This window comes from Mesorhizobium sp. M1423, from assembly GCF_040317575.1.
Taxonomy (GTDB): domain Bacteria; phylum Pseudomonadota; class Alphaproteobacteria; order Rhizobiales; family Rhizobiaceae; genus Mesorhizobium.
Map to the genome: position 1 here is coordinate 113,480 of NZ_JAMYKU010000002.1, position 53,842 is coordinate 167,321.

A 53,842-nucleotide genomic window follows, 5' to 3' on the forward strand; every position below is an offset into this window, starting at 1 on the left:
CTGGCGGTTACACCGCCTTGCCCACGCGCTTTCCTACGAGAATGAGTGCCGTTTTCATGGTCGCGGACAATAGAATTGGTTTGATGGTGCTGTCAACGGCGAATGTGCGCGGGCCGGGACTGTACCAATGCGCTTCCAGTAGATGAGGGTGCCTGTCAGCCCGCCATGCGGCTTCAGCGCATAATCCGGTATTTCGCCGCCCAGCGTGAAGCCGAGCTTTTCATAGAGGCCGGAAGCCCCCTCCTCTTTTGCCGTGTCCAGCACCAACAGCGTGCGGCCTTTCTCCATGGCAACGGCTTCCGCCGCCTCCATCAGGCGGGTTGCGACGCCCTTGCCGCGATAATTGAGGCGGGTCATCAGCTTGGCGATCTCGGCCCGGTGCGGCTGGTTGGGAGGGCAGTCGAGCAGCACGGTGACGGTGCCGATCAGAGCCTCGCCGTTCCAGGCCCCGAGCACCGCCCTTTCGCCTCTGGCGACCGCCTGAAGCGACTTGTTCCAGAAGGCTGCAGCCATCTCCGGCGCCAAGGGATGCATGAAGCTGACCGAGCCGCCGGCGGCAACCGTGCCGATCAGCAAATCGACCAGCATTTTTTTCGTTCCGGCAGTATTGCTGAGCAGGTTGATTTCTATTGAATCCATGTGGTCTCCTCTGTGTGCAACGGGAACGGCAGTGCATCGAGCGGCAGCATGGCCTGCACCGTCAGCCGAAATGACTGGTCCGCTTCCGCTTCCTGGCTCGGCGGATTTCTCCGATGCGCTCGGCGTCTTCCTCTTGCAGATGTCGCCCGCGTTCCAGCAGTTCGAGCGTGTATTCCTCATAGGTCAGGCCTAGCCGCTCGGCCTTGTCCAGCCGCATCAGCATGATCTCGCGGCTCGGCACTTTCCATGCCTGGGCATGGGCGGTCCGCCAGGCAAGAAAGATATAGGGGTCTCCCTTGCCCCAAGGCGGACCCTCGTGGTCGTCGAGCGGCGGACCGCCATTGTCGGAACGTTTCGGACGGCGCGCCATCGTCTCAGCTCCTGGCCAACGCAACCAGATAGTCGGCGGCGTCCGGCCCCGGAGCGTGGAAGACGCAATCGGATGGCGCGCCGAGCGCCAGGCAGTCGCCGGGCTCGAGCCTGTGAACGATGTCGCCCTCGACGAATTCCAGCTGCCCGGAGATCAGCCAGATCTGTTGTCTGATGAAGGCATAGGAGGCCGCCGGGAAGCTCACCTTGGCGCCCGCCGGCAGTTTGACCCGGATCAGTTCGAGCGGCATGTCCGAAACCGGCGAAAGGTGCCGCCGCACATAACCCGTAGCCGGATCGCGCCAGACCGGCTGGTCACGTTCGCGAAGCAGGCCACCGCCTTGCAACTCCGCCCTTGCGATCAAAGTGGAAAGCGTCATGCCGAACGCGGCCGCAATGCGCACGAGGAGTGCCGCCGTCGGGCTCGTCATGCCGCGCTCGATCGTGCTCAGCATGGCTTTCGAGACATCGGACTGCTCCGCCAAATCCGCCAGGGACCAGCTGCGAGCCACCCTTTCGGCGTGTATCCTTCTGCCGATAGTCGATGAGATATCGTTCGCTATATTATCCATTCATCCACTATAGCGAAATCCCGCGCTCGGGCAACGGCCGTTTCGTCCAGTTTTCGCAAACCCCTTAACGTCCGCTAAACCATCCGGCCTCACCCCACCTTAACCCCGTCCGCCTAGGCTCATTGTTTGGGAAAAGGGGATCGGCCTGTCCATGCTCGTCGAACGCGAAACCTCCATTGGAGAACCGACTTTGCTAGAGCGCCGCAGGGCGGAGCAGAACGACAAGCGGATTCTGGGCAATGTCGTGCAATGCGATGGCGCGCGCGCCACCATCAGCGCCTATGCCGACGATATCGAAGGCACGGTCACCGGCCTATGGAGCGTCGGCAAGATGATCTCGATCAATCTCGGTACATCACGAACCGTCGGACTGGTCTACGAAATCGGCAAGTCGGATCGTGCCTGGAGCAGCGAGGGCCAGAATCCGATCGAGGTCAGCATCGAATTGATTGGCGAGGTGCGCGACGGCGCCGAACCCGGCGCCAAGCCGGTATTCGACCGCGGCATCACGACCTATCCGCATATCGGCGCCATTGCCCATCGTATCCGCAGCCGCGACCTACAGGCCGTCTACGATCTCGCCGGGCGTCATTCGATTACCATCGGCACGCTGTCGCAGGACGAGGCCATCGACGCCAATATTGCCATCGACGATACGCTGGCGCGCCATTTCGCCATTGTCGGCACGACCGGGGTCGGCAAATCGACCGCCGTCTCGCTGCTCTTGCGCAAGTCGATCGCCGCCCGGCCCGACCTGCGCGTGCTCATCCTGGATCCACACAACGAGTTCGCCGCGTCCTTGCCCGAATATTGCTTTAGGGTCGATTCGACGACGCTCGACCTGCCTTTCTGGATGTTCAAACTCGAGGAATTCGCCGAGGTGCTGTTTCGCGGCCGCGAGACGGTGCCGGAAGAGGTCGACGCCTTGCGCGATCTCATTCCCGCGGCCAAGAACCTCTATCGCAATCCGAACACCGGCAACTACCTGCGGCGCAGCACCGACGCGCTGACCGCCGACGCGCCGGTACCCTATCGCATTGCCGACCTCATCAAACTGGTCGACGAACGCATGGGATTGCTGGAAAGCAAGAACGATCGTCCAACCCTCAGGTCACTGAAGACACGTATCGAATCGGCGGCATCCGATCCGCGCTACCGTTTCATGTTCAACTCGCGCCTGATCGAGGACACCATTCACGAGACGATCGGCAACATTTTCCGCGTGCCGCATCACGGCCGCCCGGTGACCTGCTTCGAAATGGCCGGTATGCCGTCCGAGGTGGTCAATTCCGTATGCTCGGTGCTGGCGCGGCTGGCGTTCGACCTGGCGTTGTGGAGCGAAGGCCGCTTGCGGCTGCTCTTCCTGTGCGAGGAAGCGCATCGCTATATGCCGGCCGATCCGCGCCTCGGTTTCGCGCCGACCCGGCACGCGCTGTCGCGCATCGCCAAGGAAGGCCGCAAATATGGCTGTTATCTCGGCGTCGTCACCCAGCGCCCGGGCGAGCTTGATCCGACCATCCTGTCGCAGTGCTCGACGTTCTTCGCCATGCGGCTCGCCAATGAGCAGGACCAGGCGATCATCCGCTCGGCGATCGCCGATTCCTCGGCTTCGACGCTGGCGTTCCTGTCTTCCATGGGGCAGCGCGAGGCCATTGCCTTCGGAGAAGGCGTGGCGACGACGATGCGGATGAAATTCGAAAAACTCTCCGAGGATTTGATCCCCGGCACGGCCAAGCGCGAGGACGCCTTGCCCTCCGAAACCGGCAACGATGTCGACCTCGTTGCGATCGTCGAACGGCTGCGCAACGTGCCTAGACCACAACAGGCAATGGCGTTCGCGGAAGTCATTGATCCGGGCCGGCAGGCCGGCGATTCCGACTATCGCAAACCGCCGGCCGTACGTACCCAGCGGGACGAGGATTTCGACTTGCGCTACGGCCTCAAGCCGGCGACCTTCGGCCTGCGTCCCCAGAACGATTGAGCCGAGCGACGTTTAGGCAGACCTCATCGGTGCGTCGGCAACCATCAAAGCTGAACTTCGATGGCTGCCTTGTCTATAACGGACCACACCTGGCGAATTTTCCCTCTCTGAAACTCATAGAATACGTTCTCGGTAAACCAAATTCTCTTCCCGCTTACATCGAGCCCAAGGAACGTTCCCCTTGGGGTGCAGTTGAAGCTTAGCCGGCTCGCTATATAAGGCGGATCGGCAACCAATAGCCGAATGTCGAAGTAAAGGTCCGGAATTTCATCGAAGTCTCTCTCCAACATTTCGAGGTACCCGGATAATCCGAGCGGCCGACCGTTGTGGATCGCTTCATCATGAACAAACTGCCCCAGATTTGGCCAATCCTGCTTGTTCAGACATGCAATATAGCCTCGGTAAAGATCGGAGAGGTCGGATTTGATCACGGCAACACCTCTATCTCCCACAAGCCTTGCAAGGCGCCGTCTCAGCCTACTTGGCGACGTCGGTCTGCGAGCGCCGGAAGCGCAGAAAACGGCACCAGACGGCCAGCATCCCGAATTTCCAGCATCACGAATTTAATGACGGGATTCAGGCGCAGACGCGGTTGCGGCCTTGCCTCTTTGCCTCATAGAGCTGGCGGTCGGCGCGGCGATAGAACTCCTCGGCGGTTTCCTTGCGGTCCCAGACGGCAAGCCCGACGCTGGTGGTGATTTTCAGTCGGACATTGCCTGTCAGCACCGACATGCTGGCGATCGCCTTGCGGATGCGCTCGGCGAATTTGGATAGCAGCTCGGCGTCCATATTGGGCGTGACCACCGCGAACTCCTCGCCGCCCAGGCGCGCCACCACGTCGTGATAGCGTGTCATGTCCTTGAGACAGTTGGCGACGGCCCGCAACACCTCGTCGCCGACATCGTGGCCGTGGCTGTCGTTGACCTGCTTGAAGTGGTCGAGATCGAGGATCATCAGCCCGACTGGTTTTTCGATGCGGCGAAACTCCTCGAGATATTCTTTCAGCGCATCGTCGAAATAGCGCCGATTCTGCATGCCGGTGAGGCTGTCGGTCAGCGCCGCATGCTCCAGCGTCTCCGAGCGCGCACTGAGTGAAACTGTCATCGCGCGCAGCTTGCCTTCTTCCGTCGCCTGCTTTCGGATCAGCGGATAGATGAAGAAAATGCCGAAGAACAGCGCAGTCGCCAGCAGCACGCCGATCGCAAACAGCAGCTTGTTGAGATAGACGATTTCATCGAGTTCCGAAGGCGTATTGCTAATGTCGGCCGCCAGGGTTTGCAGGAGTCCATAGGCGTAAAGCGTCACCAGGCCGGCGGCCAGGATCACAAAAATAAAGACGAAAAACGCTGATTCCGCCTTGTGGAAATGCATCTGCTCCCCGTTGAAAAGTTCCTATCGATCTTATGGCATGCGGGAGCTTACGGACAGTTAACCTGGACAACTTCAACGCGAAATGTCCCTTCGATGTCGACTTTTCAGGTTGCGCTCGAAGGAGGGGGTGAGATCACCCAGTTGATCCCCTCACCGGGACGCAACCTGTGCCATTCCGGACCCAATTGGTGCCTGAACCAGGTCGCCTGCCGCTTTGCATATTGCCGCGTCGCGATCTTCGCACGCTCGATAGCCTCGGGAAAACTGATGGCGCCGGCCAGCGCGGCCTGAAGCTCGCGAACACCGATCGCCTTCATCGCCGGCAGGTCGGGATCGAGGCCGAGCGCCGAAAGCTGCTTCACCTCGTCCAATGCCCCTTTGTCCAGCATGCGGTCGAAGCGGGCATCGATCCGCTCCACCAGCGCCGCCCGCTCCGGCTCGATGACGAAAAAGCGCGCGCTGCTCCTGTCGATCAACGGCTGGCCACGCGCGGCCTGCCAGTCCAGGATGGAGCGGCCCGACGCGTCGAGCACCTCCAGCGCCCGCACGATGCGCTGGCCATCCGTCGGCCTCAGCATCATGCCGGCCGCAGAATCCTCGCGCAACAGGATGCGGTGCAATCTCACAGCGCCCTGTTCTTGCAGCTCGTAGCGCCAGCGCTCGCGGATCGACTGCGGAATGTCGGGCATCTCCGAAATACCTTCCGTGAGCGCCCGGAAATAAAGCCCGGTACCGCCGACGAAAATCACTTGCCGCGCCGAAAGCGTGCCGTCGTCGATCAGCTTCATGACATCACGCAGCCAGGCGCCGGTGGAATAGGCGGTGGACGGATCGACGTGTCCATAAAGAAAGTGAGGGACGCGGGCGAGTTCGGCAGCACCCGGCCGCGCCGTCAGCACGTCGAGCACCGAATAGCCTTGCATGGAATCGGTGTTGACGATGACACCGCCATTGCGCTCGGCGAGGTCGAGTGCGAGCGCCGACTTGCCGCTGGCGGTCGGCCCGGCTATCAGGATCGCGTTCTTCACGCGGCCTTCGCCCGCCTGTCCGCTGGAATTTTCGATGCTGATCGCCACGCTTCTATCCCATCCCGCCGGCCGCGCATTGACGCCGACGCTAGCGAATATGGCGTCTGGGTCTGTCGGCGCAAGCGCTGTTCGCTGGCTGGCCGAAGGCATCGCCTGCGAGCTCGATTTGCCGGAGACCGCCGAAGCTTCCGAAATAACGGCCCGCCTGCATGCCGCGCTTGCTTCCGAACCCATCGACGTGGCCGTCCAACCGGCTGAGAACAGGCGCAAGAAGGTCCTGATCGCCGACATGGATTCGACGATGATCGAGCAGGAATGCATCGACGAGCTTGCCGACGAGATCGGCGTCAAGGATCGCGTCGCCGCCATCACGGCGCGATCGATGAACGGTGAGATCGCATTCGAGCCGGCCTTGCGCGAGCGCGTGGCGCTGCTTAAGGGTCTCGATGCCGCAATCATCGACCGCATCATCGACAATCGCCTGACGCTTGCCTCCGGCGGTCGCACGCTCGTCCAGACAATGGCGGCCAACGGCGCCTGGACGGCGCTGATTTCCGGTGGTTTCGACATCTTCACCACCCGCATCGCAGCATTGCTCGGTTTTCACGAAAATCGCGCCAATCGGCTGATCGAGCAGGATCGCCGCTTCACCGGCTTGGTCGCCGAGCCGATCCTCGGCCGAGCCGCCAAGGCCGAAGCCCTTATCGAGATTTCCGCCCGCCTCGGCCTGACGCCTGCCGATGCCATTGCCGTGGGTGACGGCGCCAACGATCTCGACATGATCCGTCTTGCCGGCATCGGCGTCGCCTTGCACGCCAAGCCGGCCGTGGCAGCCGAGGCAAAGATCCGCATCGACCACGGCGACCTCACCGCCTTGCTTTATCTGCAGGGTTATCGCCGGGAGGAATTTGTCGAATGACGCCGATCCGCACCGAGCGCCTGATCCTGCGCAACTGGGAAGATCGTGACCGCGAGCTCTTCCATCGCATCAATTCCGACGAGCGCGTCATGGAATTCTTTCCGTTTCGCCGCGACCGCGCCCAGGCTGACGCCAAGATGGAGGAGTTGCGCGCCGCTATCGATCGCAACGGCTTCGGCTTCGCGGCCGCTGAGATCACAGCCACAGGTGAATGCATCGGCTTCGTCGGCATAACCCGAACCGATCATTTGCCCTTCCTGCCGCCCGGCACGATCGAGATCGGCTGGCGGCTGGCACCCGAATTCTGGGGCCGCGGCTATGTCACCGAAGCAGCCGAAGCCTGGCTCACCTATGGCTTTGAAAGACTTGGCCTCCACGAAATCGTGTCCTTCGCCGTCAAGGATAACAGCCGGTCCACTGCCGTCATGGAGCGCCTGAACATGATCGCCGACCCGGCCTCCGACTTCGACCATCCCGGTGTTCCGGACAGCCACACCGCACTCAGGCGACATGTCTTCTACAGGCTGTCACGCACAGACTGGCAAGCAAGAAAAAGGGCGGCCCGCTAGCCGCCCTTTTTCTTTTCAAGATCAGAGTGTTGGAGGCTCTTCCGGACTCAATCCATCCGGATTGTCACGAACCTCAGCTCGCCGGTCTTCGACGCCAGCATCAAAAGCGCGTTCTTGCGCCCCTGCTCCTTCAGCGCGCCGATCCGGTCCATGACATCCTTGGGCGTGGCGACCGATTCCTGCGCGATCTCGGTGATCACCTCGCCGGGCTGGATGCCGCGTTCGGCTGCGGCCGAATCCTTGGTGACGTCGGTCACGACGACGCCGGAGACGTCGGTGGCGATGCCGAATTTCGTGCGCGTCTCGTCGTTGAGCTCGCCAATCGTCATGCCGAGTACGGAAGCCGTCGAAACGGCAGGCGCCTTGTCGGCATCGTCCTGATCGGTGTTGCCGTTTTCACCACCGCTGGCAAGCTTCTCGCCATCCTCGAGCCGGCCGAGCGTCACCTTGACGGTCTGCTCGACACCCTTGCGCACGATGATCACGTCGACGGCCTTGCCGACCGGGCTCTCCGCCACGACGCGTGGCAGGTCGCGCATTTCATGGATGTCCTTGCCGTCGAACTTGATGATGACGTCGCCGGCCTGGATGGTGCCGTTGTCGACCGGCCCGCCCTTGATGACGCCGGCAACCAGCGCGCCCTTGGCGGTCGCCATGCCCAAGCTTTCGGCAATGTCGTCGGTCACCGGCTGGATGCGCACGCCGAGCCAGCCGCGCCGCGTCTCGCCGAACTGGCGAAGCTGGTCGACGACGCCCGAGGCGAGCTGTGACGGAATGGAGAAGCCGATGCCAATCGAGCCGCCCGACGGCGAGATGATTGCCGTATTGATGCCGATGACCTCGCCGCTGCTGTTGAACAGCGGTCCGCCGGAATTGCCGCGGTTGATCGCGGCATCGGTCTGGATGAAGTCGTCATACGGGCCGGAATTGATGTCGCGATTGCGCGCCGAGACGATGCCGACCGTCACCGTGCCGCCGAGACCGAACGGATTGCCGATCGCCATCACCCAGTCGCCGACACGCATCGTGTTGGAATCGCCGAACTTCACCGCCGTCAGCTTGTGCCCTTTCGGATCGACCTTCAGCACCGCGACATCGGTCTTGGTGTCGGTGCCGACCAGCGTCGCCTTGAGCGTCACGCCGTCGGAGAAATTCACCTCGATGTCGTCGGCATCGGCGATGACGTGGTTGTTGGTCACCACGATACCCTGCTCGGCGTCGACCACGAAGCCGGAGCCCAGCGACTGCACCTTTTGCGCGCCGCCCTTGTCGCCGCCACGGTTCTTGAAGAAATCGTCGAAGAAGTCCTGGAAGGGCGAGCCTTCCGGAAGCTGCGGCATCGGCACCGCGCCCGGACCTTCCGTGCCCTTCACCGTCTGCGAAGTCGATATGTTAACCACCGCGCCGAGCAGGCCGGCGGCGAGATCGGCAACCGAGGGCGGCCCATCGGCCGCCACCGTCGGCGTCACCAACGACGGAACGGCAACGGCGCCGACCAGAAGCGCTGCGGCCCCGGCGATGAACGTCCGCCTCGCTGCACGCAGAAGGGTGGTGGATGTCATCGAAAGGCCTCCGGGTGTTCTGAAAAAAAGCGCTTCGGCAAAAATGCCGGTTCGCGTCATGTTGGCAAGAAATAAGGCACGTTTGCGGCTATGGCTACCGCCAGAGGATAAATCCTCCGTTACGCCGGCTTCCCCTGCACCGGCCCTACTGGCCGGTGCCTGGCTGTGCCGCTGGCGCGGCGGGAGCGGGCGGCGCTGGCGGTGGTGCCGCCGGTGCCGCGAGCGTTTCCTTGCTGTTCGGGTCGCGGAAAAAGCGGAAGAACTCGGAATTCGGCGACAGCACCATCGTCGTTCCGGTGCTGTTCAGCGCCGTGCCATAGGCATTCATCGATCGATAGAAATCGAAGAAGGCCGGATCGCGCTGATAGGCCCCGGCAAACGTCGCGCTGCGCTGGGCTTCACCTTCACCACGCAGGATTTCAGACTCTTTTTGCGCTTCGGCGACGATTTCCACCACTTCGCGGTCGGCGCGGGCCCTGATCCGCTGCGCTGCCTCATTGCCTCGCGCCCTCAGCCGCTCGGCTTCGGCGAGACGTTCGGCCTTCATGCGGTCGAAGGTCTGCTGCGAGACCTCAGCCGTGAGATCGGTGCGGCGGATGCGGACATCCTCGATCTGCAGGCCAAGCGAGGTGGCGTCGGGCCTCAGTTGATCGCGTACCTCGCGCATCATCACGGCGCGCTCTTCCGAGAGTGCCGCCTCGAAGTCGCGCAGGCCGTAGACGCGGCGCAAGGCGGCGTCGAGACGCGTCCTCAGCCGGGCCTCGGCCAGTTCGATCTGGCCGGAGACCGCGGCGCGAAACACGCGCGGATCCGAGATACGATAGGCGATAAAGGCATCGACCTCATAGAACTTGCCGCCCGAAACCTGGACGCGGATGTTGTCGAGGTCGAAGCGCAGGACCCTGTTTTCGATCAGCTGCACGGTGTCGGCATCGAAGAAGGAGAACGGCGCCTTGAAATAGATGCCTGGCTGGTTCTTGACGTCGACGATTTCGCCGAACCTGAGCACCAGCGCCTGCTGGCGCGCATTGACGACGAAGACAGACGAATAGAGCAGGAACAGGATGACCGCGGCGATGACCGCAATGACGGGAAGACGGTTGGCCATCACTGGTTTCCTCCGGCGGCCGGTGCCGGCGCCTTCTGCTGCAATGCGGGCAGCGGCAGGTAGGGAACGACCCCTTGCCCATTGCCTTGCTCGACGATGACCTTGCTCGAATCCTTCAGCACCCTCTCCATTGTTTCCAGGTAAAGCCGCTTGCGCGTCACCTCCGGCGCCTTTGCATATTCGTCATAGACCGAGATGAAGCGCTGCGCCTCGCCTTCGGCCTCCTGCACGACCCGGTTCTTGTAGGCGGCCGCGTCTTCGCGGATCTGCGCGGCAGCGCCGCGCGCCTGGCCGAGCTTCTGGTTGGAATACTGATTGGCCTGCTCGACGAACTTGTCCTCGTCCTGTTCGGCCCGCTGCACCTCGTCGAACGCGTCCGCCACCTCGCGCGGCGGCGCGGCATCCTCGATCGAAATGGCGTTGACGTTGAGGCCGGCCTTGTAGCCGTCCAGCGTCGTCTGGATGATCTCACGCACCGACGCCGCAATTCCTTGCCGGTCGTCGCGGAAAATGTCCTGCGCCGGGCGCCGGCCGACCGCTTCACGCATCGCGCTTTCGGCGACCTGCTGCAGCATGCCGCCGGGGTCGGACACGTCGAACAGATAGGCCTTCGGGTCGGAAACCTGATAGGCCACAGAGAATTGCACGTTGACGATGTTCTGATCGCCGGAAAGCATCAGACCATTGCCGCTGGTGCTGCCGCCACCGATGCTGACAAGCTGCTCGGCGATGTTGGCGGTCTCGACCGTTTCAATGGGCCACCAATGGAAATGCAGGCCAGGCTGCGAGAGTTCCGCCTTCGGCTTGCCGAACCTGAGCTCCACCGCAACTTCGTCGGGCTGCACGGTGTAGACCGCCTTGAACGCCCACAGCACCACCAGCGCCGCAGCAATCAGCCCGAACACCGCCGGGCTCGCGCCACCGCCGCCCGGCAGTGCGCGCCGCAACCTATCCTGCCCACGCCGGATGATATCCTCGAGATCAGGAGGCGAGCCCTGCGGGCCGCTGGGTCCCTTGGGTCCCTGTCCCCAAGGTCCCTGATTGTTGCCGCCGCCCCACGGGCCGCCGCCGCCGCTCTTGTCGTTCCAGGGCATGAATGTCCTTTCGCTTGGAATTCCCTCAAGCGCCGGCTCACCGGCGCAAAATCCAATATTATTCTTCTATAGGGATGCAACGGCACGCTTTCAACGCGATCGGCTGCCGTCACAGTCCGCCTTTGGGTCCATTTAGACCTGTCGCGACGCTTTGTCGTCTTCAATTCACATCGCGGCGCCGCTCGTAAACCGAATAGCGTGTCGCATGGCTGTCCTTCTCACCGGCCTCAACCTCCTGTGAGTAGACTATCCGCCACAGTGCCGGGTCGATCGGCGGGAAATGAGCGTCGCCGTCGACCGCGGCCAGCACATGGGTGACGTGCAGCCGATCGGCCAGCGGCAGCGCCTGAGCATAGATCTCGCCGCCGCCGATGACGCAGATCTCGTCGGCGCCTGCCATGCAGCGCCCGCGCACCGTCGCCAGCGCGATTGCGTCCTCGATCGAGTGCGCGACTTCTACGCCCTCGGCGCGCCATGCCCTGTCCCGCGTCACCACGATGTTGAGCCTGCCCGGCAACGGCCGGCCGATGCCTTCATAGGTCTTGCGGCCCATGATGATAGGCTTGCCCATCGTATCGGCCTTGAACCGCTTGAGATCGGTGGAAAGCCGCCACGGCAACCCACCCTCGCGCCCAATCACGCCGTTCTCGGCGATGGCGACGTAGATCGCGAGGTCCATCAGCCGCCGTTCCCGCCATCGGATGGCTCCAGCAGCAATATGTCAATGTCGCGCTCGGGGTAGAAGTTCTGCGCCTTCATCTCGAACGTCGTCGGTCCGATCTTCCTGACGTTTTCGCCGCAAAACGAGACCAGGTTCTTCGGATCGCCCTTGTCGACGGTCAGCTTGAACGTGCCGATGTTTCCCGACGCCCAGTTGCCGCCCGTGGTCAGGATATAGGCGATGCGGTTCTCGAAATATTTGGGGTAGCCGTCGGGATCGTCCTTGGCTGCCTTGCGCACGGCGTTCTCGAACGTGTCATCCATGCAGTAGCGGGTCTTGTAGGGGGCATACTGGCCCTGGAACTGGCCGTCATAGAAGAAACTGACCGAGGAGGTGCCGCCGACGCTCGGCTTGTAGCGATGCGAGACATGCACCGCCTTGTTGGCCGGAAAGGTCGAGCGCCACCAATAGGTCGAGCGCAATTGCCAGAACGGCGTATAGACGGTCTTCATGCCCGAACCGTCATCGGCAGTGTCTTCGATGATGATGCCGCGGTTGACCCAGTCGTCGGTGACCGCTTGCGGCAGCTTTGCCAGCGCTGTCTTGGCCGCATCGCCGAATGGATAGAAAGGCACGCCCTGCGCCTCCAGGTCGGCGCCGATGTCGATGGCGAGCGCGAACACCTTCTGCTCGAGCTGCGGCTTTGCCGGCACCCCGTCGATCGTCACTTCGAAGCCGAGGAAATTGTCGCTCTGCGCCTCGGGAATCGCCGGTATTTCTTCGGGGTCGCCTTCGATGTCGGGCATCGGAAAGGCGACGATCGCATCGACATCCTTGTCGGTGTTGTTGCGGAAGACGTAATCGACCGTCACCTTTTCCGGCGAGATGTAGAGATCCTCGCTTTCCATCGCCACCGCATCGCTGCGCGACAGGATCAGCCCACCGGTGCCGAGTTCGGCGACCGAATCATTGGCGAGCGCAGGCGTAGCCGAGAGCGCCAACGCGGTCAGGACGTAACGGAACATGGAAACTCCCCCGGCGAGAATGCCAACATGACTCTAGCCGTTCAATGTGGCGTTTCAAAGCCTTTCGGCAAATGCGCCGGCGCCCTGCCGGCATGTCGTGTCGGTCTAGACACGCCGGTCTCGATCGGGCAGGAGTTCCCTCATGCGCAAGCTTCTTGTCATCGGCATCGGCGCCGGCAATCCGGAGCACATGACGGTCCAGGCCATCAACGGCCTCAATCGGGCCGACGTGCTGTTCATTCCCGACAAGGGCGCCAAGAAGAACGATCTCGCCGAATTGCGCCGCCAGATCTGCGACCGCTTCGTCACCAATCCGAACTCGCGCCGCGTCGAATTCGATGTGCCGGTGCGCGCCGAGCCGGCGCCTTCTTACCGCTCGACCGTCGACGACTGGCACGAGGCGATCGCCGCGATCTATGAAGGCCTGATTCGCGGCGAACTCCCCGAAGATGGCTGCGGCGCCTTCCTGATCTGGGGCGATCCTTCGCTCTATGACAGCGCGCTGCGTATCCTGGAGCGCGTGCGCCTCAGAGGCAATGTCGCGTTCGAACTGGAGGTCATCCCTGGCATCACCGCCATCCAGGCACTCGCAGCCAGTCACAAAATGGCATTGAACCGCATCGGCGACGCCATTTTGATCACCACCGGCCGCCGGCTCGCCGAGGAAGGTCTGCCCGAAAACGCCGGCAGCACCATCGTCATGCTGGACGGCAAATGCGCCTTCAACACGCTGGCCGACAAGGACGTTAGCGTCCACTGGGGCGCCTATCTCGGCACACCCGACGAGATCATCATCTCGGGCCGGATTGGCGACGTCGGCGACGAGATCGTGAGCACTCGTGAGGAGGCCCGCCGGAAAAAGGGCTGGATCATGGACACCTATCTGCTGCGCAAGCCGGGCGAGCCTGAGGAGTGACAGGGATTGAGCGCGGCATGAATTCCGCCGAGTTCACGCAGCATCGATCTCGGCCTGCAGCGCCTCCATATGCGCCGCCGCTGCCGAAGACGCAGCCCGCTCGATGGCGCGGAAGCGGCTGACCACCGCAAGCCCGACCGACGTCAATTGGGCGCCACCGCCTTTCTTGCCGCCCGTCTGTGCCGCAACCAGCGGCTTGCCGAACACGCGGTTCATGTCCTCGACCAGATCCCAAGCGTGCTTGTAGGACATCTCCATGCCGCGCGCCGCGGCCGAAATCGAGCCGAAGGCAGCGATCTGTTCCAGAAGCTCGATCTTGCCCGGCCCGATGCGGCCATCTGGATCGAGATTTATCCGCAAGCTCAGCGACGGCATTTGCTCCTCCGCGGTCACGCCATTCTACAAGTTCTCCAGCGATACCGCTATTCCAAAACGATATAGCGAATCATCGGCCGTTCACCCATCCGCCTCGGCGGGGAGGCCGGCGCCGGTATTTGCCCGGTCGAAGCTCACCGTCTTGACCACCGCGAAGACCTTTCGACCAAGCTGGAGCCCTAGCGTCTGCCGCGACTGTTCAGTGATGCGGGCAAGCACGGTTGCGCCATTGCAGTCGATGCCGATCTCGACCGTAGGCCCTTCGCCCGGCTTTATCGCCATGATCGCGCCCGGGAATATGTTGAGCGCGCTGAGGCCAACCGGCTGCTCGGTGGCGATCATCACGTCGCGGGCGCGGATGCGGACGCGCACCGGCGCACCGACCGGCGTTGCCAGAAGCGGCACACGGATCTCGCCCGCCGCCGAGCCAAGCACGGTCATGCCAAACGCCTCGTCGTGGCGCAGAACCGCGGTATCCAGCACGGCACCGCCCTCGCCGCGCTCTTCGGCCGGCAATAGATCCAGACGCTGCATGATCACTCCGGTTGGACCGGAAGCAGCGACCTTGCCCTGCATCAGTACCACGACGTCGCTCGCCAACCGCGCCACTTCGGCGATCGAGTGGCTGACATAGACGATCGGGATTTTCGTCTCGTCGCGCAGCCGCTCGATATAAGGCAAGATCTCGGCCTTGCGCGCCTCGTCGAGCGACGCCAGCGGCTCGTCCATCAGCAGCAATTTCGGACTGGCAAGCAGCGCCCTGCCGATTGCCACGCGCTGCTTCTCGCCACCGGAGAGTTTTGCCGGCCGCCGGTCGAGCAAATGGCCGATCCCGAGCAGTTCGACCACGCCATTGATATCCGCGTAGCGCTCAGCAGCCGGCGTGAACCAGCGGCCATAGCGCAGATTGCTCGCCACGCTCATATGCGGAAACAGCCGCGCGTCCTGGAACACCATGCCGATCCGCCGCTTGTGCTTCGGCATGAACAAGCCGGCATCGCTATCGACCAGCACACGGCCGTCGGCCGCGATACGGCCTTTGTCGGGGCGGATCAGCCCGGCAATCAGGTTGATCAGCGTCGTCTTTCCGGAGCCGGAAGGCCCGAACAGCGCAGTTAGCCGCCCGGCGCTTTCGAAGCGGGCATTGACGGCGAAATCGCCAAGCCGGTGGCTGATGTCGACCTGAACCGTCATTCGATGTCCATCCGCCGGCCGACGCGTCGCGCCAGCACTTCCGAGGCGACCAGTGCCGCCATCGAGATGACGATCGAGATCAGCGTCAGCCTGAGCGCGCCGGCGTCGCCGCCGGGAACCTGCGTGAAAGTGTAGATCGCCGACGGCAGCGTCTGCGTCTCGTTCGGAATGTTGGAGACGAAGGTGATCGTCGCGCCGAATTCGCCCATCGCCTTGGCGAAGGAGAGGATCGCACCGGCGATCAGGCCGGGCAGGATCAGCGGCAGCGTGATCGTGCCGAACACCCATAATGGATTGGCGCCGAGCGTGCCGGCGGCCGCCTCGATCTTACGGTCGACCGCCTCGATCGACAGCCGGATCGCCCGCACCATCAGCGGAAAACCCATTACGCCGCAGGCGAGCGCGGCGCCGGTCCAGCGGAAGGAAAAAACGATGCCGAAATGCTCGGCCAGGAAAGCGCCGGCCGGACCGCGCTTGCCGAAAGTCAAAAGCAGCAAATAGCCGGTCACCACCGGCGGGAGGATCAGCGGCAGATGCACCAGCCCGTTGAGCAGCGTCTTGCCCCAGAACTGGCCGCGGGCGAGCACAAGAGCGATCGCTACGCCCGGCGGCAGGCTGGCAATCATCGCCACGGTCGCCACCTTGATGGACAGTCGGACCGCATTCCATTCGTCGGGAGCGAGATCCAGCAGCCAGCTCATGCTCAGGGCCGTTCGTCAGTTGCTCGGCGCAAGCACGGTAAAACCTTGCGCCTTGAAGAGTTCGCCAGCCTTGGCGGATTGCAGGCATTTCAGGAATGCCGGGGTATCCTTGCCCTTCGAATCCGCAAGCTGGGCAACCGGATAGATGATCGGCGGATGTGTATTGTCGGGGAAAGTGCCGAGCACCTTCACGCCAGGCTCGGCATGCGCGTCGGTGGCATAGACGATGCCGAGTGCTGCCTCGCCGGTCGACACCAGCTTTAGGGCGGCGCGCACATTCTCGGCCTGCGCCACCTTGCCTTCGACGGAAGACCAGACACCGAGCGATTCGAGCGCCGCCTTGCCGTATTTGCCGGCCGGCACCGCCTTGAAATCGCCCATGGCAAGTTTGCCGTCACCCACGAGCCCGGCAAGATCGAAACCCTTTTCAATCCTGGTTTCAACCTTGGAATCCTGCGGCGCGATCAGCACGATCTGGTTGCCGAGCAATTTCACTTCGGTGTCGGGCTTGGTCAGCTCCTTGTCGGAAAGATATTTCATCCAGTCGAGATCGGCCGAGATGAACACGTCCGCCGGCGCGCCGCTTTCAATCTGCTTGGCCAGCGCCGAGCTCGCCGCGTAGGAAATGGTTGCCGCCTCGCCGACACTGGCCTCGCAGGCCTTGTTGACGGCATCGAGCCCGTCCTTCAGGCTCGCCGCGGCAAACACGACCACCTTGTCATCGGCATCGGCCGCCGGCACCGCGGCCATCAGCATGGCAGCGAGACCCGCGATGGCAATCGTCGTCGAACCTTTGCGCGCCAGCATGAACTCTCCTCGTCTCGGATCGCCCGAAGCCGTCCATCGATATATCCATGTGAACATAACAAGGAAAGGCTCTTTACCAGGCGACGGCATTCTGAGCTGCGGTTTTCTCCGCCTGCGATAACCTCCTTTAGATACAGCGGTATCGAGGTCGAAGAAAATATCGCATGGAATCTGTTGCGCGCACCACAGACGTCGGTCGATCAAGATGGATGCTGACAACGTCCGAAGGCGTAGCCGCAGTAGGCAATTTCGATATGCACAGTCAGGTAGGGTGCTAAACCGCGATCGGCGCCTTGATCGTCGCGTCGGCGAAATAGTTGTCGAGCCGGAAATCCTCGAAGCCGAAGGCAAAGAGATCCTTCACCTCGGGATTGATCCATAGCGTCGGCAACGCCTTGGGCGTACGCCGCAATTGTTCGCGCGCCTGCTCGAAATGGTTCGAGTAAAGATGCGCGTCGCCGAGCGTGTGGATGAAATCGCCGGGTTTCAATCCGGTCACCTGCGCCACCATCAGCGTCAGCAACGCATAGGAAGCGATGTTGAAGGGCACACCGAGAAAGATGTCGGCGGAGCGCTGATAGAGCTGGCAGGAAAGCTTGCCTTCCGAAACATAGAACTGGAACAGGCAGTGGCAGGGCGGCAACGCCATGGCCTCTACCTCGGCAGGGTTCCACGCCGAAACGATCAGCCGCCGCGAGTTAGGATTTTTGCGTATCTCCTTCAGAAGATTCGCAATCTGGTCGATGGCGCCGCCATGGCCGTCCGGCCACGAACGCCATTGCTTGCCATAGACCGGGCCGAGATCGCCATTCTCGTCGGCCCACTCATCCCAGATCGAGACGCCGTGATCGTTGAGATATTTGATGTTGGTGTCGCCGGCCAGGAACCACAAAAGCTCATGGATGATCGACTTGAGGTGCAGCTTCTTGGTGGTGGTGACCGGAAAGCCGCGGGCCAGGTCGAAGCGCATCTGGTAGCCGAATATCGAGCGTGTTCCGGTGCCGGTACGGTCGCCGCGATCTGCGCCGTTTTCCAGCACATGCTTCAGAAGGTCGAGATACTGGCGCATCGGCTCCGGTCCGATTCGGGTTGTCAGCCATCATAGCCGAATGACCGTCGGCCGAACACAGCAAAGCGAGACAATTCCAGCAGAAGCCTCGCCAGCATCAGCGGCGAGTTTGTTCAGAGCGAGCCGAGCATGCCCAGATCCTTGGCGACAAGATAATAGAACGTCACCCGGCTCTTGCTGTTGTCGGCCGCCATCGCCTTGCAGGTCTTTTCGATAGCCGCATCCGCCTTGGCGCCGTCGGTGACACCGAGCTTGCCAGCGACCCAGCTGTTCCTGACGCGCTTCAGTTCCTCCGGGTCGGTGCAGGACACCAGCGAGGAATCGCGGTTCCTGAGCGCGATGCCCAGATGCTTGACGATCTTGGCGACCGCGTCGGCATCCGCCGCCGCATCATATTTTTTTACGTCTGCGAGATAATCGGCCATCGAATTTCCCCTCGTCGGCGCCACGGGATCCGGTCGATGAGGATTGTGGCGCGCTGCCGCAACTGTGCGCTGGGTCTCCTCACCGCCACAAAGCTTCGGTTGAGACCGGCTGCAAGTCAACCCCTTGATGATCCACTTTGACACGGACGAAAGTGGCATTCCGGCCTTTCATTTTCCACCGCCAGTCCCTATATTCGCCTCGTCGGCTCGACCGACTATGGTGATAAACAGGCGATGAAATAAGCCGTTCGGACCCGGGGGCGGTACCCGGCGCCTCCACCAAAAACCGCTGCTCAAGAGCGGCTTTTGCTGGGGGCGAAATAGGATCGACGAAGGTGTAAAGATCGTACTTTTGCCCGGCATTGTACCACCGTTATCGGGCTAAACTTATAGTTGCCAACGACAACTATGCGGAAGCACGTCTCGCCGCGTAAGCGGTGCGATAGCTTCAATTCAAGCCCTAGTGGTTCGCACTTCTAGGCGGGGTTCGGAGGTACCTGGCAACAGAAACCTCCATTTCTTCCTTTTTTGATATGTGCAGCTGCAGGCCTCGCCGGCTGGGCTTTTTATGCGCCCTGATACGCTCAAGACGCCGCGGCGTTTATACCAGCCCCTGGCTGACCGCGTCGATCGCACCGGCGAATGTTTCACCAGTAGCCTCATCGGGCAACAGCATCTCATTGTGCCCTCTGCCCGTCCGGACCATCGGAAAACAATTGGCGAGCTTGGCAACACGACAGTCGAGGAGCACCGGCCGGTCCACGTCGATCATTTCCTGTATCGCATCGTCCAGGTCGGCTGGTTTGTCACAGCGCAGGCCGACCGCTCCGAACGCCTCGGCCAATTTGACAAAATCGGGCAAGGCCTCGGAATAGGAATGCGCGAGGCGGTTGCCATGAAGGATTTGCTGCCACTGGCGAACCATGCCCATATATCCGTTGTTCAGGATGAATATCTTGATCGGCGCGTCGTACTGGACTGCCGTCGACAGCTCTTTCATGGTCATCTGAACCGACGCGTCGCCGGCGATATCGATGACGAGGCTGTCCGGATGAGCGATCTGCACGCCGAGCGCCGCCGGCAGGCCGTAACCCATCGTCCCCAGGCCGCCCGAACCCATCCAGCGGTTCGGCTTTTCGAAGCCGTAGAATTGGGCCGCCCACATCTGATGCTGGCCGACTTCAGTGGTGATGTATGTGTCGCGATCCTTCGTCAGCTCGTAAAGGCGCTGCACCGCATATTGCGGCATGATCACGTCGTTGTTCATCTCATAGGAGAACGAATTGCGTGCGCGCCAGCCGGCGATCTTTCTCCACCAGTCCTGAAGGCGGCTTCCATCCGGTTTCTGAGATAATGCGCGCCATAGACGAACCATGTCACCCAGAACATTGCCGACATCGCCTTGTATGCCGATATCGACGTGGACGTTCTTGTTGATCGAGGACGGATCTATATCGATATGGATCTTCCTGGAGTTGGGCGAAAAAGCATCCACACGCGAGGTCACGCGGTCATCGAAGCGCGCGCCGATACAGATCATGACGTCGCAATCGTGCATCGCCATGTTCGCCTCATAGGAACCATGCAGACCGACCATCTTGGGCCAGTTCTTGCCGGAGGCGGGGTAAGCTCCAAGGCCCATAAGCGTCGAGGTGACCGGAAAGTCGGTCAGTTGAACCAGCTCCCGGAGCAATGTCGATGCTTCCGGGCCGGAATTGACGATGCCGCCGCCGGCATAAATAACGGGACGGCTGGCATTGGCCATCAGCGCTATCGCCTGGCCGATCTTGTTGATGTCGCCCTGCAGCTTCGGTTGATAATTTTTCAGCGCAGCAACGTCCGAAGGCGGCGTGTACATGCCGGACGCAAACAGAACGTCCTTTGGCATGTCGACGAGAACCGGCCCCGGTCGCCCTGACTGGGCGATGTGGAACGCCCTATGGATCGCTGACGCCAGGTCATTGACGTCTTTGACCAAAGAGTTGTGCTTGGTGCAGGATCGCGTGATGCCAATCGTGTCACATTCCTGAAAGGCATCGGAGCCGATCAATGTTGTCGGCACTTGTCCGGACAGACAGACGATCGGCACTGAATCCATCAGTGCGTCCTGCAGGGGCGTCACGGCATTCGTCGTGCCTGGGCCTGACGTGACCAGCATCACGCCGACCTTGCCCGTGGACCGGGCATAACCCTCGGCGGCATGGCCGGCGCCCTGTTCGTGGCGCACAAGGATATGCTTGAGATCGTCCTGCTGGAATATCTCGTCATAGATCGGCAAAATAGCCGCGCCGGGATAGCCGAAAATATGCTCCACACCATTGTCTTTGAGTGCGCGGAGAACGATCTCCGCTCCTGTCATGCGGTTGCTCGTATCCTGAATGGAATTATCGCTTGTCATGGTTCTGTCCCGTAGCGTGATGAGGATGGGTTGACGGGGCATCGCCGAAATCGGGCGTAAGAAGAATTTCGGGCATAAAAAAAGGCCCCGTCAGGAGCCTGTTTGTCGCGCACGGGTGGCTGTCGCCGGACGGTTACACCATCCTGCCCATGCGCTTTCCTACCACTGCAAGAACCATAGCGATCTTCATGATCATCGCTGCTAACACAGAAAATCGCGCATCGTCAACGTCTCAGGCTAAGGCGTCTCAGGCCGAGGCGAAAACCCAAGGGCTTCCCTTCATCGGAATTTCCGATGGCAGCATTCGTATCTTCCCGTTTCCCTTCTCCCCTGCCTTTGTCGAACAAGGCTTCAGTTTCTCGCCGCGTGTCGGTCACGCCCCGCGAGCTACCTGATGGAGAAAAAGATGAACCAGGAAACCACACCAACACCCGAACGCATCCTGATCGTTGGCGGCAGTTCCGGCATGGGGCTGTCGCTTGCCGAACAGCAGCTTGCTGCCGGCGCCGAGGTTACGATCGTCGGCCGCTCCGAGGACCGGTTGTCGGCCGCACGGCAGCACTTGCCTCACCCGGAAAGGCTGAGGACGATCGCAGCCGACGTCACAAGCGAGGACGAGGTCCAGCGCCTGTTCGAGGACGTCGGTACGCTCGACCACATCGTCTCGACCGCCGCAGACATCATCGGCGTCTATGTGTTGCTTCCCGAGATGGACGTCTCGATAGCGCGGAAAGTGATGGATTCCAAAGTCGTCGCGCCGCTTCTTCTCGCCAAACACGGCGCGCCTCGTCTGACGCCCAGGGGGTCGATCACGCTGACCTCGGGCATCGCCGCCTATCGCCCGGCGGCGAAAGGCTCGGTGGTGGCAGCCGTTAATGGGGCCCTTGGCTCACTCGCCTACGCGCTTGCCGTCGAACTGGCGCCGATCCGCGTCAATGTCGTCTCGCCGGGCTGGGTCGACACGCCGATTTGGGATGCCGTCGTCGGCAGCGGAAAGACGGTCGCGCTGGACGCCACGGCAAAGCGTCTGCTCGTCGGCCGGATCGGCCGGGCAGCCGACATCGCTCAAGCCATCACGTCCCTGATGCATAACGGCTTCATCACCGGAACCGTGCTTCATGTCGATGATGGCCAGCGATTGGTCTAGTGATGGCCAGACCTCGCGAACCATTGCGAGGAACAGTCGCAAGACGGGCGCTTGAATGCGCCGGTGGCGCCATACCATGGTGACCGGCGTCACCGGGCTGCTTCCAACCCAAGGCAGCACGACGATATTGGCATCAGCTGCAGAAGCCACGAGACGTGGGACCAGCGCGGATCCAAGACCGGCTGCAACAAGGCTCCGTATCGCGCCCATGCTGGCGAACTCGCCGACTAGTTTTGGACGGTCAGGCAACGTTGCGGCAAACGTTTCGTCGAACATCCGCCTATAGACGCAACCGGGCTGGGTGACGAGGAAGGCCTCGTCAGCCAGATTGTCGGGCGTTATAGCAGAATATCCGGCCAACCGGTGATTTGCCGGCATTATGATGACGAGCTCTTCTTCTGCCACCTGCTCGCTTCGCAGCTCCGGCGCCGCCATCGGGGCGGCCCCGAAAAGCAAAGACACGTCCAGCGCACCGCTGGCCACGCCGGCACGCAACCGGCCGCTATCGTCCGCGTGGAGGTTCAGTTCCACGTCTGGATAGCGCCGGTGGAATTCGCTCAGCAAGGCTGGCAAACGCGTAACGCAAAGCGTCTCCAGACCGCCGACGGTCAGGCGACCGGCAACCGTGCCGCTCGCGTCGGCGACAGCGGAACGGGCTTCGTCCGCGAGGTCGAGGAGATCGTTTGCGTAGTCCAGCAGACGCTGTCCTGCCGCCGTCAGCTTCAAGCCACGCCGTGACCTGTCGAACAGCGACGTGCCCAGATCGGCTTCCAGCGCCTGAATCTGTTCGGTCACGCTCGATTGAGCAAGATGAACCCGCTCGGAGGCGCGTGTGATGTTCAAGGTGGCGGCGACCGCCACGAAGGTCTTGAGATGTCGAAGCTGCATGTCCTGAACCCGTCATATAGGCATAGGCTGCTTTGAACCGGGATCGCAAACGTGAAAAGGCCGGGAACATCGCCCGGCCTTTTTGTCTCGCTAGGAGAGGCTTACTCCGCCGGCGCTTCCGCAGCTTCGCGGCTGCGGCCGAGCGTTACCTTGGCCAGCGTGAAGGAGATCGCCGCGCAGAGCGTGATGCCCGCCACCATTGGCAGCGGCGTGCCGTCAAAGAACACGCCGGCGACACCCATGGCGACCGCGCCGATGGCGAAGTGCAGCGTGCCCATCAGCGCCGACGCCGTGCCGGCGATCTCACCATGCTCTTCCATGGCCAGCACCGACGTCGTCGGGATAACCAGGCCGAGGAAACCGTAGCCGACGAACAGCAGGGCCGCCATCACGTCGAGCCGGTCGACACCCGAGGCCATCACCGCGAACAACACCACCATCGTCGTCGCATAGCCGGTCACCGCGACGCGTACCACGCGCTGCAGCCCGAACCGCTCCGACAGCAACCCGGTCAGCTGCGACATGCCGATGAAGGCAACCGCATTGATCGAGAAGAACACGCTGTAGACCGAAGGCGACAGCCCGTAATGGTCGATCAGGATGAAGGACGAGCTCGACAGATAGACGAAGAAGCTCGCAATGCCGAAGCCGGCGATGGCCGTCAGGCCAAGGAAGTTGCGGTCGCCCATCAGGAAGCGGTAGCCGGAAAGTGCCGTCCCGAAGGACGACCCGGCGCGCTCCTCGACCGGCCGCGTCTCCTTGAGCGAGGTCGCCAGCAGGATGGTGGCGAGCACAGCCGCGCCCGTCACCGTCCAGAACACGGCGCGCCAGCCGAAATTCTCGATGATTTGGCTACCGGTCAGCGGCGCCAGGATCGGCGACACCGAAAAAACCAGCATCAACAGCGACATCAGCTTGGCGGCTTCGGTGCCGGTGTGCAGATCGCGCACGATCGCGCGCGGCACCGCCATACCGGCGCTGGCGCCGAGCCCTTGCAGGAAGCGGAAGGCGATCAGCCATTCGATCGACGGGGCCAGCGCCGAGCCGACGCCGCCGACCATGAACAGCGCCAGGCCGCCATAGAGCGGCAGCTTGCGGCCGACCATATCGGAGATCGGTCCGACGACGATCTGACCGAAGCCCATGGAAAGAAAGAAGATCAGCAGGCTCATCTGCACCGCGGCGGTGCCGGCATGCAGATCCTCGCCGATCGACGGCAAGGCCGGAAGATACATATCGATGGCAAACGGGCCGATGGCGGACAATAGGCCGAGCACGACCGCAATGCGGAGGAATTTGGCGTTCATGATAGCAGGCTCTTTCGAATTCTGGTTGCCGCCGCGGGCCGGCGTGTAACCCTAGGACGTTCCATCCCGTGGAGTTCCGACTCTTCTGCGGAACGAAACCCCCTCGTGTTAGTCCACAAATTTAGACAGGCTTGTCTAATTCGTCAACCACCTCTATATAGTTTTGCATGAAGGCCAACGTTTCTCCTGACATTTTCCCGCCGCGGGGCCATGAGGCCAAGCGGATGTCAATTGTCGACGCCGCCGCCTCGGTCTTCTGCCGCGAAAGCTTCGCCGGTGCCAATATCGACATGATTGCCGCCGAAGCCGGCGTCTCCCGCCAGACCATCTACAATCATCATGGCGACAAGGAAAAACTCTTCGTTGCTATCGTTCGCGAACTCACCGAACGTTGCAATGCCGGCATCTTTGCCACGATCTCCACTTTTCCCGATCGGCCGAAGGATCTCGAGGCCGACCTCATCGCCTTTGCCGTCCGGATGAACCACAACTGCATCTGCAACCGCGACGGAAAATTCCTGCGCAAGCTGATCCAGAGCGAGGGCGAGCGCTACCCCGAGCTCTTCGCCGAATGGCGCGAAGAAGGACCGGGCAGGACATGGCCGGCGATCGCCGCCCGTTTCGCCCGCCTCGCTCATGCCGGCTTCCTTGATATCGACGATCCCGATGTCGCAGCGCGCCAGTTCATGGCGCTTGCCAATGCCGAGTTGCAGACGACGTTCATGCTCGGCGGTACACCGACCGAGGACGAGGTGGTGCAATCGGCGACAAATGGCGTGCGCACCTTCCTGCGCGCCTTCGGCAAGCGGCAGCCTGTGGCCCGAGCAAGCAAACAGGGCGTGCTCGCCAGCGCTTGACGATCAAAGCCGTTTGGCGATCAAATCGTCGCCAACAGGCTTCGCTTCCGCACCCCGGCGATCTATATCCGGTTTACGCCGCGCTCAAGCTTGATTACAGCTATCAGGACGATTCAACGGAAGCCGACAGCCACATGGCCGACGACCACATCCGCTACGACATTCTGGCCCAGGAGGCGTTGCGCGGCGTCATGCGCAAGGTCCTGGCCGAGGTCGCGCGCACCGGTCTCCCAGGCAACCATCACTTCTTCATCACATTTCTCACCGGCGCGCCGGGCGTGCGCGTATCTTCGCGGCTGCGCGAACGCTATCCCGAACAGATGACCATCGTTATTCAGTTCCAATATTGGGACCTGAAGGTGAGCGACACCGGCTTCGAGGTCGGGCTGTCGTTTTCCGACGTGCCGGAGAAACTGGAAATCCCGTTCTCGGCCGTACGCGGCTTTTACGATCCGTCCGTCAACTTCGAGCTCGAATTCGACGTCAAGACGGATACCCCGGCTGAACAGGAGACAAAGGCCAAGCCTGCTCCCGAGCCGCTGGCCATCGTCGCCGAGAAAAAGCCTGAGACGAAGAAGAAAACCGCTGAGGCGGAAAAGAAGCCTGCCGCGGCCGACGCCGGCGCCAAGGGGGCCGACGTGGTGTCGCTCGACGCCTTCCGCAAGAAGTGACCCAACGGGCGGCGTGACATGGCCGAGATCGTCAATCTCCGTCAGGCACGCAAGCAGAAGGCGCGAGCCGAGAAGGAGCGCCTGGCCGAACAGAACCGGGCGCTGCATGGCCGTTCCAAAACCAGCCGGGATCGCGACCGCCTGATCGCCGACAAGGCCGACAAATTCGTCGCCAGTCATCGCCGGGAAAAATCGGGCGATTCGGACAAATCCGATGCTTGAAGTGTGAGGGCGGTCGCGTGAGCCCGGTCGAAAAGCGCTCGGTCACCATTCGCGGCCACCGCACCAGCTATTCGCTCGAAAAGCCTTTTTACGACGACCTGGTCGCCATCGCGGCCGCGCGAAAATTGACGCTCGCCGCGCTTGTCGCCGAAATCGACGAGAGCCGCCCGCGCGATGCGAACCTCTCCTCGGCGCTCAGGCTCTATGTGCTGGACTGGGCCAAGCGCCGCAAGTTGTAGCCTTCAGGCAACGCTATTTTGTTTCCTGCGCCGGATACGGAAGCCCAGCAAAGCCGAGCGGTCGCGTTCTTCGGCCTGCTTCTTCGATCTGACACGCATCAGGTCCTTCCAGCCGACATAGCCCACCAGCCGCGCATTTTCTCGCGTGACGACGGGCAAATGGGACACGTTCGCCATCAGCAGCTTGTCGGAGGGGCCCTCGAGATACTCATCCGGATAGGCAACCGTCTTTGCGAAGCCGGGCTCGTCGCGAGGGACCACGACGAGGAGGACCACCGCCGCGTGCTGCTGCGGCTGACCGACCGCGCCGACGACAGTCTCGCCGATCTGTCAGCCGCTCATCTCGACGAACTCGGGCGGATCGAGCCGATGCTGAAGCGCTTGCTTGCTGGACGCGGCGCATAAGGGATGCGCCGTCACCCGCCATTCAGCGATTTTAGCAGATCGTCGATCGACGAGGGATCGAACTTGAGCTTTGGCGGGGGCGGCACTGAGGGTGGCACGTTATTTGCGGCCGGTGGCGCACGTTCTGCTTTCTGCGCTTGCTCCGCCGCGGCCTTGCGTTCGGCGTCGAGCTTTGCCTTCTCTTCCGAGGCGATCCGCAACGCCTCTTCCGCCCTCTGGCGTTGCTGTTCTTCGGCCTGCGCTGCTTCCTCGGCAGCCTGTTGCGCCGCCTCGGCTTTGGCTTCGGCATCCGCTTTGGCCTTTGCAGCCGCCTCGGCTTTCGCCCTGGCCTCGGCTTCGGCCTTCGCCGCTGCATCCGCTTTCGCCTTGGCTACAGCCTGCGCCCTGGCCTCCGCTTCGGCTTGGGCCTGCGCCTCAGCTTCGGCCTTTGCCTTGGCGTCCGCTTCAGCCTTCGCCTTGGCTTCAGCCTGCGCCCTCGCCTCCGCTTCGGCTTGGGCCTGAGCCTCGGCTTCGGCCTGTGCCTTAGCGTCCGCTTCAGCCTTCGCCTTGGTTTCAGCCTGCGCCCTCGCCTCCGCTTCGGCTTGGGCCTGCGCCTCAGCTTCGGCCTTTGCCTTGGCGTCGGCCTCGGCCTTCAGCCGCGCTGCTTCCTGTTGCCTGCGCAGTTCCTCCGCCGCTCTTTCACGCTCGGTTTGCAGGGCAGCGTAGTAGCGCACCTCACGCCGCAGCCTTTGTTTCTCGAGCAGCGCGGCTTGCATGGCTTCGACCCGCTGCTGCTCCTTTTCCAGCGCACGCTGGGTCAGGAACTGTGCCAGTGGCTCGCTGTCGAACTGCCGTTTGATGGCGCCGAACGGACCGTCGACGCTGAAATTCAAAATTGGTTCGGAGCCGACCAACGCCTCGTCGCCGGGTCGGTAGGCGATCTCGCCCTTGGCATCGACGGTGCTGGTATTCAGATCGGCGGTGATGTCGGCGGACAGCGTCGCGCCCGGGCTTTCGAATTTGACCGGTGGCGCCCTCAGCGTGCCGCCGGCGATGGTGAAGGCAATATCGGTGTCCTGCGCCGGAAAACTTCCCGCCGCGGCGATCTGCGGCACGAAGCCGGCAGTCTTCGACGCGTCGATATCGCGCCCTATCGCGTCGGCCTTGGCGATGAATGCGCCAAAGGCATCGGGATTGAAGCCGGCAATAGTCATGCCCTTCAGCGTCGCCGTGCCGGAACCGGACAGCGCCGCGACCATCGCGTCGACCGATTTGCCGCTGGTCGAAAGCGCCGTCGAGAAATCGCCGCTTCCGCTGAAACCGGCCTCCGGCAGCACGGCTGCCAGATCGGAGCCGGCGAGTTTCATCTGACCGGAGAAAAGCCCGGTGCCGTCATTGTTCTTGAGCTCGAACAGGCCACTCAACTCGCCGCCGAGGAATTTTGCCTTGAGGTCGGAAACACGGATGCCCTCCTGGTCGAGCTGCAGCGAAAGCGCAGCGTCATAGGCGGTGGCAAGCGGGCCGGCGGCAAGCGACGCCGCCGTCAGATCGAGATCGGCGGTAAATGGCAAACTGGATTTCTGGCTGAACGGTGCCGTCGGCCAGGCCCCGTCATTGACGAGGAAGGCCTGGTCGCCGAACAGCATCACCGCCATCGGATCGAGGTCCAGCTCGTCCAGCGACAGCGCGCCGGCAAGATGCGGCAGCCCCTCCTTGACGTCGATATTTACGTCACCGGAAACCGCCGCTTCGTTGACGGCGCCGTTGAGGCCGCTCAGCACCAAAAGACCATTGCCGTAGTCGGCATCGGCAGCAAGCGACGTCGACATGCCGGTCCCCATGCCAGGCAGGCCGACGCCGGTCGTCATCAGCCATGGCTCGATGTCGGCCGTTTCCAGGCTGACCTTGCCCTTGGCGGCCGCGCCCTGAGGCGTGTCGGCAACTGTCCCGTCGAAACCAGCTTTGAAGTCGTTGCCGGCCAGGCTGAAGCGTGTCGCCAGGCCGCCGCCAAGTGTGCCTTTGGCCGAGACGTCGGTGGTCGCCTCGCCGAGCATGCCGAGTGGCAGCGCCGGCAACCCGTAAAGCGCCAGAAGTGCGGTGGCGTCGGCGTTCCGGGCATTGAAGGTCAACGTCACCGGCGCTTCGAGGGGCCGGTCGAGCGCCCCTTTGCCGGACAGCGACGCCGAAAAGGCCGAACCACCGGCCCTGCCCTGTGCGCTCATTGCCAGTCCCGTCGTACCGTCGCCATTGTCTGCGGCACTCGTGACGGCGTCGATACGCGCATCCTGGAACAGCTCCGGATAGGCAGCGGCCCGCGCCGCCAACCCGTTCAGCACCGCATTGTCCGGATAATGCCGGACGGCGACGTCGATCAGCGGCTTGAGGTCGACGGCGACCACCGAGGCGTCGAGCTTCCCGGTCGGGCTCGCCGGGAAGTCCTTGATCCGGCCGGTGGCGCTGATAGAGGCGCCGGCAAGTCCGCCGACCGACAGGCGGTCGATCTCAAGCAGCCCGTCGCGCAATCTAAGCGCGGTGTCGACGCTATCGGCGGTCAACCCACCTGCGCTGACCGGCCCGGCCTTGATCTGGAAATCGAGGTCGCGGTCGGAAAAGCGGTTGGCTCCCTTGTCGCTGACGAAGATCGAGGCGAAGGCGGCGAGTCCATCGACGTCGAGTTCGCCACCTTCCAGTTGCATCAGCACCGATGGCCTTGTGTCTTCGGGCTGGGTGGAATCGATGCGGCCGGAGAACTTCGCCTTGCCGAGGATGAGTTCGAGATCGCTGAAGGCCTGGTGCTTTTCACTCAAATCTACTTTTGCCTTGAAGCCGGCGGCCGGCAAGCGGCGGATCGCCTCGTCGACGTCCTTCGACAGCCAGGCGGCAAAGCCGGAGGGCTGCGCCACAGCCAGAAGCAGCGATCCGGTGAATCCAAAATGATCCTCGACGCTGACCATGCCATTGGCTTCCAGCTTGGCGCGGCCGGGCAGCGTGGCGGCCAGCGATTTCACCGCCCAGCCGCCCTCGGCCGGTTCGGCGGACAGATGCACGTCGCGAACCGTCGTGTCGCCTGCCACCACCGCCGGCAGTCTCACCTCGACCGTGCCCGGTATGGTCGGCTTCGGCAGATCGAGCAGCGCCTGCTCCAGCGCCGCCACCCGCTCGGACAGCGTCAATCCGGCACCGGCCGCCGCCCCCACGGCCTCGTCGAACTGCACCTGTGCGCCATTGGCCTTGATCGAGAAATGCGGCTTCAGCCCAAGGTCGACCGCAGCCTTGCCATCGGCGGTGTAGGGATTGTCGAGCGGTCCGGTCTCGAAGCGGAATTCGTCGACGCCGAGCTCCTGGTGGTCGAGCGAAAACTTGCCGTTCAGCCTGAACCCCGGATCCGGCTTGCCGGCGCTGACTTTCACTGCCTCGCCGTCGGTGCCGCGCAACTGCGCTACAGTCTGGTCTGCGCCCGATATCTTGAACTGGCCCGAATAGACCGCGGCGCCCTCGACGAGGCCCACATTGCCGTCAGTCTCGATGACCAGCGGATAGTCATCCGGACCGGCTTTGAGCCTGAGCCGCATTTGCCCGTCCGGTTCGGCCTTGCCGGTGGAAGCGGCGATCGTGGTCCGCAACCCGTCCAGCAACAGGGAGCCGTCCATCCGCCAGGGGCCGCCCAGCGACTTGGCCGAGATCGTCGAGTTGATCTCGGAAATAAGATGGCTACGGCCGCCGGCGGCGTGGCTGAGCGCGATCTGTCCTTCCGTCACCGTCAGCTTCTCGATGGAGATCTGGCCGGGATCGAACGGCGAGGACGGCCGTATCGTCCAGTCGACCGTGCCGTTGGCGGCGATGTCGATCGTCGCCTTCGGCCGCACCAGGCGCATGTCGAAGATCAGCACCTCGCCGCGCAGGAATGGCGCGAGTTCTGCATCCATCGAAAAGGTTTCGACGGTCATCGCCGGCTGGCCGTTGGGGCCACCGGCGACGGCGACGTTGGAAAAGGTCACCGAGGGAAACGGCAGCAGCCTTGCCGTTGCATCGCCTCGCACGGTCACCTTGCGGCCAAGAACGGCGCTCGCCTCGCGTTCGAAATCGGCGCGATAACCCGTCCAGTCGACAAAGTACGGCACCACCAGCGCCGCACACAGCACCAGCACGAGAAGCCCACCGAAGATCACGAACAGGCGTGCGAGCATGAACTCCGAAGCGGTTGATTGAAAATCAGCCGCACTCTACCCGCATCAGCGTGTCGATAAAGAGGCAATTCCCGCCAGACAGGCGTCCAGGGCAAAAGAAGGCGGCCAAGAAAACTCAGCGCGCGTCGCGCTTTGCCTGCGCCAACTTTGCCGCCTGCCGCTGCCGGCCGAGTTCCATCGGCCGGATCAGATTCTCGGGCCGCCGGCTCACGATCGCGCGCACGCCTTTGTGCGCGGTGCGCGTGTTGAACTCGGGACCGTCTGCCGCAGCGCCCTGCTTCATGGACAGCGCCTTGCGTGCATTCTCGACCAGCGAAACACGCGCTGCCAACTGGCGGCGGCGTTCGGCCTCGCCATTGAGCCGCCGCATGGTCATCGCCAGAACCGCCAGCTTCAACTGCGAACCTTCATCGGCCTTCGAGGCGCCGGCGCCCTTTGGCGCACCCTTGCCGCGCATTTCGCGGCGGCGGCGATGCGCCTCGGTCTGGGCCTTGTCGCGCCGCTCCCTTAGGAGCTTGACCAGGCTGGCGAGTTCGGCGTCGGCAAGATGCTGCACTGCTGGATGGTGCGACTTCTCGACGAGAGCATGTTCGTCGGCGCTCAGCGCCCGAGCCTCTTCCTTGCGTGAAATCGCCATGACACCATTCCTCCGTCTGTGACGCCTGCCTGCCTCTCAGGTCCTTGGAGTCTCGATCCAAATGGTGGTGCGGTCAAGCCAGGGACCATCTGGATCTTCTTCCACTATTCGGCCGGCAATATCTTGCCCGGGTTCATGATATTCAGCGGGTCGAGCGCCTGCTTGATCGTGCGCATGATGTCGACGCCATGACCGAGCTCATGCCGCAGGAAGCCGATCTTGCCCTGCCCTATGCCATGCTCACCAGTGCAGGTGCCGTCCATGGCGATGGCGCGCATATTGAGCCGCGCCACGAATTTTTCCGCCAATGCGATCTCCTTCGGGTCGTCCACGTCCATCAGCACCAATACATGGAAATTGCCGTCGCCGGCATGGCCGACGATCGGTGCGATCAGGCCCATCTCGGCGATATCCGCCTCGGTCTCGGTGACACATTCGGCAAAGCGCGAGATCGGCACGCAGACATCGGTCGACAGGCCCTTGGCGCCCGGCCGCAGCGTCAGCGATGACCAGTAGGCATCGTGCCTGGCTTTCCACAATTTTGTCCGCTCTTCGGCGATGCTGGTCCACAGGAACGGGCCGCCGCCATTTTCCTCGGCGATCATGCCGAAAGTCTCGGCCTGTTCGGCGACGCTGGCATCGCTGCCGTGGAACTCGACGAACAGGCAGGGGCTCTCCGGATAGTCGAGCTTCGAATAGGTCTTCATCGCTCGCATCTGCAGCGCATTGACCAATTCGATGCGCGCCACCGGAATGCCCATCTGGATGGTCGCGATCACCGCGTTGCAGGCCGCCTCGACGCTGGGAAACGGGCAGACGCCGCCCGAAATCGCCTGCGGAATGCCCTGCAGCTTCAAGGTCAGCTGGGTGATGATGCCAAGCGTACCTTCCGAGCCGATCAGCAGCCGCGTCAGATCATAGCCGGCCGAGCTTTTCTTGGCGCGCTTTCCGGTCGTAACCGCTTCGCCGTCGGCCATCACCGCCGTCAGTGACAGGACGTTGTCGCGCATCGTGCCGTAGCGCACGGCGTTGGTGCCCGACGCCCGTGTCGCCGCCATGCCGCCGAGCGAAGCGTTGGCGCCCGGGTCGATCGGAAAGAACAGGCCGGTGTCGCGCAGATGCCGGTTGAGGTCCTCGCGCGTCACGCCGGGCTCGACGATGCAATCGAGGTCCTGCGGATTGACCGCGATGATGCGGTTCATGCGTGACGTATCGAGCGAGATGCCGCCGCCCGGCGCATTGGTGTGACCTTCGAGCGAAGAGCCGACGCCAAAGGCGATCACCGGCACGCGATGTGCCGCGCAGGCACGCACGATCTCCTGCACCTCCTCCGTCGTCTCGGCAAAGGCGACGCCGTCCGGCGCCTGCGTCGGGATATAGGTTGTGGTGTGCGCGTGCTGGGCGCGGATCGCCTGGCCGATCTGGAATCGCTCGCCGAGCCGCTGCTTGAGGATGCCGAGCACGGCGGCAATGCCTTCCTCGTTGCGTTCGACCGGGTTGAGGTCGCTTAGGGCCATCGATTCCTCCGCGAATGGACCAGCGTCCACCCTTGTTCTGCATCTAGGGATGCGTAGTCTCACCAACCACGCTCTGTCCAGTCCACGCTCATCCCGGCATGACGAGAAGGAAGTTTCCGATGCCCATCCCCGCCCCTTTCCTCTCTCGCGCCATGGAGATCGAGAAGGCCTGGATCGATTACAACGGCCATCTCAACATGGCCTATTACAACGTGCTTTTCGACCGTTGCTCCGACGAAGCCTTCGAGATGATGGGGATGGGGATGGACTATGTAAGGGAACGGCGGCTGACCATCTACACCGCGGAAGTCCATGTCTGCTACGTCCAGGAGCTGCATCTCGACCACAAGGTCACGGTCTCGTTCCAACTCCTCGACCATGACGACAAGCGGCTGAGGGCCTATCAGGAAATCCGCCATGTCGACGGCTGGCTTGCCGCCACGTCTGAAACGCTGTCGCTGCATGTCGACATGGCTGGCCCGAAGGTGGCGCCCTTCCCCGCCGACGTCCTTGCCAGAGTGGAAGCGATGCGCGCCGCCCATGCCGCCCTGCCGATGCCGGAGCGCGCCGGCCGCTCGATCGGTATTCGTCGTAAGCCGGCTTGAACCGCAACCCAACCGCCGTTAACCTTACCGAGGTTTTAACGTGAACAAGCCGAATTGAGACGTTGAACGACTCAGCGCGGCGTTGGAAAACCATCCGCATCGAATTGCGATACGGGCGGCGGAGCAGCAGCGGTTCGGGGAACGTGCATGAAAACCGACATCAAGGTCGAGGCGGACAGGCTGGCGGCTGACCCACGCATCACCGACTATGATTTCTGGCGCTCGCTGAAGAACCTCAACAACGAGATCTTCCACATTGCCAACAACAACGAGCCTATTCCCTTCGCCATGATCCGCTGGCGCGCCATCCTTAAGCAGGCGCGGATGAAACGCGGCCACGCCTGAAACTGTTATGATAACACCGAGCTTGCGGCACAAGAAGACAGCGTTGCTTACGACAACGAATGGTCGCCAGGCAGCAAGCCACCGAATTCCGGCATCTATCGTTGCAAGAATTGCGGTGACGAAATTGCGGCGAACAAAGAAAACGGCCAAACAAGGCGATGGATTGGAAGCTGTTTCAGCAGCCAACTACAAACAGACAATCCCTGATCCTCTAAGATTTTAGTCTTCAGGCCCGGTAAATCCACTGTTCTGGCACGCGCACCGAAATCTCCTCGCCGGCCGTGATCGTGCCGGGCTTCTCGACCCAGGCGACGAGGCCGCGCAAACGCTTCGACGCTTTCGCGAACAGCAGCGCGCCGGCCTCGTGATCGGCCATCCCGGCATTTTCGGCGACCGATCGCCCGGCGATGCGGCAAGGCCCGTTCTGCGCGTCGATCTTGACAGTCGCGCCGCCTTTGAAGAACAGCAGCGCGCCGGACGGCAGCATCGAGAGGTGCGGCAGGCCTTCGATTAGGAGATTGGCGCCGATCCATTCCGGCTTGATCTCGGCGATGCCCATCCGTTCGGCGACGGTGGTCAGTTCGTCCGCCGCCACGATCGACAATTGCCGCTCGTTGCGCATCTCGGTGCCACGCGGATACCAGGGTTCCCGTCCGCCGGAGCGCCGCGTCGTGCCAGCGTGGAAATCGCCTTCAATGCCGTCGAAGCCAAGCTGCAAGGTATCGATGGCTCGTGTCTCGAAATGATCGAACGGCGCGAGATAAAGCGCGGCCACCTTGGCGGTGAGCTTTCGCGCCGGCACGATCTCGACCGGATTTTCGGCCTCGGGGAAAAGATCCGGCATGGGTTCGTTCCTCGCGTGATACGCGCAATTAGCCTCGGTAGCTCATCGGGTCCAGTCGAAAGCGCTGATGCTCCGATCAAGCGGACTGATGTGACTATGCCCGGCGGGGTTCCGATGCTGGTTCCGTTCGCGCCGAAATGGTCAGAGCATGCGCAATAGCGCGCCGCCGATCGAGTAGCCGGCGCCGAAGGCGCAGAGCAGGCCGTAGTCGCCGGCCTTCATATCGGCATGGTTCTCCGACAAGGCGATGATGGCACCGGCGGCGGCAGTATTACCGAGGCGCTCCAGCACCATCGGCGCGCGGTCATGGTCGACGTCATGGCCGAACGACAATTTCAGGATCATGGCATTCATCCGCGCATTTGCCTGATGCAGCCAAAAGCGCCGGATCGCTTGCGGTGTCAGCCCGTGTTCGGCCAGGAATTCGACGATGAACTTGTGGCCGGCGACGGTGACTTCCTTGAACACCTTGTTGCCGATCTGCTTGATCAGATTGCCTTCCAGATCGATCATGTACGGATCGTCCTGGGTGGCGCGGGTATAGTAACCGAGATTGGTGCGGATGCTGTTCGACATCTGCGTCCAGGCACGCGTGTCGAGCACCTCGAAACGCCCCGACCGCTTCTCGCCCTGGGCGAGCCCTTCGACGATCATCGACACGGACGCGTCGCCGAAGATGAAATGCGTCTGCCGGTCGCGAAAATTGAGGTGGCCCGTGATGATCTCCGGCGTCGTCACCAGTACGCGTTTATGCGCTCCTGCCCGCACCAGATTGACCGCAATGTGCAATGCGGCCGCCGCCGAAGAGCAGCCAAGCCCCATGTCGAAGCCGGCGCCTCTCGTGCCCAGCGCCTGCTGCATTTCGATGGCGATAGCCGGATAGGGCCGCTGATGGTGCGAGGCCGAGCAGATCACCAGGTCGATGTCCCCAGGCTTCAGCCCGGCATGATCGAGCGCCTTGCTGGCCGAGGCGATGCCGAACTCGGCCTCCAGCGACAGCGCATCGTCGGGCCGCGCCGGGAAGCGCGGCGCCATGCGGGTCGGGTCGAGGATGCCTTCCCGTTCGATGACATGGCGGGTCTCGACGCCCGAGGCGTGGACGATGAAGGCACTGTCCGATTTCTGCAGCAGCGGCTCGCCCGAGACCTCGCGCCGGACGTTCTCCATGTCCACCCAAGTGTTGAAGCTGGCGACGAGCTCCTCATTGGTGATCGACGCTTCGGGGATTTCAACGCCGATGCCGCTGATGATGACGCGATGCATTTCCAGTTCGTCCCGTGCGCAGGCGTTGCGGCTTCATGTCGACGCCGCAAAAGCTCGGCGCAACCTCTTTTTGCACCTAGCCAGTTTATGCCGGCTTAAATCAAGTCCCTGGAACGGGTCTTTACCAGGCGCAGAGCTTGGTATTGGTCTGCGGGTTGTTCCAGCAGGCACCGTCATCATTGCTGCGCACGAATTGTCCGGGCAGCGGCACGTTGCGCTGGCCGAGATTGACATAGCCGTAGGCAAAACCCGGGTCGTCGATCTCCAGGACGTAAGTCGGATAGCCCGGCGCCGAGATGCGAAAGCTGCCGGCATCATCCAGCGCCCGATAGCTGCAGGAGAAATACCCGTCATCGCTGGTGAAGCAGCGCGCTCGCTTGGCCTGCGCCGATATCGAAAAGGCAAGCACAGCGGCCGCACAAATGCTGCCGCCGAAAATGAGCGTTTTCAGTGTCATCATCCACCCCCCATGGCCCATGAGGGCCGCCATCCCCGCCCCAGCGAGATGCGCATGACGGCGAAAGCCGGTCAAGCATCCGCTGCTGGCTGTTTTTGGGTGTAGCTAAGAGTTTCTAAGCAGAACGCCGCGCCACGATGAAGACACGGGGAAAGCGCAGCAACACCTTGCCGCTTGCCGTTTTCGGATAGGCTTCGGCGATCCTGGCCGTGTAGCGCTTCAGGAAAAGCTGCCGCTCGCCTTCGTCGAGCGGATCGAGGAACGGCTTCAGCCCCGTCGACTTCACCCATTCGACGATCGCCTCGGCATCGGCCAGCGGATGGTTGTAGATCGTGTGCCAGATATCGAGCCGATCCGAGAATGGCGACAAAAGGTCGTAATAGAACGCGACAGGCGGCAGCGGCGCGCGGGCCGCACGCTCGAACTTTTCAGTGAACGGCATCTCGGCCGCGGTCTCCCGCATCAGCCGGTGCGAAGGCTCGCCCATATTGTCCGGCATCTGCACGGCAAGCGCGCCGCCGGGCGCCAAAAATCCTATCAGCCGCTGGAACACAGCCGGATGCTCCGGTAGCCACTGAAACACTGCATTGGCGAAGATCACGTCGACCGGTTCGGCCGGCTGCCACGTCGCCGCGTCCGCCAAGGCAAAGGTGACGCCGGGCAGGCGCGCCTTCGCCTTCTCGATCATGTCGGGCGAGGTATCGAAGCCGCTGATCTGTGCCTGCGGCCAGCGCTCGACCAGCAATTCGGTCGAATTGCCCGGCCCACAGCCAATGTCCACCACCCGGCGCGGTTCCGGCACTGGCACCTGCGCTAGGAGGTCGCGCGCCGGCCGCGTGCGCTCATCCTCGAATTTCAGGTAGAGTGCGGCGGACCAGTCGGGTTTTGCCTTTGCCGCTATGCTGTTATTCATCGATAGATCTCGCGACGGTTGCCTATCTCCCGATCAGCACGACGAGCCGGCTGTCCTGAAACTGGGCAATGATTCTGTAGTCGCCGACGCGAAACCGCCAAGCTTCCTTGGTCCCAGTCAGCCGTTTGGCGAGTGCTCTTGGATTGGGGTGCACAGAAACTCTTTGATACAGGAATTCTAGGACACGGCGCTAGTCCTTCGGTGAAAGCCCTTCAATGTCTTTTTCGGCTCGCGTAAACTCGACCTGCCAACTCATTCAGCGGCAGGTTTCTTGTGCCGCTCCTCGACTTCGCGAAGTTCAAGCTTCCGGATCACCTCTTCCAACGGAATGCGTACGCCGTCGTCATCCCTCAGGCGTTCCTCCGCAATCCTGGCATCCTGCCAATCCTCAATGGTTTCGAGGATCGCTTCAACTGCGACCTGATCGATCGTACGGCCGCTGGCCCTGGCAATATCGGCCAGCAGCTTCTCGGCTTTTTGCGGCAATTTGACCGTGATCATGGGCAACTCCATCCGATCAATTTAGGCCAAACGACGATCGCCCGCAACGGATCGAGACCCTACCTCGTCAGCCGCTTATACGTCATGCGGTGCGGATTGACGGCATCGGGCCCAAGCCGGCGGATCTTGTCCTGCTCGTAGTCCTCGAAATTGCCTTCGAACCATTCGACATGGCTGTCGCCCTCGAAGGCGAGGATGTGCGTCGCCAGACGATCGAGGAACATGCGATCGTGCGAGATGATGACGGCGCAGCCGGCGAAGCTCTCGAGCGCGTCTTCAAGTGCGGCCAGCGTTTCGGTATCGAGATCGTTGGTCGGCTCGTCGAGCAGCAGCACATTGCCGCCGGTCTTCAGCATCTTGGCCAGATGCACGCGGTTGCGCTGGCCGCCGGACAGGTTGCCGACCTTCTGCTGCTGATCGCCGCCGCGGAAATTGAACGACGCGCAATAGGCGCGGGTGTTGGCTTCGAACTTGCCGAGCTTGACCACTTCGGCGCCACCCGAGATCTCTTCCCAGACCGTCTTGGTCGGGTCGAGTGCGTCGCGGCTCTGGTCGACATAACCGAGCTTGACCGTCTCGCCGACGCGGATGGTGCCGGCATCGGGCTTTTCCTGGCCGGTGATCATGCGGAAAAGCGTCGTCTTGCCCGCGCCGTTCGGGCCGATGACGCCGACGATGCCGCCGGGCGGCAGCTTGAATTCGAGATCGTCAATCAAAAGCGTGTCGCCAAAGCCCTTCGACAGGTCCTCGACCTCGATCACCACATTGCCGAGCCGCTCGCCATGCGGAATGACGATCTGCGTATCGCTCGGACGCCGCTTGTCGGCCGCATCCAGCAGATCCTGGAACGCCTGGATACGGGCCTTCGACTTGGTCTGCCGGGCTTTCGGGCTGGACTGGATCCACTCGCGCTCGCGGCCGATCGCCCGCTGGCGCGCATCGTCCTCGCGGCCTTCCTGCTTGAGCCGCTTGGCCTTGGCTTCGAGATATTTGGTGTAGTTGCCTTCGTACGGGATACCGCGGCCGCGATCGAGCTCGAGGATCCAGCCGGTGACATTGTCGAGGAAGTAGCGGTCGTGGGTGATGATCATCACCGCGCCCGGATAGGCGCGCAGATGCTTTTCCAGCCACGCCGTCGTCTCGGCGTCGAGATGGTTGGTCGGCTCGTCCAGCAGCAGAAGGTCGGGCTGGCGCAGCAAGAGCTGGCAGAGCGCGACGCGACGGCGTTCGCCGCCCGACAGCTTGGTGACATCGGCCTCCTTGGGCGGGCAGCCGAGTGCCTCCATCGCCATCTCGACCTGCTGCTCGAGATCCCACAGATTGAGCCGGTCCATCTCGTCTTGCAGCTTGGCCGACTCGTCCGCCGTCTCGTCGGAATAGTTCATCATCAATTCGTTGTAGCGCTCGATGATCGCGGTCTTGGCGGCAACGCCTTCCATGACGTTTTCGAACACATTCTTGTTCGGATCGAGCGCCGGCTCCTGCGCCAGGTAACCGACGGTCGCGCCTTCGGCCAGCCAGGCCTCGCCGCTCCACTCCTTGTCGATGCCGGCCATGATCTTGAGAATCGTCGACTTGCCGGCGCCGTTGGGGCCGAGGATGCCGATCTTGGCGTCCGGGTAGAAGGACAGATGAATGTTCTCGAGCACCTTCTTGGTGCCGTAGGCCTTGTTGAGGCCGGCCATGTGATAGATGAACTGGCGTGCCACGCGCGCTTTCCCTGAAAAGTCGACTGATGTCGGATTGAATGGAAGTTGGGCGCTATGTAAGCGATGCGGCCCCGAACGGCAAACAGTTTTGGTCCCAGGCGGAATTGGTCGCACCGCGAACGCTTAGCCGCTTCATTTCGTGCCGGCGCCCGGGCGAAAGCTCCGGTTAACCATTCCGCGTCAAAACAGTGTTGGATGGGAAATCGCTGGCAGCCGCGATTTCGGGGAGAGAGATCGGGCCGTGCTGAACAGTTTCCTGCTTTTTGCCGAAGCGGTTCTCTATTTCGGCATCATGGTCACGCTTTTCCGGTTCAGAGGCCGCATCGGCCTCGGCGTCTTTGTCTGCGCCCTTGGCGTTATGCATTTCCTGGAAACCTACCTCGCCAGCGTCTTCTACGTCGCGCTGCCGTTCGGCATGGTGTCGCCGGGTTCGGCTGTGCTGTTTTCCGGCAAGCTGGTCATGCTTCTCCTGCTCTACATCAAGGAGGACGCGGCAACCGTCCGCCAGCCCATCTACGGCCTGCTGCTCGGCAATGCCCTGATGATCGGGCTCGTGCTGATCCTGCGCCTGCACGACATCGCACCGCTGCCCGACGGCAAGCTTCCGGACATCGGCTTCATCGACGAGATGGGCTGGCTGATGGTGTGGGGCACGACGCTGCTGTTCGTCGACGCCATCCTGATCATCCTGCTCTATGAAAAGCTCGGCAAATATCTGCGCAAAGCGCTTTTCACCCGCATCCTGGTCTCCGTCGCGTGCGTGCTCACCTTCGACCAGGCAGGCTTTTTCACGGCGCTGCATTTCGTCACCGGGGCGCCGGTCGCGGTGTTCTTCGGCGGCTGGTTCGCCAAGGTGGCAGCGGCCTTGGTCTACAGCACCATGCTGGTCGCCTACATCAGATGGTTCGAGGCGCGGCAGGTGCCGGCGCCGCGCGGGCTTTCCGACATTTTCGACACGCTGACCTATCGCGAGCGCTATGAGGCCCTGGTCGAGCACGTCGGTCGCGACGGCCTCACCGGCCTACTGCACAGGGGTCGCTTCGACAGCGATGGCGAGGCCTCCGTGGCAACCAGCCTACGGACCGCCAAGCCGCTCAGCCTGCTGATCATCGATGTCGACCACTTCAAATCGATCAATGACCGCTTCGGCCACGCCGAGGGCGACAAGGTGCTGAAAGCCCTGGCGATTTTGCTTGGCGAACTTGTCGGGACCGAAGATCAATTGTTCAGGATCGGCGGTGAGGAATTCGCCATCCTCTGCTGGCGTCCACAGCCGCTCGCCAGACTGCTGGGCGAAACCGTCAGGCAAGCGGTCAAGACGTCTGCGAGCACCAGCCGGTTCGACATCACCGTCAGCGCCGGCATCTCGACGGTCAGCGAGACGACCCGTTGCCTTGCCGATCTCTTTGCGCTGGCCGACCAGCGTCTCTACAAGGCCAAATCGACCGGACGCGATCGTGTTGTCGGCGAACCGGGTGGCAACGAAGCAGACGGGCGCAACACATGGACCAGGCCGGAGCGCAGCACCGGCGCGTAACGCTCACTCTGGTCTCGGATTGGCGCAATCAGGATTGTTTGCGCCGCTGCCATGCGCCGATCGCAACCGAAACCGCCATCAACCCGATCGCCAGCCATTTCATTGCCGCGATGACCGGGCCGGCATCGATGTCGTAGGCGATGAACAGAAGAATGCCCGGCACCAGCAGGCCGCAAAGCACGAGCGTGATCCGGTTGATCTGCCATGACACTTTTGCCGCAAGCATCTGGTCGCCGGGCACGGCGACAAGCGCGGCCCGCATTGCCTTCGGCGCGACCAGCGCGGTCGAGAGACGCAGCGAAATCGGCAAGCCGATGCCGATGATCAGCAAGGCGCATGCCGCCAGGAGCAGCGAAAACTTGAGCGCACTGGTTTCGGCCGGTACCGGGAACAGCAGCGTCGCCAGCGGCAGGAAGACACAGAAGATACCGAGCGAAGCGATGGCGATGAAGATCGCCGCGTTGACCAGCGTGAACAATTGGTAGGTGCCGCCGCCGATCGGTTTGGCCAGCGTGGTCATGCGCGCCCACTCCACTTCGGTGTAGGAAAAGCCCGGCCACTCCATATGGCCGTCCCGGATCCCCGTCATGCCCCTGGCCCAGAACGCCAGCCGCGCCAGCGCCCCGTTCGTCATGCCACTCATCACCACCCCCTACGAATGTGTGCCCTCAAGACCATACCACCCCCGGCGCAAGGCGACAGTCGCGTTCGGCCCGTTTACTGGAACCCGACGGCGTCGACGGTACCCTTCGGGCAGCCGGCCTTGGCTGTCGGTGCCGAGGCAAGCAGCAGGGCACCGAGCGAGGAGTTCGAGGCGACCGGCCCCGTCAAGCCGAGCGTCAGCTCGCCGATCAGCCGCCTGCCGCTCGAGGGATCGACCACGCAGGATACGCGGACCCGGTCGCCCGCGCCTTTGCCGAAGGCGCTGTCGAAGGTGCTGCGGATCTGATCGGATGTCAGCTGCTTGCCGATGTTGTTGGCGAAGAGATCGCGTACCGGCGACGCGTTCACCGCGCGCATCAGGTTCAAAGCGTCGGAGAAATACTCCTGCTGGCTCTTGCCGTAGCAGGTGCCGTGCTTGATCCATTCATGCCTTTCGAGGGCGGATGCGGTGCCCGGCATCACCTGGTCGAGTTCCGACCGCGTATTCGGGTCAAGCGTGACCGGCGGCAAATCCCGCCAGTGCGCCGGATCGTCGTTCGTCTTGTCGCTTGCCGCGACCTGGCAATAGAAATTTCCATTCGGTTGCGGCCACAACCCATGCAAGGTGAAGTGGGTCGCATCGAAACCGGCGGCGGTCTGCGCCCGGCATTCGGCCTTGCTGGATTTGGTCTCGCAGAAAGCCGGCTGCCAGCTCAGCGCGAAGACATATTCCGGCTTTCCGGACGCCGATGGCTTGTTCGGCTCGGCAGGCGCCGGTGCAGCCGGCATCGTCGACGCGCTGCCGCCCGAAACGTGACCGCAGCCGATCTTGACCCAGCGGCGCTCCGGATCGGCGCCCGGCACCCGAATGAGATAGTGCGTTGGTGCGTCCTTGTTGCCGGCCAGCAGATCATAGCTCTGGCCAGCCGCGGTCGAGATGTTGCCGGGGTTCTTGCCGCTCTTGATCGCCTGCGTTGCCGGACAGGCGGCATCGGCGACGAAAGAGCCGGTCATCTTCACATCGGCCCACGCCGCGCTTGCGCCAGCAAACGCAAGAAACACCGCCCCCCATATCGCCCAAATCCGCATCCCGGCACTCCTCGTGATTCACGCCGCAAGCTAGAAACTTGCGACATGTCAGAATTACGATTTCTTTCGTCGGCCGTAAAACAATCGCCAGCGCATTGAGACGGTTCCCGTGTGGTCGATCAGGCTCCGCCCGCCTCCACCCGTTCTGTCAAGGTGCGCAGCAGATCAAGCGAGGCTTTTAGCGCGTCGGCGTCCATACCCTCCGAAACGCGGTTCGCCCAAACATGCTGGCGTGTGCCGATATTCTTGACCGCTGCCCGGCCGGCATCGGTTATCGACAACAGCTTGGCGCGGCGATGCGCTGGGTTGTCGGCATAGGCGGCAAGCCCCTCCGCAGCCAGTATGTCGGCCAGCCGCTGTACGCTCTGACGGGCGAGACCCATGTCGCGGGCGACGTCGGCCACGGATTTCGGCTCCTTCAAAACCGCACCCAAAACCTGCCAGCGCGCTGCCGTCAGCCCGGTTGGAGCGGCCAGCCGGTCGGCCGCATCCAGAAAACTGCCGTTCATCCTGAACACGGCAAGCACGAGTTCCGTGAACACATTTGCCGCTTCGGTCCTGGTCGTCATTTCTGGCCGGCCTCGATGGTCGCGACGAAATTATTAACGGCTTCGGCTACGACCTCGGGCTTGTCAAGCATCACCCAATGGCCGCTGCCCGCCACGATCTGGCGCGGAATGTCCGTGCGCAGCCGGTAGAGCGCGGCTGGAGTGTCACTGGCCTCGGTAGCCAATACGAACATAGGCCCGCGATACGCATTGAGTGCCGGCTCCGGGTTCCATTCGGCCAGTGCCTTGCCGACACCTGCCCTCGCCGCCGGATCGACCACTGCCACATCGGCCAGAACACGCTGGCGAACAGCCGCGTTAGGGCCGGCAATCGACGTGTAATAGGCGTTCAGGACATCGCGGCCTTGCGGACCGGCCAGATCGCGGACAAAGCCGTCGCGAATCGCCTGCGGCAGCGCACGAGGATTGGTCGCCGGGTCGACGAGCAAGACACCTGCGACCCGGTCGGCATGGCTGGCGGCATAAGCGAGCGCCACACCACCGCCGCCGCTGTGCGCGACAATGAGAAACCGCTTCAGGCCAAACGCGTCGGCCACGGCACCGACATCCATTGCACGGCCGTCATAGCCATAGTCACCGTCCTGCGCCGGCGCGGAGGCGCCATGGCCGCGAAAATCGAAGGCTACCGCCTCGCGGCCTTCGACGGAGAGCTGCATCACCCGGTCCCAGTGGGAAGGGCGGCTGCAATCTCCATGCAGGAACAGGATCGGCAGGCCATTGCCGGCGTTGATCCTATAAGTGGCAAGCTGGCCTTGCGGGCCTGGAACGGTGGACGTCATCATGGGTCATCTCCCTGGTTTCCTGACTGAACGCAGCAATCCCTGGCAACAGGGTGGCCGTCGTGAAGGCGAAGCCCGCCAGCAAGATTGCACGCCGCGAAATGGCCCCGGTGGTTTTCATAGTCATACCCCCAATCTGCTGGCCAATTGACAGTATGCTGTCATGTAATCATATTGACAGCATACTGTCAACTAGCGTCGAATGGGTACCCTACGTCTCTTGACGTCGATCGCTGCGTCGCCCAACAGTCGCCGACGGGAGCGAGACATGCCATTTGACAAGCAGAGGATGCTGGCATCGCCGACCGGCGCCGAGCTCAACCTTTATGTGAAACACGCCACAGGCCAGCCGCGCGCCATTGTCCAGATCAATCACGGGTTGGCCGAGCACGCGGCGCGCTATGCCCGCTTCGCCGATTTCCTCGGCGCGCGCGGCTACCAGGTCTACGCGCACGACCACCGTGGCCACGGCGTCACCAAGGCGCCCGACGCGCCACCTGGCAGGTTCGCCGATGCGGATGGAGGTGCCAAGGTCATCGCCGATGTCGCTGCCGTCCATGATCTGATCGCCAGGGAACAGCCCGGCCTGCCGGTCATCGCCTTCGGTCACTCCTTGGGCGCGTCGGTCGCTCTGAACTTTGTCCTCCGCAACTCGGCGCGCATCCATGCCGCCGCGATCTGGAACGGCAATTTCTCTGCCGGACTGCTCGGCCAAATCGCGCTGGGCATGCTTGCCTGGGAAAAGTTCCGGCTTGGCTCAGACGTGCCGTCGCGCATGCTGCCCCGGCTGACGTTCCGGGCTTGGGGCAAGGCAGTGCCCGATCGCCGGACGCCCTTCGACTGGCTGTCGCGCGATGCCGCCGAAGTCGAGAAATACATCGCCGACCCGCTCTGCGGCTGGGACGCATCGGTGTCGATGTGGCAGGACATCGTCAAGATGACGCTGCATTGCGGCCGCGACCGCAATTTTTCCGGCGTGCGGCGCGACCTGTTCGTCAATCTGGTCGGAGGCGAGCAGGATCCGGCCTCGGACGGCGGCAAGGCGGTCAGCCATCTTGCCGTCCGGATGCACATGATGGGTTTTTCGAATCTCGTTTCAAAGGTTTACGCCGAAACCCGCCACGAAAGCCTGAACGAGATCAACCGAGACATCATAATGGAGGATTTTGCCGCCTGGGCCGACCGCGTGCTGAGGGTGCCGTAACGGTTGGCCCATCGCAAGGGCCGTGACAGCGGCGCGCGGGGTTGATAGAGGCTGCGCTTTCGACCAACCATGGTGATCCATGACTGAGCCTCCGCTCAAAGGCATCCGCGTCATCGAACTCGCACGCATCCTTGCCGGGCCATGGGCCGGGCAGCTGCTTGCTGACCTCGGCGCCGACGTGATCAAGGTCGAGAGCCCGGACGGCGGCGACGACACCCGCAAATGGGGACCGCCCTTCGTCATCGGCCATGATGGCGAGAACCTTTCGGCCGCTTATTACCATTCCTGCAACCGCGGCAAGCACTCCATCGCCATCGACTTCTCGACGCCCGAGGGCGCAGAGACGGTGCGCCGGCTGGTCGCGACCTCGGACGTGCTGATCGAAAACTTCAAGGTCGGCGGACTTAAGAAATACGGCCTCGACTATGACAGCCTGAGGAAAATCAACCCACGGCTGATCTATTGCTCGATCACCGGTTTTGGCCAGTCGGGACCGTATGCGCCGCGCGCCGGTTATGATTTCATCATCCAGGGCATGGCCGGCATGATGTCGATCACCGGCGAAGCCGGCCGCGAACCGCAGAAGGCGGGCGTGGCTATTTCAGATGTCTTCACCGGGCTTTATTCGGTCGTTGCCATCCAGGCGGCACTTCGCCACGCCGAGAAGACCGGCGAAGGCCAGCATATCGACATGGCGCTCTACGACACCCAGATCTCAACGCTCGGCAACCAGAACCTCAACTATCTCGTCTCCGGACAATCGCCGGTGCAGATGGGCAATGCGCATATGAACATCGCGCCCTACGAGGTGGTGCCGGTGAAAGATGGCCACATCATCCTGGCGGTCGGCAATGACGGCCAATTCGCAAAGTTTTGCGCTGCCGTCGGCCTCGATGAGCTGGCTTCGAACCCTGACTTCGCCACCAATCCCGCCCGCGTCGCCAACCGGGCAAAGCTGCGCGAGCACATGGTCGAGGCGCTGAAGGTCTTCGATCGCGACCCGCTGCTGGCCAGGCTGGAGACAGCCGGCGTGCCGGCCAGCCCGATCAACAATATCGGCCAGATGTTTGCCGACCCGCAGACCATCGCGCGCGGCATGCGGCTCGACCTCGATGACGGCCATGGCAATCTCTTGCCCTCGGTGCGCGCGCCGATGGTCATGTCCGGCACGCCGCTGGTCTATGAACGGCCGTCGCCGCGTCTCGGCGAACACACCGAAGAAATCCTTGCCGAACTGGAGAGGTCAGGAAAATGAAGACCGGCGGACAACTCATCGTCGATGCGCTCGAAGCCAACGGAACGGACCGTATCTATTGCGTGCCCGGCGAATCCTATCTGGCGGTGCTCGACGCGCTGCATGATTCGCCAATCCGCACCATCGTCTGCCGCCAGGAGGGCGGTGCCGCAATGATGGCCGACTGTCATGGCCGCCTGACCGGCAAGCCAGGCATCTGCTTCGTCACCCGCGGCCCAGGCGCCACCAATGCCTCGGCCGGCATCCACATCGCCATGCAGGATTCAGTCCCCCTCATCCTGTTCATCGGCCAGGTCGCCAGCCACGCCAAGGGGCGCGAGGCCTTCCAGGAGGTCGACTACGTCAGGTTCTTCGGCGACATCGCCAAATGGGTGGTCGAGATCGACGACGCCGCGCGCATCCCCGAATTCGTCACACGCGCTTTTGCGGTGGCGACGTCCGGCCGGCCCGGCCCGGTCGTCATTTCGCTGCCCGAGGACATGCTGACCAGCCTCGCCGAGGCGCCGGAAGCCGGGCATTACACCCCTGTCGAGACGCGGCCCGGCGAAGTCGAGCTCGACGCGCTGGAAGAGTTGCTCAACAACGCAAAGCGGCCATTCGTCATCCTGGGCGGTACGCGCTGGGATGCGCAGGCCGTTGCACAGATGCGGACGATAGCCGAAGCCTGGTCGCTGCCGGTCGGCTGCTCCTTCCGCCGCCAGATGCTGTTCGACCATCTCCACCCGAACTATGCCGGCGATGTCGGCATCGGCATCAATCCCAAAGTGGCAACCGCCATCAAGCAGGCCGACCTTGTGCTGCTGATCGGCGGCCGCATGGGCGAGATGCCGTCATCCGACTACACGCTGCTGAAGAGCCCCTACCCCGACCAGACGCTGGTCCATATCCATGCCGACGCCGGCGAGCTCGGCCGCGTCTACCGGCCGGCGCTGGCGATCAATACCTCGCCTGCCGCTTTCGTCGAAGCCTTTGCCAAACGCAAGCCGGCCGCAACGCCGGTGTGGGCGGCGGAGGCAGCGAAGCTGCACACCGCCTATCTCGACTGGTCGACGCCTCCGGAGAGCGGCCCCGGCGCCGTGCAGATGGGGCCGATCATGAATTATCTCGAAACGATGCTGCCGGACGACGCCATCCTCACCAATGGCGCCGGCAACTACGCCACCTGGGTGCATCGCTACCATCGCTTCCGGCGTTTCGGCACGCAGGCAGCACCCACATCCGGCTCGATGGGCTACGGCACGCCGGCGGCGGTCGCCGCCAAACAGCTTTTCCCCGACCGCGACGTGATCGCCTTCGCCGGCGACGGCTGTTTCCTGATGAACGGGCAGGAATTCGCCACCGCCGTACAATACGGATTGCCGATCATCGTCATCGTAGTCAACAACGGCATTTATGGCACCATCCGCATGCATCAGGAGCGCGAATATCCCGGCCGTGTCGTCGCCACCGATCTGAAAAACCCCGACTTTGCTGCTTTGGCCCGTGCCTATGGCGGCCATGGCGAGACGGTGGAAAAGACCGCCGACTTCGCGGCGGCCTTCGAGCGCGCGCGTGCTAGCGGCAAGCCGTCGATCGTCGAGATCAGGCTCGACCCCGAAGCGATTACGCCGACGCGGACAATGACCCAGATACGGGAAAAGTCATGATCCGGTAGAAGGGCGGTCGCCCGCCCCTCTATCGGCAGAATGACCGGCGCTACATCGCCTTCTCGATTTGACCCCGGATCTCACCGTCCGCGTGGGCCGCGGTGTGGATGTTGACATAGTATTTGCCCGCCTCCAGGTCGGTGACCTGGGCATCGGTCAATGTCGCCGAACCCTTGATCGGGCTCTTCAGCTTGCCTTCGAACGGCACCACCGGGTCGGCGTTTTCACCCTTTGCCGCCGGGCCGTGAATGTGTGCGGCCTTCGCCGGCCCGCTGAGGCCGGAATATCTAACCGTCCAGCTGAGTTTCTTGGTAGCGGTGTTGAACCTGAGCGTGGCGGTGCCCTTGCCCTTCGTGGTGACGGGCGGGTTCTGCTGAGCACCATCGAGCGTCGCCGTCATCTTTACGGTTTCGGCCAGGGCCGGTGACACCGAGAAGAGGGCTGCAGAAATGGCCAGCGCCGAAAGCATCGGCGTGAAGGACTGGATGCGCATGGAAACCTCCGTTGTGACACCCTTGAGACGGATGCACCGGCACAACGATTTTGCGAGCGGATGTTTCCGCCGGTAACGTTCATTTTACATCCACTAAAAAGGGGCGGTCGCCCGCCCCTTTTTCGTCTTCCAGCAGAGCCTGCTTGATAGCTCTATTTGATGGCCTTGTCGGTGATCGCCGTCGTGTAGGCGCCGGTAGGCTCCTTGCTGATGATCTTCTGGTCGAGCAGCGCCTTGGCGGTGCGCTCGTAGGTCGCCGGATCGAGCTTGCCATCGGCATTGTCGATCAGCTTGGCGACTTCGCCCATCATGCGCTTCTGGTGGTTCTCGTCCTGGCCGCCATTGTCCATGACGATGCCGGCCGCCTCGTCGGAATTGTCGACGGCGTATTTCCAACCCTTCATCGAAGCGCGCACGAAACGCACCATCTTGTCCTCGAAGGCCGGATCCTTGAGCTTGTCCTCCAATGCATAGAGCCCGTCTTCGAGCAGATCGTTGCCCATGGCGGAATAGTTGAAGACGGTCAGCTCTTCCGGCTTGTAGCCGGCGTCGATGAGCTGCCAGTATTCGTTATAGGTCATGACCGAAATGCAATCCGCCTGCTTCTGGATCAGCGGCTGCACGTCAAAGCTCTGCTTGAGCACGGTGACGCCGTCCGGCCCGCCGTCGGTCTTGAGGCCAAGCTTGTTCATCCAGGCATAGAACGGATACTCATTGCCGAAGAACCAGACGCCGAGCGTATGGCCCTTGAAGTCGGCTTCTGTCTTGATCGGACCGTCCTTCGGGCAGACCAGCTCCATGCCGGCCTTCTTGAACGGCTGGGCGATGTTGACCAGCGGCACGCCCTTTTCGCGCGCAGCCAGCGCACCGCCCATCCAGTCGACGATGACGTCGGCGCCGCCGCCGGCAATGACCTGCTCCGGTGCAATATCCGGACCGCCGGGCTTGATGTCGACGTCGAGGCCCTCGGCTTCATAGAAGCCCTTGGCCTTGGCGACATAATAGCCGGCGAACTGTGCCTGCGTGACCCATTTCAGCTGCAGCGTCACCTTATCCGCGGCCATCGCCTGGAAGGCGGCAAGCGACATCGCGCCGGCCAGCATCGAAACAACAAGTCTTTTCATGTTTTTACCCTCTGAAGTTAGCGCCCTAAACCCACCGCCCCTATCCACCACGGACAGAGGGATGCCAAAACGTAATTGCTCTCTCGAAAAGAGCGACCACGCCATAAAAGACCGAACCCGCAAGTGCTGCAACTGCGATTTCGGCCCACACCATGTCGATGTTCATCCGCCCGACTTCCGTCGAAATGCGGAATCCCATGCCGACCACCGGCGTGCCGAAGAACTCGGCGACGATGGCGCCGATCAGCGCCAGCGTCGAATTGATCTTCAACGCATTGAAGATGAACGGTGCCGCCGCCGGCAGCCGCAGCTTGAACAGCGTCTGCCAGTAGCGCGAGGCATAGGTGCGCATCAGGTCGCGCTCCATATGGCCGGAGGCGGTAAGCCCGGCGACGGTGTTCACCAGCATCGGGAAGAAGGTCATGATTATGACCACGGCTGCCTTGGATTGCCAGTCGAAGCCGAACCACATGACCATGATCGGCGCGACGCCGATGATCGGCAGCGCCGACACCATATTGCCGATCGGCAAAAGCCCGCGCCGCAGGAACGGCACACGGTCGGCGGCGATGGCAACGAGGAAGCCGGCGCTGCTGCCCACGACATAGCCGAAGATCACCGCCTTGAAGATGGTCTGCCTGACATCGGCCCCCAGCACCGGCAGCGAGCCGACGATGCGTGCACCGATGGCGCTTGGCGGCGGCAACAGGATGAAGGGAATGCCGGCGCCACGCGTCACCGCCTCCCAGATGATCAGGATCCAAGCGCCGAAGATGGCTGGAATGATCAGGCGCAAGGCGGTTGACGCCCAGCGCGACGTCGGGCGAACCGACGACAAGACCGTTACGCAGCGCCAGGCCAAAAACCACGCCGCGACGAGCAGCAGATAGAAGGAGCCACGAGCGCTGCCCTCATTGCCGGTTATGCCGGCGAGCAACATCCACGCCGCGCCGTGCGCGCCAAGGAACAGCAACACCACCCCGATCATCGGTGGAAAGTTGTCGGCCTCGATTGCCATGAGCAGCAAAATGAAAATCAAAACCGTAGTCGCCATGCCGTAACCGGGCGTAGCACTGACGAGCGGCCAAAGAAGCAGCGCGCCGACAAGAAGGATAAGCGCGGCATATCCTTGCCAGGATCGGGGGGTGATTGAGGAAAGGCTCAGGAGCGAGCTCATGCCGGCCTCCCGCCCATGGCGCGGTCGACAAGGCGCCCAGCAATGCCGACCAGCATAACCAGCAAGGCCGCCACCACCGAGCCGGCGACCAGCGCCGACCAGATGTCGATCGTCTGGCTGTAGTAGGCGCCGGCGAGCAATTTGGCGCCGATGCCGGCGACGGCGCCGGTCGGCAGCTCGCCGACAATGGCGCCGACCAGGCTGGCGGCGACAGCCACCTTCATCGAGGTGAACAGGAACGGCACCGAGGCCGGCACCCGCAATTTCCAGAAGGTCTGCGAGGGACTGGCATTATAGGTATGCATCAGGTCGAGATGGGTGAGCTCGGGCGAGCGAAGCCCCTTCACCATGCCAACCGCCACCGGGAAGAACGACAGATAGGTCGAGATCAGCGCTTTCGGGATCAGCCCGGTGATGCCGACCGCCGCCAGCACGACAATGATCATCGGCGCCACCGCCAGGATCGGAATGGTCTGCGAGGCGATGATCCACGGCATCATGCTGCGGTCGAGCGTCGTCACATGCACGATGCCGACGGCGATGACGATGCCGAGCGCCGTGCCGAAGGCAAAGCCGAGCAGCGTCGACGACAGCGTCACCCAGGCATTGTAGACAAGGCTGCGGTTCGAGGTGATGCTGCGCAAAAAGGTGTTTTCGAAAAAATTCACCGCCACCTGGTGTGGCGCCGGTAGCGTCGGCTTCGGTTGTGCCAGCGTCTTGCCGATGAATTCCACAATGCCCGGTGTCAGATTGGCGCGGCGGTCGAGATCGCGCTGGAACGGCGCGTTGAGGACAACGGCCATGACGTACCAGACGACGACCACGCCCAGGAGGATCGAGGTCACGGGAACGATCTTGTCGCGAAACGAGTCCATCTAGCGATCCTCGGGCGCTTGGCGCCCTCCTCTCCCCAACGGGGAGAGGGTGGCCGGAGCGAAGCGGAGGCCGGGTGAGGGGGTAGAAATCTTTCCGTCGAGGCAAGCCAATATCGTATCAAGGACCGCTCGACGTTCGGCCAGAACTTCATGGTTCCAGAACCGAAGAACGGAATAGCCATAGCCATTCAGCCAAGCAGTTCTCGCCGTATCGGTTGGAGAATCCGCATGCTGACTGCCGTCGACTTCAACAATCAGACCCTTCTCGCGACAAACGAAGTCCGCGATGAAAAGGCCAAGCGGCACCTGCCTCACAAATTTGTAGCCGTTGAGATGACGTCCTCTCAGTTCCCCCCAAAGCCGGTACTCAGCCTCGGTCTCGTCAAACCGGAGCTTTCGGGCACGAGCGGTTGCCCCAACATTTCTTTTAGTTGGATCTGTCGGCGCCGCCCCCTCACCCGACCTCCGCTTCGCTCCGGCCACCCTCTCCCCGTCGGGGAGAGGAGGACCCTCATCCCGCTCAATCATCATAGCTGTGCCCTGCCCTCAGCCCGTCGCGCACCCGTGCCGCGATGGCCAGGAACTCCGGCGTCTCGCGGATATCGAGCGGCCGCTTCTTCGGCAGCGTCGATTCTATGACATCGCTGACACGCCCCGGGCGCGGCGACATGACGATGATGCGCGTCGACAGATAGACCGCCTCGGGGATCGAATGGGTGACGAAGCAGATGGTCTTGTTGGTCCGCTCCCAAAGCTCCAGCAGTTGTTCGTTGAGGTGGTCGCGCACGATCTCGTCCAGCGCGCCGAACGGTTCGTCCATCAACAAAAGGTCGGCATCGAAGGCGAGCGCCCGTGCGATCGAGGCGCGCTGCTGCATGCCGCCCGAAAGCTGCCAGGGGTATTTCTTCTCGAAGCCGCTGAGGTTGACGAGGTCGAGGGTTCGCTTGATGCGCGCCGCCTGCTCCGCCCTGGACAGGCCCATGATCTCCAGCGGCAGCGCCACATTGCGCTCGATCGTGCGCCACGGATAAAGTGCGGCCGCCTGGAAGACATAGCCATAGGCGCGGCGCTGGCGCGCCTGCTCGGGCGTCATGCCGTTGACGGAAATGGCTCCCGATGTCGGCTTCTCCAGATCGGCGATGACGCGCAGCAAGGTCGTCTTGCCGCAGCCGGAGGGCCCGATGAAGGACACGAATTCGCCCTTGCCGATGGTCAGGTCGACATTCGACAGCGCCTGCACCGGACCGTCATTGGTCTGGAAGGTCAGGCCAAGCTTGCTTGCCGAAACAACGGCTGGCGATGCTCCCGTCATCGGCCGTAGCCTGTCGCTTCCGGCCACTGCGCCACCGGCCGGAATCCGATTGATTTTACCCCGATGTTGCTTTCCACTCGCCCAGTCCTACTCGCGCCAGTTCTACGCGCCCCAGTTCTACGTGCCCTTGTCCCATCAGATAGACGCCCGGAGTTGCCCCGATGTCGCCCAAACCGACGTGCCATCTTATCCGCCCTGAAAGCTCTTATGAAGGCAAGCAGGGCCTGAGCTATTTCGCCGGTATCGCCGCCGAAACAGTCGGCTCCTCCGGTATCTGCATGCATCTGCTGACCATGCCTCCGGGCGCCCGCGCCAAGGCGCATATGCACGAAAACCATGAAACCGCGATCTATGTGCTCTCCGGCGAAGTCCATACCTGGTATGGCGACCGGCTCGAACAGCATATCGTGGTCAAGGCCGGCGATCTTTTCTATATTCCCCCCGGTGTGCCGCATCTGCCGGCCAATCTGAGCGACAGCCCCGCCTCGGCGGTTATTGCCCGCACCGATCCCAACGAACAGGAAAGCGTCGTCCTGCTGCCGGAACTGGACGGGTTGGTCGCCTGAGGACTGGGTCGAGGCGGCGGCCGTCATCGGCACCGTCACGAACATGATTTCAGCGGCCCTATCTCCTCAAGGCCGGGAATGGTCACGAAGAAACCGTC

59 protein-coding genes, 1 other RNA gene and 2 pseudogenes (1 of these 62 only partly in view) are annotated in these 53,842 nt (G+C 62.5%); 19 read left to right on the plus strand and 43 right to left on the minus strand.

The genetic code is table 11. The annotated features are described in order from the left end of the window. Window positions 1-54 precede the first annotated feature (54 nt). The 3 genes from NKG95_RS03385 to NKG95_RS03395 all read right to left on the minus strand — a co-directional run bounded on the left by NKG95_RS03385 (window position 55) and on the right by NKG95_RS03395 (window position 1,580). Window positions 55-639: a GNAT family N-acetyltransferase gene (locus tag NKG95_RS03385; protein ID WP_352483001.1), complete on the minus strand. Its 585-nt coding sequence runs from the start codon at window positions 637-639 to the stop codon at window positions 55-57. A 61-nt stretch (window positions 640-700) separates the two neighbouring features. Beyond that, a complete protein-coding gene (locus tag NKG95_RS03390) occupies window positions 701-1,009 on the minus strand; it encodes a hypothetical protein (RefSeq protein WP_353039967.1) in 309 nt (102 codons plus the stop codon). Window positions 1,010-1,013: 4 nt separating this feature from the next. Beyond that, complete coding sequence (locus NKG95_RS03395; RefSeq protein WP_352788450.1) at window positions 1,014-1,580, minus strand: helix-turn-helix domain-containing protein; 567 nt, start codon at window positions 1,578-1,580, stop codon at window positions 1,014-1,016. Between the two features lie 151 nt (window positions 1,581-1,731). Here NKG95_RS03395 and NKG95_RS03400 point away from each other — a divergent pair, with 151 nt between their 5' ends. Further along, the gene (locus NKG95_RS03400) at window positions 1,732-3,561 is read left to right on the plus strand and encodes an ATP-binding protein (protein ID WP_352844462.1); all 1,830 of its coding nucleotides are present in this window, start codon (window positions 1,732-1,734) and stop codon (window positions 3,559-3,561) included. 44 nt (window positions 3,562-3,605) lie between these two features. Here NKG95_RS03400 and NKG95_RS03405 read toward each other — a convergent pair whose 3' ends face one another. The 3 genes from NKG95_RS03405 to miaA form a co-directional block, all read right to left on the minus strand. Beyond that, window positions 3,606-3,992 carry an ester cyclase gene (locus NKG95_RS03405; protein WP_023720803.1) on the minus strand — a complete coding sequence of 129 codons (387 nt, stop codon included), beginning with the start codon at window positions 3,990-3,992 and terminating at the stop codon, window positions 3,606-3,608. A 145-nt stretch (window positions 3,993-4,137) separates the two neighbouring features. Next, complete coding sequence (locus NKG95_RS03410) at window positions 4,138-4,932, minus strand: GGDEF domain-containing protein (protein WP_023720804.1); 795 nt, start codon at window positions 4,930-4,932, stop codon at window positions 4,138-4,140. A gap of 104 nt (window positions 4,933-5,036) precedes the next feature. After that, window positions 5,037-6,008 carry a tRNA (adenosine(37)-N6)-dimethylallyltransferase MiaA gene (gene miaA / locus NKG95_RS03415; RefSeq protein ID WP_353039968.1) on the minus strand — a complete coding sequence of 324 codons (972 nt, stop codon included), beginning with the start codon at window positions 6,006-6,008 and terminating at the stop codon, window positions 5,037-5,039. A gap of 49 nt (window positions 6,009-6,057) precedes the next feature. On the opposite strand from miaA, the gene serB reads away from it, so the two are divergent. Together serB and NKG95_RS03425 are read left to right on the plus strand one after the other, a co-directional pair. Further along, complete coding sequence (gene serB, locus NKG95_RS03420; RefSeq protein ID WP_352495198.1) at window positions 6,058-6,879, plus strand: phosphoserine phosphatase SerB; 822 nt, start codon at window positions 6,058-6,060, stop codon at window positions 6,877-6,879. Further along, entirely contained in the window at window positions 6,876-7,448 is a 573-nt protein-coding gene (locus NKG95_RS03425; protein WP_023720806.1) for a GNAT family N-acetyltransferase, read from the plus strand. Before serB ends, NKG95_RS03425 begins: the two co-directional genes overlap by 4 nt. A gap of 47 nt (window positions 7,449-7,495) precedes the next feature. Here NKG95_RS03425 and NKG95_RS03430 read toward each other — a convergent pair whose 3' ends face one another. The 5 genes from NKG95_RS03430 to NKG95_RS03450 all read right to left on the minus strand — a co-directional run bounded on the left by NKG95_RS03430 (window position 7,496) and on the right by NKG95_RS03450 (window position 12,898). Further along, on the minus strand, window positions 7,496-9,010 hold the full coding sequence (locus NKG95_RS03430) for a DegQ family serine endoprotease (RefSeq protein WP_352814682.1): 1,515 nt from the start codon (window positions 9,008-9,010) through the stop codon (window positions 7,496-7,498). Between the two features lie 145 nt (window positions 9,011-9,155). After that, window positions 9,156-10,118 (minus strand): protease modulator HflC, encoded by a 963-nt coding sequence (gene hflC / locus NKG95_RS03435; protein ID WP_023720808.1) that lies wholly within the window; start codon window positions 10,116-10,118, stop codon window positions 9,156-9,158. Next, window positions 10,118-11,212 (minus strand): FtsH protease activity modulator HflK, encoded by a 1,095-nt coding sequence (gene hflK / locus NKG95_RS03440; RefSeq protein WP_023720809.1) that lies wholly within the window; start codon window positions 11,210-11,212, stop codon window positions 10,118-10,120. Before hflK ends, hflC begins: the two co-directional genes overlap by 1 nt. Window positions 11,213-11,372: 160 nt before the next feature. Next, window positions 11,373-11,891 (minus strand): dihydrofolate reductase, encoded by a 519-nt coding sequence (locus tag NKG95_RS03445; RefSeq protein ID WP_023720810.1) that lies wholly within the window; start codon window positions 11,889-11,891, stop codon window positions 11,373-11,375. Beyond that, window positions 11,891-12,898 (minus strand): DUF4424 domain-containing protein, encoded by a 1,008-nt coding sequence (locus NKG95_RS03450; protein ID WP_353039969.1) that lies wholly within the window; start codon window positions 12,896-12,898, stop codon window positions 11,891-11,893. The genes NKG95_RS03445 and NKG95_RS03450 overlap by 1 nt, the downstream gene beginning before the upstream one ends. Before the next feature lie 142 nt (window positions 12,899-13,040). Between NKG95_RS03450 and cobF the strand changes: the two genes are divergently transcribed. Further along, entirely contained in the window at window positions 13,041-13,814 is a 774-nt protein-coding gene (gene cobF / locus NKG95_RS03455) for a precorrin-6A synthase (deacetylating) (protein WP_353039970.1), read from the plus strand. Between the two features lie 33 nt (window positions 13,815-13,847). On the opposite strand, the gene NKG95_RS03460 is transcribed toward cobF, so the two are convergent. The 6 genes from NKG95_RS03460 to NKG95_RS03485 all read right to left on the minus strand — a co-directional run bounded on the left by NKG95_RS03460 (window position 13,848) and on the right by NKG95_RS03485 (window position 18,385). Then, window positions 13,848-14,189, minus strand: coding sequence for a winged helix-turn-helix domain-containing protein (locus tag NKG95_RS03460; protein WP_023676697.1), 342 nt, complete (start codon window positions 14,187-14,189; stop codon window positions 13,848-13,850). An 81-nt stretch (window positions 14,190-14,270) separates the two neighbouring features. Next, window positions 14,271-15,383, minus strand: coding sequence for a molybdenum ABC transporter ATP-binding protein (gene modC / locus NKG95_RS03465; RefSeq protein WP_023720813.1), 1,113 nt, complete (start codon window positions 15,381-15,383; stop codon window positions 14,271-14,273). Continuing rightward, on the minus strand, window positions 15,380-16,084 hold the full coding sequence (gene modB / locus NKG95_RS03470) for a molybdate ABC transporter permease subunit (protein WP_352495174.1): 705 nt from the start codon (window positions 16,082-16,084) through the stop codon (window positions 15,380-15,382). Before modB ends, modC begins: the two co-directional genes overlap by 4 nt. Before the next feature lie 15 nt (window positions 16,085-16,099). Next, entirely contained in the window at window positions 16,100-16,891 is a 792-nt protein-coding gene (gene modA / locus NKG95_RS03475; protein WP_353039971.1) for a molybdate ABC transporter substrate-binding protein, read from the minus strand. Between the two features lie 274 nt (window positions 16,892-17,165). Beyond that, the gene (locus NKG95_RS03480; RefSeq protein WP_352482986.1) at window positions 17,166-17,960 is read right to left on the minus strand and encodes a thymidylate synthase; all 795 of its coding nucleotides are present in this window, start codon (window positions 17,958-17,960) and stop codon (window positions 17,166-17,168) included. Between the two features lie 113 nt (window positions 17,961-18,073). Beyond that, entirely contained in the window at window positions 18,074-18,385 is a 312-nt protein-coding gene (locus NKG95_RS03485; RefSeq protein ID WP_023676702.1) for a DUF2853 family protein, read from the minus strand. Window positions 18,386-18,547: 162 nt separating this feature from the next. Here NKG95_RS03485 and ssrA point away from each other — a divergent pair. Beyond that, window positions 18,548-18,903, plus strand: a transfer-messenger RNA (tmRNA) gene (gene ssrA, locus NKG95_RS03490). Window positions 18,904-18,986: 83 nt separating this feature from the next. On the opposite strand, the gene NKG95_RS03495 is transcribed toward ssrA, so the two are convergent. Next, window positions 18,987-20,783, minus strand: coding sequence for an acetolactate synthase 3 large subunit (locus NKG95_RS03495; RefSeq protein WP_353039972.1), 1,797 nt, complete (start codon window positions 20,781-20,783; stop codon window positions 18,987-18,989). A 406-nt stretch (window positions 20,784-21,189) separates the two neighbouring features. Here NKG95_RS03495 and NKG95_RS03500 point away from each other — a divergent pair, with 406 nt between their 5' ends. Continuing rightward, entirely contained in the window at window positions 21,190-21,930 is a 741-nt protein-coding gene (locus tag NKG95_RS03500; RefSeq protein WP_353039973.1) for an SDR family oxidoreductase, read from the plus strand. Between the two features lie 66 nt (window positions 21,931-21,996). Here the strand turns inward: NKG95_RS03500 and NKG95_RS03505 are convergent. Beyond that, window positions 21,997-22,503, minus strand: a pseudogene (locus NKG95_RS03505) (LysR family transcriptional regulator substrate-binding protein); the annotation flags it as partial. Between NKG95_RS03505 and NKG95_RS03510 the strand changes: the two are divergent. Next, window positions 22,477-22,668, plus strand: a complete 192-nt coding sequence (locus NKG95_RS03510; protein WP_353040081.1) for a hypothetical protein — start codon at window positions 22,477-22,479, stop codon at window positions 22,666-22,668. The pseudogene NKG95_RS03505 and the gene NKG95_RS03510 sit on opposite strands and share 27 nt — an antisense overlap. A gap of 24 nt (window positions 22,669-22,692) precedes the next feature. On the opposite strand, the pseudogene NKG95_RS03515 reads toward NKG95_RS03510, so the two are convergent. Both NKG95_RS03515 and NKG95_RS03520 read right to left on the minus strand, forming a co-directional pair. Beyond that, a pseudogene (locus tag NKG95_RS03515) lies at window positions 22,693-22,818 on the minus strand (LysR family transcriptional regulator); the annotation flags it as partial. Window positions 22,819-22,919: 101 nt separating this feature from the next. Continuing rightward, window positions 22,920-24,125 carry a multidrug effflux MFS transporter gene (locus tag NKG95_RS03520; RefSeq protein WP_023720819.1) on the minus strand — a complete coding sequence of 402 codons (1,206 nt, stop codon included), beginning with the start codon at window positions 24,123-24,125 and terminating at the stop codon, window positions 22,920-22,922. A gap of 167 nt (window positions 24,126-24,292) precedes the next feature. Here NKG95_RS03520 and NKG95_RS03525 point away from each other — a divergent pair, with 167 nt between their 5' ends. From NKG95_RS03525 to NKG95_RS03540, 4 genes are all read left to right on the plus strand, one after another. Then, complete coding sequence (locus NKG95_RS03525; RefSeq protein ID WP_352639714.1) at window positions 24,293-24,982, plus strand: TetR/AcrR family transcriptional regulator; 690 nt, start codon at window positions 24,293-24,295, stop codon at window positions 24,980-24,982. Between the two features lie 134 nt (window positions 24,983-25,116). Continuing rightward, window positions 25,117-25,653, plus strand: a complete 537-nt coding sequence (locus tag NKG95_RS03530) for an SspB family protein (protein ID WP_023676707.1) — start codon at window positions 25,117-25,119, stop codon at window positions 25,651-25,653. Window positions 25,654-25,671: 18 nt separating this feature from the next. Then, window positions 25,672-25,875, plus strand: a complete 204-nt coding sequence (locus NKG95_RS03535) for a DUF4169 family protein (RefSeq protein ID WP_023720822.1) — start codon at window positions 25,672-25,674, stop codon at window positions 25,873-25,875. 17 nt (window positions 25,876-25,892) lie between these two features. After that, window positions 25,893-26,114 carry a ribbon-helix-helix domain-containing protein gene (locus tag NKG95_RS03540; RefSeq protein ID WP_023720823.1) on the plus strand — a complete coding sequence of 74 codons (222 nt, stop codon included), beginning with the start codon at window positions 25,893-25,895 and terminating at the stop codon, window positions 26,112-26,114. A 3-nt stretch (window positions 26,115-26,117) separates the two neighbouring features. Here the strand turns inward: NKG95_RS03540 and NKG95_RS03545 are convergent, their stop codons facing one another. Then, window positions 26,118-26,390, minus strand: coding sequence for a CBS domain-containing protein (locus tag NKG95_RS03545; protein WP_245278655.1), 273 nt, complete (start codon window positions 26,388-26,390; stop codon window positions 26,118-26,120). Between NKG95_RS03545 and NKG95_RS03550 the strand changes: the two genes are divergently transcribed. After that, entirely contained in the window at window positions 26,274-26,519 is a 246-nt protein-coding gene (locus NKG95_RS03550) for a winged helix DNA-binding protein (protein WP_352844476.1), read from the plus strand. The genes NKG95_RS03545 and NKG95_RS03550 overlap by 117 nt on opposite strands. An 11-nt stretch (window positions 26,520-26,530) precedes the next feature. On the opposite strand, the gene NKG95_RS03555 is transcribed toward NKG95_RS03550, so the two are convergent. The 3 genes from NKG95_RS03555 to NKG95_RS03565 form a co-directional block, all read right to left on the minus strand. Further along, window positions 26,531-30,685 (minus strand): AsmA family protein, encoded by a 4,155-nt coding sequence (locus NKG95_RS03555; protein WP_353039974.1) that lies wholly within the window; start codon window positions 30,683-30,685, stop codon window positions 26,531-26,533. Between the two features lie 115 nt (window positions 30,686-30,800). Next, the gene (locus NKG95_RS03560; RefSeq protein WP_353018425.1) at window positions 30,801-31,322 is read right to left on the minus strand and encodes a hypothetical protein; all 522 of its coding nucleotides are present in this window, start codon (window positions 31,320-31,322) and stop codon (window positions 30,801-30,803) included. A gap of 104 nt (window positions 31,323-31,426) precedes the next feature. Further along, window positions 31,427-32,839, minus strand: coding sequence for an FAD-binding oxidoreductase (locus NKG95_RS03565; RefSeq protein WP_353039975.1), 1,413 nt, complete (start codon window positions 32,837-32,839; stop codon window positions 31,427-31,429). Between the two features lie 119 nt (window positions 32,840-32,958). On the opposite strand from NKG95_RS03565, the gene NKG95_RS03570 reads away from it, so the two are divergent. Further along, window positions 32,959-33,444: a thioesterase family protein gene (locus tag NKG95_RS03570; protein WP_352844479.1), complete on the plus strand. Its 486-nt coding sequence runs from the start codon at window positions 32,959-32,961 to the stop codon at window positions 33,442-33,444. Between the two features lie 147 nt (window positions 33,445-33,591). Next, the gene (locus NKG95_RS03575; protein WP_023676715.1) at window positions 33,592-33,789 is read left to right on the plus strand and encodes a hypothetical protein; all 198 of its coding nucleotides are present in this window, start codon (window positions 33,592-33,594) and stop codon (window positions 33,787-33,789) included. Window positions 33,790-34,015: 226 nt separating this feature from the next. Here NKG95_RS03575 and NKG95_RS03580 read toward each other — a convergent pair whose 3' ends face one another. The 7 genes from NKG95_RS03580 to ettA form a co-directional block, all read right to left on the minus strand. Continuing rightward, window positions 34,016-34,633 carry an MOSC domain-containing protein gene (locus NKG95_RS03580; protein WP_353039976.1) on the minus strand — a complete coding sequence of 206 codons (618 nt, stop codon included), beginning with the start codon at window positions 34,631-34,633 and terminating at the stop codon, window positions 34,016-34,018. A 141-nt stretch (window positions 34,634-34,774) separates the two neighbouring features. Beyond that, complete coding sequence (locus NKG95_RS03585) at window positions 34,775-35,896, minus strand: beta-ketoacyl-ACP synthase III (protein ID WP_353039977.1); 1,122 nt, start codon at window positions 35,894-35,896, stop codon at window positions 34,775-34,777. 121 nt (window positions 35,897-36,017) lie between these two features. Further along, on the minus strand, window positions 36,018-36,356 hold the full coding sequence (locus tag NKG95_RS03590; protein WP_352609109.1) for a hypothetical protein: 339 nt from the start codon (window positions 36,354-36,356) through the stop codon (window positions 36,018-36,020). A gap of 112 nt (window positions 36,357-36,468) precedes the next feature. Continuing rightward, window positions 36,469-37,266, minus strand: coding sequence for a trans-aconitate 2-methyltransferase (tam, locus tag NKG95_RS03595; protein WP_352495164.1), 798 nt, complete (start codon window positions 37,264-37,266; stop codon window positions 36,469-36,471). 22 nt (window positions 37,267-37,288) lie between these two features. Further along, the gene (locus tag NKG95_RS03600) at window positions 37,289-37,420 is read right to left on the minus strand and encodes a type II toxin-antitoxin system RelE family toxin (RefSeq protein ID WP_352482966.1); all 132 of its coding nucleotides are present in this window, start codon (window positions 37,418-37,420) and stop codon (window positions 37,289-37,291) included. A gap of 98 nt (window positions 37,421-37,518) precedes the next feature. Next, window positions 37,519-37,767: a DUF6290 family protein gene (locus NKG95_RS03605; protein ID WP_352495163.1), complete on the minus strand. Its 249-nt coding sequence runs from the start codon at window positions 37,765-37,767 to the stop codon at window positions 37,519-37,521. A gap of 59 nt (window positions 37,768-37,826) precedes the next feature. Beyond that, window positions 37,827-39,476 (minus strand): energy-dependent translational throttle protein EttA, encoded by a 1,650-nt coding sequence (gene ettA, locus NKG95_RS03610; protein WP_023720834.1) that lies wholly within the window; start codon window positions 39,474-39,476, stop codon window positions 37,827-37,829. A 241-nt stretch (window positions 39,477-39,717) separates the two neighbouring features. Here ettA and NKG95_RS03615 point away from each other — a divergent pair, with 241 nt between their 5' ends. Next, a complete protein-coding gene (locus tag NKG95_RS03615) occupies window positions 39,718-41,013 on the plus strand; it encodes a GGDEF domain-containing protein (RefSeq protein WP_353039978.1) in 1,296 nt (431 codons plus the stop codon). A 28-nt stretch (window positions 41,014-41,041) separates the two neighbouring features. On the opposite strand, the gene NKG95_RS03620 is transcribed toward NKG95_RS03615, so the two are convergent. The 4 genes from NKG95_RS03620 to NKG95_RS03635 form a co-directional block, all read right to left on the minus strand. Next, window positions 41,042-41,656: a hypothetical protein gene (locus tag NKG95_RS03620; protein ID WP_352860220.1), complete on the minus strand. Its 615-nt coding sequence runs from the start codon at window positions 41,654-41,656 to the stop codon at window positions 41,042-41,044. Window positions 41,657-41,730: 74 nt separating this feature from the next. Then, window positions 41,731-42,744, minus strand: a complete 1,014-nt coding sequence (locus tag NKG95_RS03625; RefSeq protein WP_353039979.1) for a ribonuclease T2 family protein — start codon at window positions 42,742-42,744, stop codon at window positions 41,731-41,733. A gap of 119 nt (window positions 42,745-42,863) precedes the next feature. Continuing rightward, entirely contained in the window at window positions 42,864-43,313 is a 450-nt protein-coding gene (locus NKG95_RS03630) for a MarR family winged helix-turn-helix transcriptional regulator (RefSeq protein ID WP_023720839.1), read from the minus strand. Then, window positions 43,310-44,095 carry an alpha/beta fold hydrolase gene (locus NKG95_RS03635; protein ID WP_353039980.1) on the minus strand — a complete coding sequence of 262 codons (786 nt, stop codon included), beginning with the start codon at window positions 44,093-44,095 and terminating at the stop codon, window positions 43,310-43,312. Before NKG95_RS03635 ends, NKG95_RS03630 begins: the two co-directional genes overlap by 4 nt. A 265-nt stretch (window positions 44,096-44,360) precedes the next feature. On the opposite strand from NKG95_RS03635, the gene NKG95_RS03640 reads away from it, so the two are divergent. The 3 genes from NKG95_RS03640 (at window position 44,361) to NKG95_RS03650 (ending at window position 48,197) form a co-directional block, all read left to right on the plus strand. Next, entirely contained in the window at window positions 44,361-45,296 is a 936-nt protein-coding gene (locus NKG95_RS03640) for an alpha/beta fold hydrolase (protein ID WP_353039981.1), read from the plus strand. 79 nt (window positions 45,297-45,375) lie between these two features. Further along, window positions 45,376-46,551 carry a CaiB/BaiF CoA transferase family protein gene (locus NKG95_RS03645; protein ID WP_353039982.1) on the plus strand — a complete coding sequence of 392 codons (1,176 nt, stop codon included), beginning with the start codon at window positions 45,376-45,378 and terminating at the stop codon, window positions 46,549-46,551. Next, the gene (locus tag NKG95_RS03650; protein WP_353039983.1) at window positions 46,548-48,197 is read left to right on the plus strand and encodes a thiamine pyrophosphate-binding protein; all 1,650 of its coding nucleotides are present in this window, start codon (window positions 46,548-46,550) and stop codon (window positions 48,195-48,197) included. Before NKG95_RS03645 ends, NKG95_RS03650 begins: the two co-directional genes overlap by 4 nt. Before the next feature lie 49 nt (window positions 48,198-48,246). Here the strand turns inward: NKG95_RS03650 and NKG95_RS03655 are convergent, their stop codons facing one another. From NKG95_RS03655 to NKG95_RS03680, 6 genes are all read right to left on the minus strand, one after another. Further along, window positions 48,247-48,690 carry a CHRD domain-containing protein gene (locus NKG95_RS03655; protein WP_353039984.1) on the minus strand — a complete coding sequence of 148 codons (444 nt, stop codon included), beginning with the start codon at window positions 48,688-48,690 and terminating at the stop codon, window positions 48,247-48,249. Window positions 48,691-48,842: 152 nt separating this feature from the next. Next, window positions 48,843-49,814 (minus strand): ABC transporter substrate-binding protein, encoded by a 972-nt coding sequence (locus NKG95_RS03660; protein ID WP_352456208.1) that lies wholly within the window; start codon window positions 49,812-49,814, stop codon window positions 48,843-48,845. Between the two features lie 40 nt (window positions 49,815-49,854). Then, window positions 49,855-50,991 carry an ABC transporter permease gene (locus NKG95_RS03665; RefSeq protein ID WP_353039985.1) on the minus strand — a complete coding sequence of 379 codons (1,137 nt, stop codon included), beginning with the start codon at window positions 50,989-50,991 and terminating at the stop codon, window positions 49,855-49,857. Beyond that, entirely contained in the window at window positions 50,988-51,866 is an 879-nt protein-coding gene (locus NKG95_RS03670; protein WP_023720847.1) for an ABC transporter permease, read from the minus strand. Before NKG95_RS03670 ends, NKG95_RS03665 begins: the two co-directional genes overlap by 4 nt. Then, window positions 51,867-52,397 (minus strand): DUF559 domain-containing protein, encoded by a 531-nt coding sequence (locus tag NKG95_RS03675; RefSeq protein ID WP_156948160.1) that lies wholly within the window; start codon window positions 52,395-52,397, stop codon window positions 51,867-51,869. Further along, the gene (locus NKG95_RS03680) at window positions 52,387-53,178 is read right to left on the minus strand and encodes an ABC transporter ATP-binding protein (RefSeq protein ID WP_023720849.1); all 792 of its coding nucleotides are present in this window, start codon (window positions 53,176-53,178) and stop codon (window positions 52,387-52,389) included. Before NKG95_RS03680 ends, NKG95_RS03675 begins: the two co-directional genes overlap by 11 nt. A 161-nt stretch (window positions 53,179-53,339) precedes the next feature. On the opposite strand from NKG95_RS03680, the gene NKG95_RS03685 reads away from it, so the two are divergent. Then, complete coding sequence (locus NKG95_RS03685; protein ID WP_023720850.1) at window positions 53,340-53,744, plus strand: cupin domain-containing protein; 405 nt, start codon at window positions 53,340-53,342, stop codon at window positions 53,742-53,744. A gap of 35 nt (window positions 53,745-53,779) precedes the next feature. Here NKG95_RS03685 and NKG95_RS03690 read toward each other — a convergent pair whose 3' ends face one another. Then, window positions 53,780-53,842: the final stretch of a hypothetical protein gene (locus tag NKG95_RS03690; RefSeq protein WP_352814703.1), read on the minus strand. The gene runs 276 nt beyond the window's last position; 63 of the gene's 339 nt are visible here — the last part of the coding sequence; the start codon falls outside the window, past its right edge; it ends in the stop codon at window positions 53,780-53,782.

What these genes read in the sequence shown, in the direction of transcription:
- NKG95_RS03385 (WP_352483001.1), bottom strand. Translation starts at nt 639, where the DNA reads ATGGATTCAATAGAAATCAACCTGCTCAGCAATACTGCCGGAACGAAA.
- NKG95_RS03390 (WP_353039967.1), bottom strand. Translation starts at nt 1,009, where the DNA reads ATGGCGCGCCGTCCGAAACGTTCCGACAATGGCGGTCCGCCGCTCGAC.
- NKG95_RS03395 (WP_352788450.1), bottom strand. Translation starts at nt 1,580, where the DNA reads ATGGATAATATAGCGAACGATATCTCATCGACTATCGGCAGAAGGATA.
- NKG95_RS03400 (WP_352844462.1), top strand. Translation starts at nt 1,732, where the DNA reads ATGCTCGTCGAACGCGAAACCTCCATTGGAGAACCGACTTTGCTAGAG.
- NKG95_RS03410 (WP_023720804.1), bottom strand. Translation starts at nt 4,932, where the DNA reads ATGCATTTCCACAAGGCGGAATCAGCGTTTTTCGTCTTTATTTTTGTG.
- serB (WP_352495198.1), top strand. Translation starts at nt 6,058, where the DNA reads ATGGCGTCTGGGTCTGTCGGCGCAAGCGCTGTTCGCTGGCTGGCCGAA.
- NKG95_RS03425 (WP_023720806.1), top strand. Translation starts at nt 6,876, where the DNA reads ATGACGCCGATCCGCACCGAGCGCCTGATCCTGCGCAACTGGGAAGAT.
- NKG95_RS03430 (WP_352814682.1), bottom strand. Translation starts at nt 9,010, where the DNA reads ATGACATCCACCACCCTTCTGCGTGCAGCGAGGCGGACGTTCATCGCC.
- hflC (WP_023720808.1), bottom strand. Translation starts at nt 10,118, where the DNA reads ATGGCCAACCGTCTTCCCGTCATTGCGGTCATCGCCGCGGTCATCCTG.
- hflK (WP_023720809.1), bottom strand. Translation starts at nt 11,212, where the DNA reads ATGCCCTGGAACGACAAGAGCGGCGGCGGCGGCCCGTGGGGCGGCGGC.
- NKG95_RS03445 (WP_023720810.1), bottom strand. Translation starts at nt 11,891, where the DNA reads ATGGACCTCGCGATCTACGTCGCCATCGCCGAGAACGGCGTGATTGGG.
- NKG95_RS03450 (WP_353039969.1), bottom strand. Translation starts at nt 12,898, where the DNA reads ATGTTCCGTTACGTCCTGACCGCGTTGGCGCTCTCGGCTACGCCTGCG.
- cobF (WP_353039970.1), top strand. Translation starts at nt 13,041, where the DNA reads ATGCGCAAGCTTCTTGTCATCGGCATCGGCGCCGGCAATCCGGAGCAC.
- NKG95_RS03460 (WP_023676697.1), bottom strand. Translation starts at nt 14,189, where the DNA reads ATGCCGTCGCTGAGCTTGCGGATAAATCTCGATCCAGATGGCCGCATC.
- modC (WP_023720813.1), bottom strand. Translation starts at nt 15,383, where the DNA reads ATGACGGTTCAGGTCGACATCAGCCACCGGCTTGGCGATTTCGCCGTC.
- modB (WP_352495174.1), bottom strand. Translation starts at nt 16,084, where the DNA reads ATGAGCTGGCTGCTGGATCTCGCTCCCGACGAATGGAATGCGGTCCGA.
- modA (WP_353039971.1), bottom strand. Translation starts at nt 16,891, where the DNA reads ATGCTGGCGCGCAAAGGTTCGACGACGATTGCCATCGCGGGTCTCGCT.
- NKG95_RS03480 (WP_352482986.1), bottom strand. Translation starts at nt 17,960, where the DNA reads ATGCGCCAGTATCTCGACCTTCTGAAGCATGTGCTGGAAAACGGCGCA.
- NKG95_RS03485 (WP_023676702.1), bottom strand. Translation starts at nt 18,385, where the DNA reads ATGGCCGATTATCTCGCAGACGTAAAAAAATATGATGCGGCGGCGGAT.
- NKG95_RS03495 (WP_353039972.1), bottom strand. Translation starts at nt 20,783, where the DNA reads ATGACAAGCGATAATTCCATTCAGGATACGAGCAACCGCATGACAGGA.
- NKG95_RS03500 (WP_353039973.1), top strand. Translation starts at nt 21,190, where the DNA reads ATGAACCAGGAAACCACACCAACACCCGAACGCATCCTGATCGTTGGC.
- NKG95_RS03520 (WP_023720819.1), bottom strand. Translation starts at nt 24,125, where the DNA reads ATGAACGCCAAATTCCTCCGCATTGCGGTCGTGCTCGGCCTATTGTCC.
- NKG95_RS03525 (WP_352639714.1), top strand. Translation starts at nt 24,293, where the DNA reads ATGAAGGCCAACGTTTCTCCTGACATTTTCCCGCCGCGGGGCCATGAG.
- NKG95_RS03530 (WP_023676707.1), top strand. Translation starts at nt 25,117, where the DNA reads ATGGCCGACGACCACATCCGCTACGACATTCTGGCCCAGGAGGCGTTG.
- NKG95_RS03535 (WP_023720822.1), top strand. Translation starts at nt 25,672, where the DNA reads ATGGCCGAGATCGTCAATCTCCGTCAGGCACGCAAGCAGAAGGCGCGA.
- NKG95_RS03550 (WP_352844476.1), top strand. Translation starts at nt 26,274, where the DNA reads ATGGGACACGTTCGCCATCAGCAGCTTGTCGGAGGGGCCCTCGAGATA.
- NKG95_RS03555 (WP_353039974.1), bottom strand. Translation starts at nt 30,685, where the DNA reads ATGCTCGCACGCCTGTTCGTGATCTTCGGTGGGCTTCTCGTGCTGGTG.
- NKG95_RS03560 (WP_353018425.1), bottom strand. Translation starts at nt 31,322, where the DNA reads ATGGCGATTTCACGCAAGGAAGAGGCTCGGGCGCTGAGCGCCGACGAA.
- NKG95_RS03565 (WP_353039975.1), bottom strand. Translation starts at nt 32,839, where the DNA reads ATGGCCCTAAGCGACCTCAACCCGGTCGAACGCAACGAGGAAGGCATT.
- NKG95_RS03570 (WP_352844479.1), top strand. Translation starts at nt 32,959, where the DNA reads ATGCCCATCCCCGCCCCTTTCCTCTCTCGCGCCATGGAGATCGAGAAG.
- NKG95_RS03575 (WP_023676715.1), top strand. Translation starts at nt 33,592, where the DNA reads ATGAAAACCGACATCAAGGTCGAGGCGGACAGGCTGGCGGCTGACCCA.
- NKG95_RS03580 (WP_353039976.1), bottom strand. Translation starts at nt 34,633, where the DNA reads ATGCCGGATCTTTTCCCCGAGGCCGAAAATCCGGTCGAGATCGTGCCG.
- NKG95_RS03585 (WP_353039977.1), bottom strand. Translation starts at nt 35,896, where the DNA reads ATGCATCGCGTCATCATCAGCGGCATCGGCGTTGAAATCCCCGAAGCG.
- NKG95_RS03590 (WP_352609109.1), bottom strand. Translation starts at nt 36,356, where the DNA reads ATGATGACACTGAAAACGCTCATTTTCGGCGGCAGCATTTGTGCGGCC.
- tam (WP_352495164.1), bottom strand. Translation starts at nt 37,266, where the DNA reads ATGAATAACAGCATAGCGGCAAAGGCAAAACCCGACTGGTCCGCCGCA.
- NKG95_RS03605 (WP_352495163.1), bottom strand. Translation starts at nt 37,767, where the DNA reads ATGATCACGGTCAAATTGCCGCAAAAAGCCGAGAAGCTGCTGGCCGAT.
- NKG95_RS03620 (WP_352860220.1), bottom strand. Translation starts at nt 41,656, where the DNA reads ATGAGTGGCATGACGAACGGGGCGCTGGCGCGGCTGGCGTTCTGGGCC.
- NKG95_RS03625 (WP_353039979.1), bottom strand. Translation starts at nt 42,744, where the DNA reads ATGCGGATTTGGGCGATATGGGGGGCGGTGTTTCTTGCGTTTGCTGGC.
- NKG95_RS03630 (WP_023720839.1), bottom strand. Translation starts at nt 43,313, where the DNA reads ATGACGACCAGGACCGAAGCGGCAAATGTGTTCACGGAACTCGTGCTT.
- NKG95_RS03635 (WP_353039980.1), bottom strand. Translation starts at nt 44,095, where the DNA reads ATGATGACGTCCACCGTTCCAGGCCCGCAAGGCCAGCTTGCCACTTAT.
- NKG95_RS03640 (WP_353039981.1), top strand. Translation starts at nt 44,361, where the DNA reads ATGCCATTTGACAAGCAGAGGATGCTGGCATCGCCGACCGGCGCCGAG.
- NKG95_RS03645 (WP_353039982.1), top strand. Translation starts at nt 45,376, where the DNA reads ATGACTGAGCCTCCGCTCAAAGGCATCCGCGTCATCGAACTCGCACGC.
- NKG95_RS03650 (WP_353039983.1), top strand. Translation starts at nt 46,548, where the DNA reads ATGAAGACCGGCGGACAACTCATCGTCGATGCGCTCGAAGCCAACGGA.
- NKG95_RS03655 (WP_353039984.1), bottom strand. Translation starts at nt 48,690, where the DNA reads ATGCGCATCCAGTCCTTCACGCCGATGCTTTCGGCGCTGGCCATTTCT.
- NKG95_RS03660 (WP_352456208.1), bottom strand. Translation starts at nt 49,814, where the DNA reads ATGAAAAGACTTGTTGTTTCGATGCTGGCCGGCGCGATGTCGCTTGCC.
- NKG95_RS03665 (WP_353039985.1), bottom strand. Translation starts at nt 50,991, where the DNA reads ATGAGCTCGCTCCTGAGCCTTTCCTCAATCACCCCCCGATCCTGGCAA.
- NKG95_RS03670 (WP_023720847.1), bottom strand. Translation starts at nt 51,866, where the DNA reads ATGGACTCGTTTCGCGACAAGATCGTTCCCGTGACCTCGATCCTCCTG.
- NKG95_RS03675 (WP_156948160.1), bottom strand. Translation starts at nt 52,397, where the DNA reads ATGATGATTGAGCGGGATGAGGGTCCTCCTCTCCCCGACGGGGAGAGG.
- NKG95_RS03680 (WP_023720849.1), bottom strand. Translation starts at nt 53,178, where the DNA reads ATGACGGGAGCATCGCCAGCCGTTGTTTCGGCAAGCAAGCTTGGCCTG.
- NKG95_RS03685 (WP_023720850.1), top strand. Translation starts at nt 53,340, where the DNA reads ATGTCGCCCAAACCGACGTGCCATCTTATCCGCCCTGAAAGCTCTTAT.